Origin of the sequence: Paraburkholderia haematera (assembly GCF_905220975.1) — a bacterium.
Classification (GTDB): Bacteria; Pseudomonadota; Gammaproteobacteria; order Burkholderiales; family Burkholderiaceae; genus Paraburkholderia; species Paraburkholderia haematera.
The window spans coordinates 344,427-386,245 of the sequence record NZ_CAJNBK010000005.1 but is presented as its reverse complement, the minus strand read 5'-3'; the positions used below and the strand labels follow the sequence as shown (position 1 = coordinate 386,245).

The 41,819-nt window shown below is 60.5% G+C and carries 39 protein-coding genes and 1 pseudogene (1 of these 40 only partly in view); 22 read left to right on the top strand and 18 right to left on the bottom strand.

All coding sequences use genetic code 11. The annotated features are described in order from the left end of the window. Window positions 1-112: 112 nt before the first annotated feature. Together KHO23_RS13220 and KHO23_RS13215 are read right to left on the bottom strand one after the other, a co-directional pair. Window positions 113-778: pseudogene (locus tag KHO23_RS13220) on the bottom strand (substrate-binding domain-containing protein); the annotation flags it as partial. 121 nt (window positions 779-899) lie between these two features. Next, a complete protein-coding gene (locus KHO23_RS13215) occupies window positions 900-2,234 on the bottom strand; it encodes a leucine-rich repeat-containing protein kinase family protein (protein WP_211611661.1) in 1,335 nt (444 codons plus the stop codon). A gap of 213 nt (window positions 2,235-2,447) precedes the next feature. Between KHO23_RS13215 and KHO23_RS13210 the strand changes: the two genes are divergently transcribed. From KHO23_RS13210 to KHO23_RS13185, 6 genes are all read left to right on the top strand, one after another. Further along, complete coding sequence (locus KHO23_RS13210) at window positions 2,448-3,065, top strand: methylated-DNA--[protein]-cysteine S-methyltransferase (protein WP_236066825.1); 618 nt, start codon at window positions 2,448-2,450, stop codon at window positions 3,063-3,065. Window positions 3,066-3,187: 122 nt separating this feature from the next. Further along, the gene (locus KHO23_RS13205) at window positions 3,188-3,514 is read left to right on the top strand and encodes an ArsR/SmtB family transcription factor (protein ID WP_211611659.1); all 327 of its coding nucleotides are present in this window, start codon (window positions 3,188-3,190) and stop codon (window positions 3,512-3,514) included. Continuing rightward, entirely contained in the window at window positions 3,511-4,596 is a 1,086-nt protein-coding gene (arsB, locus tag KHO23_RS13200) for an ACR3 family arsenite efflux transporter (RefSeq protein WP_211611658.1), read from the top strand. Before KHO23_RS13205 ends, arsB begins: the two co-directional genes overlap by 4 nt. Beyond that, window positions 4,593-5,015 (top strand): arsenate reductase (glutaredoxin), encoded by a 423-nt coding sequence (arsC, locus tag KHO23_RS13195; protein ID WP_211611657.1) that lies wholly within the window; start codon window positions 4,593-4,595, stop codon window positions 5,013-5,015. The genes arsB and arsC overlap by 4 nt, the downstream gene beginning before the upstream one ends. Continuing rightward, window positions 5,015-5,767 carry an arsenical resistance protein ArsH gene (gene arsH / locus KHO23_RS13190; protein ID WP_211611656.1) on the top strand — a complete coding sequence of 251 codons (753 nt, stop codon included), beginning with the start codon at window positions 5,015-5,017 and terminating at the stop codon, window positions 5,765-5,767. The genes arsC and arsH overlap by 1 nt, the downstream gene beginning before the upstream one ends. A 49-nt stretch (window positions 5,768-5,816) precedes the next feature. Then, the gene (locus tag KHO23_RS13185; protein ID WP_211611655.1) at window positions 5,817-6,122 is read left to right on the top strand and encodes a panthothenate synthetase; all 306 of its coding nucleotides are present in this window, start codon (window positions 5,817-5,819) and stop codon (window positions 6,120-6,122) included. 105 nt (window positions 6,123-6,227) lie between these two features. Here the strand turns inward: KHO23_RS13185 and KHO23_RS13180 are convergent, their stop codons facing one another. Further along, window positions 6,228-7,091, bottom strand: coding sequence for a GNAT family N-acetyltransferase (locus tag KHO23_RS13180; RefSeq protein ID WP_236066824.1), 864 nt, complete (start codon window positions 7,089-7,091; stop codon window positions 6,228-6,230). Between the two features lie 285 nt (window positions 7,092-7,376). On the opposite strand from KHO23_RS13180, the gene KHO23_RS13175 reads away from it, so the two are divergent. Next, entirely contained in the window at window positions 7,377-7,979 is a 603-nt protein-coding gene (locus KHO23_RS13175; RefSeq protein ID WP_211611654.1) for a phosphatase PAP2 family protein, read from the top strand. 102 nt (window positions 7,980-8,081) lie between these two features. Here KHO23_RS13175 and KHO23_RS13170 read toward each other — a convergent pair whose 3' ends face one another. From KHO23_RS13170 to KHO23_RS13140, 7 genes are all read right to left on the bottom strand, one after another. Then, the gene (locus KHO23_RS13170; RefSeq protein WP_211611653.1) at window positions 8,082-9,668 is read right to left on the bottom strand and encodes an alpha/beta hydrolase family protein; all 1,587 of its coding nucleotides are present in this window, start codon (window positions 9,666-9,668) and stop codon (window positions 8,082-8,084) included. 228 nt (window positions 9,669-9,896) lie between these two features. Further along, the gene (locus KHO23_RS13165) at window positions 9,897-10,604 is read right to left on the bottom strand and encodes a dienelactone hydrolase family protein (RefSeq protein ID WP_211611652.1); all 708 of its coding nucleotides are present in this window, start codon (window positions 10,602-10,604) and stop codon (window positions 9,897-9,899) included. Window positions 10,605-11,472: 868 nt separating this feature from the next. Next, window positions 11,473-13,050, bottom strand: a complete 1,578-nt coding sequence (locus KHO23_RS13160) for an amidase (RefSeq protein WP_211611651.1) — start codon at window positions 13,048-13,050, stop codon at window positions 11,473-11,475. A gap of 151 nt (window positions 13,051-13,201) precedes the next feature. Beyond that, entirely contained in the window at window positions 13,202-13,501 is a 300-nt protein-coding gene (locus tag KHO23_RS35410) for a LysR substrate-binding domain-containing protein (protein ID WP_268963890.1), read from the bottom strand. Then, on the bottom strand, window positions 13,498-13,863 hold the full coding sequence (locus KHO23_RS35655) for a LysR substrate-binding domain-containing protein (RefSeq protein WP_211611649.1): 366 nt from the start codon (window positions 13,861-13,863) through the stop codon (window positions 13,498-13,500). Before KHO23_RS35655 ends, KHO23_RS35410 begins: the two co-directional genes overlap by 4 nt. Before the next feature lie 85 nt (window positions 13,864-13,948). Further along, the gene (locus KHO23_RS13145) at window positions 13,949-15,190 is read right to left on the bottom strand and encodes an NAD(P)/FAD-dependent oxidoreductase (protein ID WP_211611648.1); all 1,242 of its coding nucleotides are present in this window, start codon (window positions 15,188-15,190) and stop codon (window positions 13,949-13,951) included. Between the two features lie 139 nt (window positions 15,191-15,329). Next, a complete protein-coding gene (locus KHO23_RS13140; RefSeq protein WP_211611647.1) occupies window positions 15,330-16,118 on the bottom strand; it encodes an ABC transporter substrate-binding protein in 789 nt (262 codons plus the stop codon). 240 nt (window positions 16,119-16,358) lie between these two features. Between KHO23_RS13140 and KHO23_RS13135 the strand changes: the two genes are divergently transcribed. Together KHO23_RS13135 and KHO23_RS13130 are read left to right on the top strand one after the other, a co-directional pair. Then, on the top strand, window positions 16,359-17,330 hold the full coding sequence (locus tag KHO23_RS13135) for an ornithine cyclodeaminase family protein (RefSeq protein WP_211611646.1): 972 nt from the start codon (window positions 16,359-16,361) through the stop codon (window positions 17,328-17,330). A 69-nt stretch (window positions 17,331-17,399) separates the two neighbouring features. Next, on the top strand, window positions 17,400-18,044 hold the full coding sequence (locus KHO23_RS13130) for a helix-turn-helix transcriptional regulator (protein WP_211611645.1): 645 nt from the start codon (window positions 17,400-17,402) through the stop codon (window positions 18,042-18,044). A gap of 160 nt (window positions 18,045-18,204) precedes the next feature. On the opposite strand, the gene KHO23_RS13125 is transcribed toward KHO23_RS13130, so the two are convergent. Further along, window positions 18,205-19,926 carry a glycoside hydrolase family protein gene (locus KHO23_RS13125; protein ID WP_236066822.1) on the bottom strand — a complete coding sequence of 574 codons (1,722 nt, stop codon included), beginning with the start codon at window positions 19,924-19,926 and terminating at the stop codon, window positions 18,205-18,207. 65 nt (window positions 19,927-19,991) lie between these two features. On the opposite strand from KHO23_RS13125, the gene KHO23_RS35050 reads away from it, so the two are divergent. Beyond that, entirely contained in the window at window positions 19,992-20,198 is a 207-nt protein-coding gene (locus KHO23_RS35050; protein WP_236066821.1) for a hypothetical protein, read from the top strand. A 1,252-nt stretch (window positions 20,199-21,450) separates the two neighbouring features. Here the strand turns inward: KHO23_RS35050 and KHO23_RS13120 are convergent. Then, complete coding sequence (locus KHO23_RS13120) at window positions 21,451-23,376, bottom strand: NHL repeat-containing protein (RefSeq protein WP_211611643.1); 1,926 nt, start codon at window positions 23,374-23,376, stop codon at window positions 21,451-21,453. A 200-nt stretch (window positions 23,377-23,576) separates the two neighbouring features. Beyond that, window positions 23,577-24,458, bottom strand: coding sequence for a LysR family transcriptional regulator (locus KHO23_RS13115; protein WP_211611642.1), 882 nt, complete (start codon window positions 24,456-24,458; stop codon window positions 23,577-23,579). Window positions 24,459-24,573: 115 nt separating this feature from the next. Here KHO23_RS13115 and KHO23_RS13110 point away from each other — a divergent pair, with 115 nt between their 5' ends. Further along, window positions 24,574-25,455 carry an NmrA/HSCARG family protein gene (locus tag KHO23_RS13110; protein WP_211611641.1) on the top strand — a complete coding sequence of 294 codons (882 nt, stop codon included), beginning with the start codon at window positions 24,574-24,576 and terminating at the stop codon, window positions 25,453-25,455. Window positions 25,456-25,600: 145 nt separating this feature from the next. Here KHO23_RS13110 and KHO23_RS35555 read toward each other — a convergent pair whose 3' ends face one another. Continuing rightward, window positions 25,601-25,879: a hypothetical protein gene (locus KHO23_RS35555; RefSeq protein ID WP_328821967.1), complete on the bottom strand. Its 279-nt coding sequence runs from the start codon at window positions 25,877-25,879 to the stop codon at window positions 25,601-25,603. 446 nt (window positions 25,880-26,325) lie between these two features. Here KHO23_RS35555 and KHO23_RS13100 point away from each other — a divergent pair, with 446 nt between their 5' ends. The 6 genes from KHO23_RS13100 to KHO23_RS13075 all read left to right on the top strand — a co-directional run bounded on the left by KHO23_RS13100 (window position 26,326) and on the right by KHO23_RS13075 (window position 32,483). After that, window positions 26,326-27,231, top strand: a complete 906-nt coding sequence (locus KHO23_RS13100; RefSeq protein ID WP_211611639.1) for a LysR family transcriptional regulator — start codon at window positions 26,326-26,328, stop codon at window positions 27,229-27,231. Between the two features lie 133 nt (window positions 27,232-27,364). Then, window positions 27,365-28,555, top strand: coding sequence for a CaiB/BaiF CoA transferase family protein (locus tag KHO23_RS13095; RefSeq protein ID WP_211611638.1), 1,191 nt, complete (start codon window positions 27,365-27,367; stop codon window positions 28,553-28,555). Between the two features lie 13 nt (window positions 28,556-28,568). Then, window positions 28,569-29,534, top strand: coding sequence for a hydroxymethylglutaryl-CoA lyase (locus KHO23_RS13090; RefSeq protein ID WP_211611637.1), 966 nt, complete (start codon window positions 28,569-28,571; stop codon window positions 29,532-29,534). A 1-nt stretch (window position 29,535) separates the two neighbouring features. Next, a complete protein-coding gene (locus KHO23_RS13085) occupies window positions 29,536-29,922 on the top strand; it encodes a VOC family protein (protein ID WP_211611636.1) in 387 nt (128 codons plus the stop codon). A gap of 123 nt (window positions 29,923-30,045) precedes the next feature. Beyond that, window positions 30,046-30,993: a D-2-hydroxyacid dehydrogenase gene (locus KHO23_RS13080; RefSeq protein WP_211611635.1), complete on the top strand. Its 948-nt coding sequence runs from the start codon at window positions 30,046-30,048 to the stop codon at window positions 30,991-30,993. Between the two features lie 32 nt (window positions 30,994-31,025). Continuing rightward, entirely contained in the window at window positions 31,026-32,483 is a 1,458-nt protein-coding gene (locus KHO23_RS13075) for an MFS transporter (RefSeq protein ID WP_236066820.1), read from the top strand. Between the two features lie 155 nt (window positions 32,484-32,638). Here KHO23_RS13075 and KHO23_RS13070 read toward each other — a convergent pair whose 3' ends face one another. Together KHO23_RS13070 and KHO23_RS13065 are read right to left on the bottom strand one after the other, a co-directional pair. Then, the gene (locus tag KHO23_RS13070) at window positions 32,639-34,441 is read right to left on the bottom strand and encodes an NAD(P)/FAD-dependent oxidoreductase (RefSeq protein ID WP_211611634.1); all 1,803 of its coding nucleotides are present in this window, start codon (window positions 34,439-34,441) and stop codon (window positions 32,639-32,641) included. Between the two features lie 81 nt (window positions 34,442-34,522). Then, window positions 34,523-35,665, bottom strand: coding sequence for a sigma-54-dependent Fis family transcriptional regulator (locus KHO23_RS13065; protein ID WP_211611685.1), 1,143 nt, complete (start codon window positions 35,663-35,665; stop codon window positions 34,523-34,525). A gap of 227 nt (window positions 35,666-35,892) precedes the next feature. Here KHO23_RS13065 and KHO23_RS13060 point away from each other — a divergent pair, with 227 nt between their 5' ends. Then, window positions 35,893-36,207, top strand: a complete 315-nt coding sequence (locus KHO23_RS13060; protein ID WP_211611633.1) for a helicase — start codon at window positions 35,893-35,895, stop codon at window positions 36,205-36,207. A gap of 20 nt (window positions 36,208-36,227) precedes the next feature. Here KHO23_RS13060 and KHO23_RS13055 read toward each other — a convergent pair whose 3' ends face one another. Then, entirely contained in the window at window positions 36,228-36,842 is a 615-nt protein-coding gene (locus KHO23_RS13055) for a TetR/AcrR family transcriptional regulator (RefSeq protein ID WP_211611632.1), read from the bottom strand. 83 nt (window positions 36,843-36,925) lie between these two features. Between KHO23_RS13055 and KHO23_RS13050 the strand changes: the two genes are divergently transcribed. The 4 genes from KHO23_RS13050 to KHO23_RS13035 all read left to right on the top strand — a co-directional run bounded on the left by KHO23_RS13050 (window position 36,926) and on the right by KHO23_RS13035 (window position 39,476). Then, window positions 36,926-38,053, top strand: coding sequence for an MBL fold metallo-hydrolase (locus KHO23_RS13050; RefSeq protein ID WP_211611631.1), 1,128 nt, complete (start codon window positions 36,926-36,928; stop codon window positions 38,051-38,053). 221 nt (window positions 38,054-38,274) lie between these two features. Continuing rightward, window positions 38,275-38,850, top strand: a complete 576-nt coding sequence (locus KHO23_RS13045; RefSeq protein WP_211611630.1) for an RNA polymerase sigma factor — start codon at window positions 38,275-38,277, stop codon at window positions 38,848-38,850. A 12-nt stretch (window positions 38,851-38,862) separates the two neighbouring features. After that, window positions 38,863-39,177 (top strand): hypothetical protein, encoded by a 315-nt coding sequence (locus KHO23_RS13040; protein WP_211611629.1) that lies wholly within the window; start codon window positions 38,863-38,865, stop codon window positions 39,175-39,177. After that, window positions 39,174-39,476 (top strand): 4Fe-4S dicluster domain-containing protein, encoded by a 303-nt coding sequence (locus KHO23_RS13035; RefSeq protein WP_211611628.1) that lies wholly within the window; start codon window positions 39,174-39,176, stop codon window positions 39,474-39,476. The genes KHO23_RS13040 and KHO23_RS13035 overlap by 4 nt, the downstream gene beginning before the upstream one ends. Here KHO23_RS13035 and KHO23_RS13030 read toward each other — a convergent pair. Continuing rightward, window positions 39,471-41,819, bottom strand: the 3' portion of a protein-coding gene (locus KHO23_RS13030) for a bifunctional diguanylate cyclase/phosphodiesterase (RefSeq protein WP_211611627.1). It continues 459 nt past the right edge of the window; 2,349 of the gene's 2,808 nt are visible here — the last part of the coding sequence; its start codon lies off the right edge, out of view — the gene reads right to left on this strand; it ends in the stop codon at window positions 39,471-39,473. The two genes, KHO23_RS13035 and KHO23_RS13030, sit on opposite strands and share 6 nt — an antisense overlap.

Sequence of the window (41,819 nt, the reverse complement as noted above, 5' to 3'; positions counted from 1 at the left end):
GATACGCGTCAAATTCGTCGATATCTTCTCTCATCGCGATCATCCAAAGTCTGTATTATTCAATACTACCAGGTATCGCTTTGATGTGAATATTTTATTGACACAGTAAGACTAACATCCTCGACGCCACGTCGCGCCCTTTCCCATAGTCCCAGTCGCCCGCCTGTATGGCGACGATCTTCATACCGGCCGCGTTCATTGCGTCCTTGCAGCCGGCCGTGCGTTGCTGGGCGTTGCGGTCGGCGGAAATGCCTTCAATGACCCCGATCTGATCGCCCGCCTTGAGCCGCTCCGCAAGATAATCGCCTACCTGCTTCGCGCCGTTGCGGTTATTCGGGCCGACAAACGGCACGGAGATGTGGGCGGCGTCCTGCGATGCGTCGTCGAGCGGGTTATCGATGGTAACCATGATGATGCCGGCCTTGATCCCCCGCGCCACGACAGCGGTCAGCGCCTTCGAGTCAGTCGGCGCAATGACGATCGCGCTCATCCTGGCTTTGATCGCCTCGTCCACCATTCGGATCTGCGCGGCCGTGTCGCTCTCCGTTGCCGTTCCGCGAATGATCAGGCCGAACTGTGACGCGAAATGTTTCTGATAATTCTGCGCAGCGTTCGCCATCGCGACCGTGAACGGATCGGTCATCGATTTCAACACGAGGGCGATCTTCAGTTTGCCGCCCTGCATTGCATCGACACGAGCCGCACCTGCCAGGCCTTCCAGGCCTGCCGCAGCAAGCGTGCCGGCAATCAGCACGCGGCGGCGCATCCTCTGCGTCATTGATATGCTCTCCTTGGACCACACGGACGAATGCTTGCTCTGCGTTCGTACCAGACCCGGTTCAAACCGTCGCCAACGCGGCTGCGTCCCGATCGCCGGCGCCCGTTGGCTGCTTAGCTGATTAGCTGCTTAGCTGCCGCAAAACGGAAGCGATCTCGTCGAACAGCGGCCGGCTGCCGATATCTTCGCTCAGGCAATTCTCTTTCAACACCACCAGTTTCGCCGCGATGTCCGCCTCCGCATCCCGCCACTCGCATCGGTCGATCAACTCCTCGAGCAGACAACCATACGCCCTGACTTCGAGGCGCTGCAGCGCGGCGCTGACATCCCGATCATCAGCGGCATAGAAAGACGCCGCGCCGAAATCGCCCAGCAAGGCACGCCCGCACCCAGCGTGCAGAATATTGTGCGCGTACAGATCGCCATGCATCACACCTTGCCGATGCAGATGACACGCAGCCGACGCGATGCCGTATGCAATGCGTAATGCCGAGGCCAACTCGAAGCGCGTGCCGGCATCATAGACGTCGCGCGTGCATGACTCGAGGCTCGGCGGCCCGGCAAGATTCATGAATTGCGGATCGATCAGTTCCATCACGAGGCCATGTGTGTCCGCCGGATGGTCCTTCACCTTGCCCACCACGGGAATCAGATTCGGATGATCGCCGGTACGAATGCAGGCCGCCATCTCGCAGTCGGGCAACCCATCGCTCGTTACCGCGCCCTTGAACAACTTGACTGCGACCGGCCTGCTCGCATCGTCATGACGAGCAGCCAGCGCCGCACGATAAATGACACCGGAGGCGCCCTCGCCTAACTGCGCTTCGAGTTTCAACGCGTCCCAGCGAATATCGGCAATCGGCGTATCGGTCAGGGCCGCCGTCTCCAGCGCTTCGCTGAACGGATTGCCCGCGTACGCCAGCCAGGAAAGCCGTGGCAGGCGCAGCAACCAGGCAGGCAGTTCGCTGAGTTGATTCGCCGCGAGACGCAGCAGTTCGAGGCGCGAGCACTCGGCCAATTCCTCGGGCAGGGTCCGCAGCCGGTTGCCGGCAAGCATCAACTTTTGCAGTTGCGTGCAGGCACCGATTTCTGGCGGCAGCGCTTCGATCTCGTTGTCGGTGAGAGTCAGCCAGCGCAATAGCGGCGGCAACGATTTGCCCGAAACTTCGCGGATGCGGTTGGCCTTGAAGCCGATCATGCTCAGTTGCGAACACTGCCCGAGGACTTCCGGCAATTCGGTGAACGGATTGTCAGAAGCAAAGATGATGCGCAGCTTGCTCAGCCGTGGCAAATCATCGGGCAGCGTCGAGAGTGCATTGCCCGATAGATCGAGAATTTCCAGCGTGTCGGCCAGATCGAAAATTTCGCGTGGAAATTCGCTCAGGCCGCACGCGAGTTTGAGTCGGCGAGTACCCGCCAGTTGTCCAGCCCGCAGTTGTTCGAGGGGGGTTGTCACAGTCGTAGAAAAAGTATCGGGTTGCCGGTGAGCGGTAGGTCGAGGGTATCAATTCTACTGAGTCCCAGACCGCGCGCGGAATTGGATAGCAAGATCCGGCGTGACCTCGGCGAGGACGGGCGCTAAGCTGTCACGTATCGGAGCCGTTGCACAGCGAGTTCACCCCCTCGCATCAAGCGATCTCAGCCTCCAGCTAGCCAGGAACCCAGCAAAGTGACGTACGCATACAGGTTAATGAATTCGCCCGTCGGTCAACTAAAGCTCGTTGCAAACGGCAACCGGCTTGCCGCCATTCTGTGGGAGAACGACAAGCCGACCCGGGTGCGTCTGCCGGAACTCGTCGAAGCGGATGACAGCCCGATCCTGATCGAAACCGAGCGCCAATTGAACGAATATTTCGCCGGGTCGAGAGACCGGTTCGACCTTGAACTCGACTTCCGGGGAACGGACTTCCAGAAGAAGGTTTGGGCGGCGCTTCTCACGATCCCGTTCGGCGAGACGCGCAGCTACTCGGACATCGCTACGCAAATCGGGAACATCAACGCGGTGCGGGCCGTGGGTGCGGCGAACGGCAGAAATCCGATCTCGATTGTGGCGCCCTGTCATCGCGTGATCGGTGCCTCCGGCGATCTGACCGGCTTTGCCGGAGGCCTGGCAAACAAGATGTTTCTCCTCTCGCTCGAGGCCGGGCAGACTTCGCTGGAAGCGGCGGCGGATTCGGTGGCGGATTCAACCGCTGCAGCGCAAACGGCCGCCGGTCGGGAACCGCCGATGAAACCGGCACGTCCGGCGCCGAGTCGCGGGACGCAGGCCTCGTTGTTCGGCAACTGAGGCGGTTCGAGGCCACTGCGGTGGCCTCGGGCGGTGGTGCTGAATGCCTCCTGACAGATCACGTCAGCCGCATCATTTCAACAATACTTGAAATGTGAAAACGATCAGCGTATCGTTCGGGCATGGACTCGAACCTCGTTGTACGCGCCCTTGGCGCGCTCGCTCATGAATCGCGGCTGGCGGTCTTCCGTTTGCTGGTCGTCGCTGGGCCGGACGGCATGGCCGCCGGTGAAATCGCACAGCAGCTCGGGCTTTCGCCGTCAAGCCTCTCGTTCCACCTCAAGGACCTGTCACACGCCGAACTGGTGAAACCGCGGCAGGACGGCCGCTTCATCATCTATTCGGCGAATTTCGAAGCGATGACGGGCCTGATCGCCTTCCTGACCGAAAACTGCTGCGCGGGCGAAACATGCGCCGCGAGCGACCTCCCTAGCTGCTGCGACAAATGAGTACCGCCAACACCACGGCGCGCGGCGCACGGCCGGCGATTGGATTCTTCGAGCGTTATCTGACCGTCTGGGTGGCGCTGTGCATCGTATGCGGCATCCTGCTCGGGCAACTGCTCCCGCCACTCTTTCAGGCGATTGGCCGCATGGAAGTGGCGCAGGTCAATCTTCCGGTTGGCGTATTGATCTGGGTAATGATCATTCCAATGCTGGTCAAGATCGATTTTGCCGCGATGACGCAGGTGAAAAACCAGTGGCGCGGTATCGGCGTGACCTTGTTTGTGAACTGGTTCGTCAAACCGTTTTCAATGGCATTGCTCGGCTGGATCTTCATTCGGCATGTGTTCGCGCCATGGCTTCCCGCCAGCCAGCTCGACAGCTATATTGCCGGTCTCATTCTGCTTGCCGCCGCGCCGTGCACGGCGATGGTGTTCGTCTGGTCGCAACTCTGCAAGGGCGATCCGTATTTCACGCTATCGCAAGTAGCGCTCAACGACGCCATCATGATCGTGGCGTTCGCGCCGCTCGTTGCGCTGCTGCTGGGCTTGTCGGCGATTTCGGTGCCGTGGGACACACTGATCATCTCGGTCGGGTTGTACATCGTCGTCCCCGTCATCCTTGCGCAGGTTTTACGTCGCCATCTGCTTGTCAGGGGCGACGCACATTTCCAGCAGGCAATCGCCCGTCTCGCGCCCTGGTCGATCAGCGCGTTGCTGGCAACGCTCGTATTGCTGTTCGCTTTTCAGGGGCAGGCCATCGTCAAGGAACCGCTGGTCATCGCAATGCTTGCGGCGCCGATTCTGATTCAGGTGTTCTTCAATTCCGGCCTCGCCTATCTGCTCAATCGCCGGCTCGGCGTCGCGCATTGCGTCGCGGGTCCGTCGAGTCTGATTGGCGCAAGCAATTTCTTCGAGCTTGCGGTGGCCACGGCGATCAGCCTGTTTGGATTTCATTCAGGCGCAGCGCTTGCCACCGTGGTCGGCGTGCTGATCGAAGTCCCCGTGATGCTGCTGGTGGTCGGCGTCGTCAATCGTTCGCAGCACTGGTACGAGGCAAAACACAGCGTTAAAGGAGAGCGGGTATGAGCGTCACGATTTATCACAACCCGGATTGCGGCACCTCGCGCAATACGCTGGCCATGATCCGCAATGCCGGCATCGAGCCGGAGGTCATCGAGTATCTGAAGAACCCGCCCGATCGAGCCACGCTGAAGGACCTGATCGCGCGCGCGGGTCTCACCGTGCGCGCCGCGCTGCGCGAGAAGGGCACGCCGTACGCCGAACTCGGCCTCGCGGACGCGTCCTTGAGCGATGCGCAGTTGCTCGATGCGATGCTGGCGCATCCGATCCTCATCAATCGGCCAATTGTGGTCACCCCGCTCGGTGTGCGTCTATGCAGACCCTCCGAAGTCGTGCTCGATATCCTGCCCGCCGCTCAGCAAGGAGCATTTACAAAAGAGGACGGCGAGCAGGTGATCGATAGCGCGGGACGGAGGGTTCCTTAATGACCGGGAATCTGCCAAACGTTAGCGGTCCACATTTCCACACGCCGGATCCGCAAAAACTCGAACCGCACGCGGTCTCGCAACACGCCCCGCGAATTCTGCTGTTGTACGGCTCGCTGCGTCCCACTTCGTTCAGCAAACTGCTCACCCTCGAAGCCGAACGCATCCTGCGCCAATTCGGCGCTGAAACACGGGTCTTCGATCCGCACGGCCTGCCGATCACGGACAGCGTCGCGGCGGATCATCCGAAGGTCGTCGAATTGCGCACACTGTCGGAATGGTCGGAGGGGCAGGTATGGTGCAGCCCGGAGCGTCACGGCACGCTCACCGCCGTGTTCAAGAATCAGATCGACTGGCTGCCGCTCGAAAGCGGCGGGGTGCGCCCCACGCAAGGACGCACGCTCGCGGTGATGCAGGTATGCGGCGGCTCGCAATCGTTCAATGCCGTCAACGCGCTACGCGTGCTGGGCCGCTGGATGCGGATGGTGACGATCCCCAATCAGTCGTCGGTGGCGAAGGCATACCAGGAATTCGACGCCGGCGGCCGGATGAAACCCTCCGCCTATTACGATCGCCTCGTCGACGTGATGGAAGAACTGTACAAGTTCACGTTGCTGGTGCGCGACCGTTCGGACTACCTGACCGATCGCTACAGCGAACGCAAGGAAGCGCATCCGGAACTGGCGAGCGCGTTGGCGGCCGCCGCAATGGATCACGAGACAATCAACACAAACTCCGACACCAACGCATAAAACTCCTATCCTTAAGATGCCCTTTTGGGCATCAACCAGGGAGGATGACATGCGCATGCTACTCAACATACGATTTCCGCACGAACCGTTCAACACGCTGGTGCGCGATGGCACTGTCGGCGAAGTGATAGGCAGAATACTTGAAGAAATAAAACCGGAAGCCGCCTACTTCACCGAGCAGAACGGAACACGCGGCGCAGTACTCATCGTGAACCTCGACGAACCATCGGGAATTCCCGCACTCGCAGAACCATTTTTTCTGAAATTCAACGCCGACTGCGAATTTCGCGTCGTCATGTTGCCGCAAGACCTCATGAAAGCCGGGCTGGAGAATCTCGGCTCAAAATGGAAATAGCGCATACGTGTGTATCAAACGATGTGTTTGCCGTCTGCGGTTCATGAGACGCACCGCCGACGGCAACACAAACAAAAGTCGCAAAAAGCGCAAACCTGCGCTCAATCATCCGAGTTCGAATGACGTCACGCCAAACACGCGTTCAATGTGCATAGCGGGCGTTTCCAGCGTATACATCCGCGCCGTTTCAAACACGCTCGTCATGCCATGCCGCTCGGCCAGCGCGACAGCAGCGGGGTTGGTCTCCGGCACGTCGAGAACAATGATCTCGCCCGGCATGCGCGCCACCAACGCATCGAACAGATCGCTGGCGATCTCGTGACTATCGGCGAAGAGCGGGCCGATCTTGCATCCCGTTCTGCAACGACGCACTACGCCATAGCCTGCAACCTGGCCGTCGCGAACCGCGACCTGCGCGATGGCACCAGGTTGTCCGAGCCACGCGGCAAGGAAGCGCTCACGCGCGGCGGGAAAGCACTGGCGATCGTACTCAAACAGCGGCTCGAACGGCAGCGCCGACGTATTCAAAATAGTCGAGCGCGTCGCGCCCTGGGGGCGGGCTTGAACGACACCCTGAAAGCGAATGTTGCGATACGCAAGCCGAAAGCCGGATTTTCTGTAATTCGCCTGTTGGGCGACGACACCGTCCAATCCGACATTGCGGTGACGCAAATAGTCCATGCCGTGCTGCCAGATGCGCATGCCAAAACCTCTGCCGCGAAACTCCGGCTTCACGATATACAGCCCGATAAAACCGAAGTGCTCGCTGTACGCGACCGCGGATAGGCAGGCAGCCGGTTCGCCGTGCCACTCCCCGATAAAAAACCCGTTAGGGTCCGCGGCACGAAAGCACCCGGCATCGTGCAGACCGGGGTTCCATCCTTCCACCGCGGCCCATTCGACCGACAACGCTACGTCGTCGGCCGACATATTGCGCACGATAAAATCAGCACTTTTTTCCGGGTTCATCGCAATCGCCTCGCCCACTGCTCCTGAAGAATAACGGCCACCGCCTGGCAGCCAAGGACGCTATGCCCCTCAGCAACCGGTCCGGATCGATCTTCGCGACGTTCTGATCTCCGGGAATATTTGCCCATGCCGCCGCCATGTTTGCCGACATGCATAGACAGACTACACCGCCCGCGCCGGACGGTCCCGTCAATCGTTTCGGACTGGGCCTAAGCTTCACCTAAGCTGGGCCTGCTAAGATCCAGGACGCAATTCATCACACGTCTCTCACAAAATCCCCACTGCATGAATACACTCGAAGCGTTCAATCAGGCGCTCTTTCTGATGATCAACGCAACACCGTCGACGCCGGCCTGGCAAATCGACATGGCGCGAATGATTGCCGATTACGTCATTTATCTCGTACCGCTTTCGCTGATCGCAATATGGCTCTTCGGCAACGAGCATCAACGTGAAGTCGCAGTGCGCGCGTTTTGCGTGACCCTGCTCGCCCTCGGGCTCAATCAGATTCTCGGCATGGTTTGGCCACATCCCCGGCCGTTCGTGATGGGAATCGGCCATACGTTCCTGGAGCACGCGCCCGACTCGTCGTTCCCGAGCGACCATGGGACGATATTCGCCTGCATCGCACTGAGCTTGTTGCTGGGGGGCGTGAGACGGTACGGCATACCGATCCTGCTGTCCGGTCTCGCGGTGGCATGGGCACGCGTGTTTGTCGGCGTCCATTTTCCGCTCGACATGGTGGGCGCCGTCGCCATGGCATGCGTGGCATACCTGCCGATCACACCGTTGTGGCAGATAGGCGGCAGCGTGGTAACGCGCGGCCTGATCACGGTGTACCGCAAGCTGCTGGCGTGGCCGATCGGGCGTGGCTGGTTGTCCTCATAGGCAGTGGTGAACGCGCGGTTGAAATCCGGCGCGTTATTAAAGCCCACACCCTAAGCGATCCACACGGGCGTCCGTGAGCATCGCCACGCGCTGCGCCAGCGCTCAGAAGTTCGCGAAGAAGGCCCGGGCGGCGACCATGCAGAACGACGCCACCAGCTCACCGTGGTAGGCCTGAAGCACAGCCGAGGCGCCACCGTCGGTTGCACCGCCCGCAATGGCCTGATTCGCGAGCGTCGCTTTCGCATTGGCAAAACCCTGCTTGACCGGCGCGTACGGATCGTTGGGCCCGGCGATCGGCGAGTCCACATCCAGTACGGACGTGAGCCCTGCCGGCACTTTGGCGTTCTGCCAGTAAGCCTGTTCGATGCGTGCGTTGAAGAAAAACACGGTGGGATCCGAGCCGCCGCCGCACAGCAGAACCGGCGCTCGCGGCAGCCAGTTGCGCAAGTCATTGCGCTTGAACGCCTGGCGCAGCGGGTGCATCGGATTCGCTGCCGCCGTCATGCCAACCGTGGTGTTGGGAAACGCCCCATCGGGATTGGCCGCGGCGTCCTCCAGAAGACTTAGACGATAGGCGTTGCGCACGAGATTGGCGTCGCCGAATCCGGCGGCAAATAGAGGCGTCAGCGAGGGCGGTACGAGAGGCGGCGAAGTCGGCGGCGTCATCGAAGCATATTGCGGCGCGGGAGGGACACTGTTGAAGAGTTGTGTCGAAGGCAGTTTCCCCTTCGCAAATAGCTTATCGAGAGGTTGCAGGCTAGGCAGGAGATTCTCGATGCCCGGGGCATAGGCCGCTTCATAGAAGTCGCCGGGCTTGCGGTAGATGTTCTCGTAGGCATGCTGGTAGCCCGTCACGATCAAGGTCGTGAATAGCGTCGAACCCAGATTCACCTCGCCTTCGATGAGCGCGTCGGCCGTGGCGGCAAGTGCATACGGACCCGACCCCGGCGCGGATGCCGTGACCTTGACACCGGCCGCCTGCAAAGCACGATGCGTTGCCAGGGCCACGAAGCCACCTTGCGAATAGCCAGTGACGAACAGCTTGCCGTTCTCGCGCGCCCTTCTTTCCGGTTTCACGTCACTCAGTGCGACCCGCGCCGCCCGAAGCGAGTCGATGACATCGGCGGATTGTTGATCGGCGTTCAGGTAGGGGTGGTACGTGAGATCGGAGCCAGCATAGCCCGCGTAATTGGTCGCGACCACGATATAGCCCTGGGCCGCATACATGGCGGCAACGCTGATGCCCTCCCCGGCGCCGTCGCCGTTACCTGGATCGGTTTGCGTGATATCGGCGATGTTGTAGTTGCGGTATGCGGTCGTGCCGTGCGCATAGAGCATCAGCGGACGCGGCCCGCTACATGTCGCCGACCGCCCGCCTGGAATCATCAATGCGCCGCTGGCGGTAGCAGGCTCGCCCGCGCCGCCGATGGTCCGGTAGCGGAAGCTCACGATCTCCACGCTGCAAGCGGGCGCGCCGGCGATCTGCGTGAGCTGCTGACCGGATGCGTTCGAGGCAAGCAATTTCGAAAACGCCGCGGCACCAAGCCGTAACGTGACGCGATGATCGAGCAGCTGGCCGCGGGCCTTACACCCCTCATCGCAAACGGAGCCGGCTTGCACATAGGCACTGGCGCCCAACGTGAAACATGTCAGCAGCACGAGGGCCGCGTTTCGCATCGCTACAGGCATGTGAGGCTCCGTCTTGTTGGTATTCACTACGGCGATTGGCCTGCCTTCAGAGTGAGAGGAGTATAGGTAAACAGATTGGCGCGCCGCCAGCCCAATCTTTCACGCGGGTTCCCATGCGCCGGCGCCATGCCACCCGGCGACGCAGCGACGGCCGGCTGACCGGCTGACCGGCTGACAGGCTTCGTCGCCGCAAGCGTTCACCTTGCAGCGAGGGTTCACGCCGCCCCGTTACTTCCAGAGCGTGCGACCGAAGAACGTCAGCGTGCGATCCCAGGCCTGCTGCGACCACACCGGATCGAACTGGGTCCCCGCAATACGGCCCGGCCCGACTGCTGTTTCGTTCGCGAACGCATGGCGCGCAAGATAGCGATGAAACTCGACCTCGACATTGGCGGCGGTGAGCTTCGCCTCCAAAGCGTCCACCGTTTCTGCCGGGAAAAAATCGTCTTGCGTCGCCCAGTGACCGAGAACCGGAACTTTGATTTTCGATGCGTCAATGTACTCGAGCGGAGGGAAGCCGTACCACACCACGCCCGCCGACACTTCAGGAATATTGCATAGCGCGAGCAAGGTGAGCGCGCCCCCCATGCAATAGCCGGTCACTCCAACGTTCTCCGCATGCTGCTTCAGATACTGGACGGCGCCACGCACATCCTGAGTGGCCGCGTCGCCGAAATCGAGCCCGCTCATCAGATGGTGTGCCTCTTCTTCTTCCACGGTCGTTTTGCCACGGTAGAGATCGGGCACCAGCGCCAGATAGCCAGCTTGCGCGAGCCGGTCCGCCACGCCGCGGATCTGGTCATTCAAACCCCACCATTCCTGAATCACGACGATGGCAGGCGCGCCCTCTGGCTTGTGCGGCCTCGCCAGGTAACCCTGGACATCCTTGCCGTCAGGGCGGCTAAACGAGATCATCGATCCTGTAGTCCGTTTCATCAGTTGCTCCTCGAGGTAGGCGAAGCCGCTAGCATAGCGCCAGTGCGGCAGACTCTGCCGAACTCAAGTTTTGCCTCAGACCGGTCGATATCCCGAATGCTCGTTTCAAGAATCCATCAGAAAACCGGATCAACTATAATTCTGAATTAATTCACTATACGAACATCGCATTACATTAGGACTTAAAAAATTCAACTAAGGAAATCCCTACATCACAGTCAGGATTTCCTTACTGTGAATTCGGTGACACCCGACCGACAAATTTTTTTGACGTCTTTATGCTTAGCAGATGCTTTTAGTTTATGATCTCACCCCAGCGAAGTAGGCGAGCTAAAAATAACCCAGTTCTGTGAAACGCTGCAGCCACAGAGTTAATTTTTAGTGTACGGCAAAAATGCCCGCCTCCCGCAACATACACGCGTAAAATTGACTGATTACCGTCTCTCAGGTTCTGGCATGCAATCCTCGGACGCCAGAGTCTTTTCAGCCGACACAATGTGTCGGCTTTTTTTTGCCGATTGCTTGCAGAAACAGAACTTTCACCCGATTGATTTTCAAAGACATTAATTCAATAGAAAAATTAGATCTTCCGCAAACCTTTGGGAGATTAAATTGGTTTCCGACAAGCACCGCTATATGAGCTGGATGGCAGGCACCACCACAACCCACAAACCGTCGTGTCGAAATCGAGAGAAAGGGATCGGTTAATCTTTCTGAATAAGATATCGGCCATCTATTTGTATGAACAATAGGCTGATGGCGGTTAAGGCGAAGCTTGATGCGTCTCCCAGTGCTTGCGGCTGTAGATCAGTAGCAGACATATTCAAAGCACTAGCCGTACGTTGACCGACCTATCGCTGCGGTCTGCTCAATCGCGGACCGCTGGTGGCACATCGGTACGCGTCAGAAATTGCGGCTCCCTGCGCCACTGGGTCGCCTGCTCGAACGCATACCCCAATGCCAGTAAGCGCGCCTCGCTCCAGGCGGGCCCGACAAACGACAACCCGACCGGCAAACCACGCACTTGCCCGGCCGGCACCGTCAGGTGTGGATAGCCGGCCACTGCGGCAGGTGTTGAAAAGCCGCCATTATTGCTGTCGCCGTTGATGAAATCGGTCAGCCACGCGGTCCCGCCAGTCGGCGCGACGATTGCATCCAGACCATGCTGACGGAGCACGCGGTCCAATCCTTCGTCGCGAGATTGCGTGCGGCAGGTTGCCAGCGCACGCTTATACGCATCGCTCTCGAGATCGCCCAGGGCTTCGGCCTGAACGAAGAGTTCCTGGCCGAAGTATGGTTGCTCGAGATCGCGATGCGCGTGATTGAAAGCCACCACATCGGCGAGATTGCGAACTGAAGCATGCGGCGCGAACGTGTCGAGCCACAAGGGCAGATCGTGTTTGAATTCATACAGCAATACGGAGAGCTCCTCCTTGTCGTAACTGACTCGCGGCAAGTCGACCGGATCAATCACCTCTGCCCCGAGTAGCCGTAGTTGCGCGATCGCCAGTTCGATCTGCTGATCGACTTCATCGTGGCCCGTGAAAAACTCGCGCGCGACGCCGATCCGGGCACCCTTCAACGCGTCCTTGTCCAACGCTTGCACATAGTCGCCCGGCGCGGGTGCTGCCGACGTTTGCGGGTCACGCGGGTCCATTCCGGCAAGCGCCGAAAGCAGCAGCGCCGCGTCGCGGACCGATCGGGTAATCGGGCCGGGGGTGTCCTGCGTGTGTGAAATCGGAATGATGCCGTCACGACTGATCCGCCCGACGGTTGGCTTGAGACCGACCACGCCGCAGATGGAAGCAGGAGACACAATCGACCCGTCTGTTTCCGTACCGATCGCCATGGCAGCCAACCCCGCGGCGACGGCAGCCGCGGAGCCGGAGCTCGATCCGCTCGTATTCCGGTCCAGCGCATAGGGATTGCGCGTCAGACCGCCACGTGCGCTCCAGCCGCTAGTGGAGCGCGTGGAGCGGATGTTCGCCCATTCGCTCAAATTCGTCTTGCCGATGATGACCGCGCCCGCCTCACGCAAGCGGCGCACGAGGTCGGCATCACGGGTTGCACGAACACCGTCGAGGGCAAGCGAACCTGCCGTTGTTGCCATCCTGTCGCCGGTCGCAATGTTGTCCTTGATGACGACGGGCACGCCATGCAAGGGGCCGCGACGATTGCCGCTACTGCGCTCGCCGTCCATCGCTGCTGCGATCCGCATGGCATCGGGATTCAGCTCGATCATGCTGCACAACCGCGGGCCACGCCGGTCGATCGCTTCGATACGGCCTAGATAGTGACGCGTTGCCTGGGTAGCGCTCATCGCGCCGTCCGGCGCGAACGGACGATGTTCGACAGGTGCCGCTGCCGGCGAAGTGGCGCCGGCACCTTTTGACAAAACTCCGGCGGCTAACAAGCCGAATGATTCGAAGAATCTGCGTCGTTGCATGGAGAGGTTTGAATTGACGTTTGTCGTAGCGCAGCGCGAATCGTGAGGCGTTGGCCGGGCGGCTCAAAACTGAGCGAGATTATCTCGCCAAAATTCCTTGAAACGTTCCCGCGCCGACCTTTCAAACCACCCGCGGCGATCATCAGATCGCCTACTCGATTCGCGCCGGGAAATCGCGCATGAAATCGACAAAGCGTCGAACTTTCGCGGGAACGTGTGCCGCATCCGGAAACACCGCGTAGACCCCTTGTTGCGGCAGCGAATAGTCCGGCACGAGCTGTATCAAGCGCCGCTCACGCAGGTCGTCTGCGACAAGCCAGTCGGGAAGGATTGCAGCACCGCATCCTGCGAGTACCAGGGTCTGCACGGCGACCGCGGTATCCGCCTCGAGCGCCCCTTTGAAATGGGGTGTTTGCGTCGTCTTGCCGGTTCGCGACTCGGTCCATGTCAGCGGTGCGGTGACCCGGCATGTCCCACCCAGTCGAGTCCCGCCAGGTCGCGTGGCGTGACGACGGTCTCTCGTGTTGCAAGGTACGCTGGGGTCGCCACGGGCACTGCACAGAAGCGTTGAATCGGCACCGCGCGCAAAGTCGAATCACGCAGAACACCAAGACGAACGGCAAGATCGAATCGCTCAGCGATAAGGTCGGCGTGATGTTGCGATGTCGAATATTCGATCCTCAACGCCGGGGGCGCCCTGCTGAATTCGGCAATCGCGGAAACGACATAACGTAGGCCACATTCCGCCGTCGACGTCACGCGCAAAGTTCCAGTCAGCGCATCCTGTCCGGCTCGAGCTTGCTGAACCGCCACATCTGCCTCGCCGATTAGCCGAACGCAGTCGCGATGAAAGCGCTCCCCGACCTCGGTCAGGCCTACACAGCGGTTATGCGGTTTCTTACCGGAACCGCTCAGCACGGAACGGATGAGGGTCGGTGAAAGGCGCGGCGCCCGTCATCATTTCCGCCAGCAGCCGGCCCGTCACGGGACCGAGCGTCAATCCGTGATGATTGTGGCCGAACGCGAACCAGAGTCCTCGATGGCGAGGCGCGCGCCCAATGACGGGCCGCATGTCCGGCGTACAAGGACGCAACCCGAGCCATGGCGCGTTGTCCAACCGGCGGCCCAACCCGAATACTGGCCGGGCGATGCGTTCCGCGCGCGCGAGTTGAATGCCCGTTGGCGGAGCATCGCGCCGGGCGATTTCAACGCCTGTCGTCAAGCGCAAGCGGCCTTCCATCGGCGCCACGACGTACCCTCGCTCCGAGTCGACAAACGGTACCGAGAGCATCGCCTGCGTGGCCTCGTAGTGCATGTGATAGCCGCGCTTCGCGCGCAGCGGTATGCGATATCCGAGTGGCGCAAAAACCTTGTCGGACCACGGGCCGAGCGCTACGACCACCTCTTTGGCACTGATCCCGCCTTGCGACGTCTGCACGGTCCATGCGTCGCCTTCGAGACGTACGGTGGTCGCCTCGCCGGTCAGAACCGTGCCGCCGCCGTCCTCGAACAGTCGCGCATAGCCCTTCGTCAGCGCCCCCGGATTGGAAATACTTTTCGGGTCCAGCCAATGCAAGGCGCCACAAAAGCCCGCTCCCAAGCCAGGTTCGCGCGCCTGAAGTCGCACGGCGTCGAGCGGCGCCACGCGCAAGCCATATTGACTCGCTGCGACTTCGGCGGCTGCCACCTGCCGTTCGAATTCCGTTCGCGTGCGAAAGGCCTCGATCCAGCCACCGTCGTGTGCGAGCCTTTCGAGACCCGCACGCGCGATCAGCACGTCGTGCTCGGCGACGCTTTCACGGATCAACGGCAGCATGTCGCGCGCGGCCGCCTCGAGCCGTTCCGGAGACGACGCCCACCAGAACCGCGCGAGCCATGTGGCGAAAGACGGCAACGCCTTGTAGTCCCAGTACAGGTCGGTCGACCGATTGCGCATGTAGCGCAGCAGCGTACCGAGATCGCGTGGAAAGCCGTAAGGGACCACCGACGAGCGCTCGATCAGGCCTGCATTGCCGAAACTGGTTTCCTCACCGGGGCCGCGCCGATCGACGAGGGCCACACGGCGTCCGCGATCCTGCAGATGCAGCGCCGACGACACGCCGACGATCCCGGCGCCCAGCACGATCACATCGAAATCCATAAGCTCGCTCGAATGCCCTTATCCGGCCCATGATGGACTCACGAGCCTGCATTCGACAACGCGCGCCCGAGTCCGGAAAAACTCGCTACATGGTCTGAACGCCCGGTGCAATTCCGCTTGCACCGGGTGCATGACCGCCTTACTTCGAGATGATGTCGCGCTTGAAATACTTCTGCGAAAGATTGCTGAGCGTCCCGTCCTTCTTCAAAGCGTCGAGCGCGGCATCGATCTTTCCGGCCAGTGCCTTATCGCCCTTGCGCATGCCAAAGCCGGTCCCTTCGCCAAGCGTTGCCGGATCACTGAGCGGCTGGCCGACGATCGCATAGTCGTGGCCGGACGGTTTGTTCAGGAATCCATCCTCAACAGTCTGCGCTTCCTGGACGGCCGCATCCAGGCGTCCAGCGACGAGGTCGGCATACACCTGATCCTGGTCCTGATACGAGACGACCGAAACACCGGCGTTCGCCCAGTGCAGCTTGAGGAAATCTTCCTGCGACGACCCTTGCAGAACGCCGACGCGTTTGCCCTGCAGCTTCTTCACATCCGGCAGCAATGGGGAGCCACGCTTTGCCACCATCACGATCGGCACCACGTAGATCGGCGGCGTGAAATCGATGGACTGTTTGCGCTTGTCCGTGATGTTCATCGCGGAATTGATCACATCGAATTTGCGCGCCTGCAACGCGGGAATCAATCCGTCGAACGAGTTCTCCACCCACTCGCACTTCACGCCCATCTTTGCGCAAACCGCGTTGCCGACGTCAACGTCGAATCCCTGCAATTGCCCTGTCGGCGACTTGCTCTCGAACGGCGGATACGCTGCCTCGATACCGAAACGCACGGTGTTTTGAGTCTCTGCGCTGACGGTGCCGACCGACCCGATCAACGCAGCAGCGACGAAAAGTGAGAGTGAAAGCTTCAGAGGCATGATGGTTCCCAGGGTAGTTAAAGGGGCGCGAATTCAGGGCACGGACGGTCGCTAACGGCGCAACCTCGAGAAGCCGCATGAGATGCAGGAGACCGGCCTCTCACACTCGCTCTGGAACCACAGTCTATTCTGGACACTCGCAAATGCAAGCAATTTTCAAAAATAAAAGTCCAGACTGGACTTTTTGACTTTAGAATTGGGCTGACGCCGCAAGCCGGCAACGATCTGGAGAGCAGACCCATGAGCAGCACAGACACAGTATCCCCGTTGATCGTCCAGCAGGACGCGGTGCGTCAAGCACTGCCCCATCTCGATGTGCGCGGTGCGCTGACACGCATGTTTCGCGCGCTGGCGAACGACGCCGCGGTGCAACCGCCTCAAACGCTCACCCCGTTTCCGCAAGGGGCCGGCGATTTCATTACGTATCTCGGGGTCATGGCAAACGCCAAGGTATTCGGGGCCAAGTTGTCGCCTTACATCGTGACTGAATCGAGCCCGGTCATTACGGCGTGGACCGCACTGATGTCGATGGAAACGGGGCAGCCTTTGATGTGGTGCGACGCGGGTCTGCTCACCATCGAGCGCACCGCCGGCGCGACCGCATTGGCGGTGGATCATCTTGCGGCACCCGACGCGCGTCGGCTCGCCATCGTCGGCGCGGGCGCGGTGGGACAGGCTCATTTGCGCCACCTCGCAGCGCTGCGGCCATGGGACTCGATCAACGTGTTCTCACGCGAGCTTGCGGGGAACGCGGCGCTCCACGCCGCGATCAGCGCCCTCGACGATCGCGTGCGGGTTTGCCACAAGCTCGAAGACTGCGTGCGCGATGCCGGTGTGGTGGCGTTGTGCACGTCCTCAGGCACGCCGGTACTGTCGGAAGACATGCTGACAAAGCCGGCGCTCATTACGTCGATCAGCACGAACGTCGCGAATGCTCACGAAATTCCGCCCTCCTGGCTTCGCGACATGGATGTCTATTGCGACTACCGGAAAACCACGCCCGCCAGCGCGGGGGAGATGAAATTGGCAGCACAGTTGCACGACTGGTCGCCGCAAAGCGTGCTCGGCGATCTGCCTGAACTGGTGTCCGGCATTGCCAGAAAACCCTCCGGGCAACAGCACGCTTTCTTTCGCTCCATTGGACTCGGACTTGAAGACGTGGCGATCGCCAACGAACTATTCAGGCACATAGCCGGGCGGTGCAACGATTAAGATACGGTTTCGCAGCACCGTGGCGCAACACGTTGCTGCCTTTCCGACAACCGGCATTTCACCTTCCCTATGCGAAAGACTAAGACGACGGCCGCACGCAGGCTTCTTCTGGATCGATACGGCCGTGTCGCCGACGGTATCGCACTGCTCTTTTTTCCCTACGTTGAAATCGTCATTCATGACCTGCAAAGCCAGACCGTTGCTTACATAGCAAACAATCTGTCCAAGCGCGAACTGGGCGACGAATCGGCACTCGAAGAAATCGACCATTCGGTGGAGTCAGGCACGATCGGACCGTACGAAAAAATCAACTGGGACGGCCGGCGGATGCGCTGTGTCAGCACGGTACTCTTTGACGACGCGAGCGTGGCCGTTGGTGTGATGTGCGTGAACTACAACATTGCGGTCTTCGAAGACATGAAACATGTCATCGACCGCGTGATCTCCGGCGCCGGCGTGGTCAAGCAGCCTGAGGAACTGTTCAAGGACGACTGGCAAGAACGGATCAACACGTTTCTCCATTCATGGCTTCAGGAGCGTCAGCTGGCGCTCAACTCACTGACCCGCGACCATCGTCGCGAACTGGTCGAAGCCCTTTGGGCCGAAGGCGCGTTCAAGGGGAAGAGTGCCGCAAACTATGTGGCAAACGTGCTGGGAATGGGGCGCGCGACCGTGTATCAGCACATTAGAGATCTGCGGGACACGGCGGCCTGAGAAGGCGCGGATGGAGGCTGCAGGGTTTTGATTGTGGCGTCGACGCCGTCGCGCCGCCCGGTCGTTGCATGTGCAACGAGCCGTGTGACCAGCTCCTGGCCGGAACGGGTTGATCGACGCGCCACCATCCTCACCAGCGGCGCGTCGATACGGCTCAGCCTTATTGGCCCGTATACCCGACCGGAACAGTCGCATTGGTTTTGGCAACCGTCGCGTTGTTCGAGACGATGTATTGCGGCACCTCAGTGAGGGTCAGCGTGACTTTGCCGTTGGTATAGGCAAGCGTGCTGGTATTGCCGTAACCATCGATCTTCGTCACATTGCCCGACGTACCGGCGCTGTCGACCTGAAGCGAATAGCTCGTCGAGTAGGTCTGGCTATAAAGACCGCTGCTTGCAGGCCATTGCGCATTATTGTGCGCCCATGCAGCAGTCACCACCTTGCCATTGCCGAGTTGCTGGAACGCATACGCAAAGGTTCCGGACGGCGTACCCGTGACCCGGCCCAATGTATTCGTGCCGTCCAGCGCACGCGTCATGGTGGCGAAGGCCATTGCTTCGGGCTTCGGCGAGAGGTTCGACGCACCGAACGCACCTTGTGCGTCGTTCAGATCGAAGAACGAGCCGTATCCCACTTCGCCCGGATAGTCAGGACCATAGAACAGCGTCGTCAACTGAGCGCCACCGCCAAGCACAATGATGTGCGAGCGCACGCCAACCGCGGCATGAGCAAACAACTGGTTCTGCGACGGCACCGTGGGGCCGTAGTTGAGACCCGGATCGTAGCTCGTGCCGGCTTCGGTGAAGAACAGCTTCATGTTCGGCTTGCCTGCCTGCATCACTGAACGCAACTGCGTCATCTGATTGTCGAGCGCGTTTGCCTGATTCGCCGGATCCGGATCCGAGTCCTGCAATTCGGGCGGATGAGCTGGGAACGTGCCGGCATTCCAGTAGCCATGCGTTGAGACAGCGTCAATATAATTCCACAGGCCCAACGCACCGAACTTCTGCAAGTAACCGGTTGTGCAGGTGTCGCAATTCGCAGGGAACGGGTTGCCGGTACCCATCACGACAGCATTCGGATCGGTCGAGTGAATGCCCTGATAAGCGGCCTTATACATGGCGACGAAGTTCGCGTCGCTATCCGCCCAGCCGAGACTCGGCTCCCACGTCACCTGATAGTAGTTCTTTTGCTGGTTCGGGTAGTTCGCCGCGCGGATCAGGCTCGTATCGGTACCGACCTTGGCCATGAAGCTCTGGAACTCAGGCATGTTCGACGGTGCATAGTAGCTGTCGTTGAATTGGCCTGTTTTCGAATCCCATGCAGGCAGTCCGTCAAGACGCACGATGCGCATCTGGTCAGGATTGGCTTTATAGAACGGATCGAGATCGTTCACGTTCGGCGTGTACGTGTTGGGGCCATTGGGTTCCATGGCCGACACCTCGCGGTCGTCGATGGTCCACGAGATGCCCAGATCATGCAGCGCGGCGATGTTGCCGTTGAAACCCTGCATGCCGAAACGGTGCTGATCCTGACGCGCGTACGTGACGGTGCCCAGCACCGGCGTCAGGTTCGGCAACACGCCGAACGTCGCGATCCCCACCGGACGCGTTCCGGTGTTCGGCAACGTGCCGCCGTTCGAGCGCAGCGTCGCGGTAAGTGCGCCATAGCCCGACCACGTCGACGTGCAAGGAATCGAGTTGGTTTGCACGCCGGCGCTCACCGCAAAACTGCCCTGCGTCTTGATCGCGCCATTCGAGTCTGCTACGGACCAGACAACCGTATCCGCGCTCGGTGCGTTCGTCGTAATCACCAGCTTGAACGGTGCGTTGTTCTGGAAAATGCGCAAGCCGTCGGCGGTGGGGGTGTCGGCGCTGATCACTCCGTTTGCGGTTCCGCCAGCCGTGTGCGTGGGCGTGGCGCACGAGAGAGTCGAGCTGCCCGGCGATGGAGTTGGCGTCGGCGTTGGCGTCGGAGTTGGCGTCGGAGTCGGTGTCGGCGTCGGCGTCGGCGTTGGCGTTGGCGTTGGCGTTGGCGTTGGCGTTGGCGTTGGCGTTGGCGTTGGCGTTGGCGTCGGCGTCGGCGTCGGCGTCGGCGTCGGCGTCGGCGTCGGCGTCGGCGTCGGTTTCGGCGTCGGCGTCGGCGTCGGGCTAGCGGCGACCGCTCTCACCCAGCATGATTTGCCATAGCCGAACGCGGGATCTTCCTGCGAAACCGCGCCGACATAGCATCCGACGCCGTTGCTAAAGGTAGCGGGGGCCGTCAGCATAACCGACGGCGAATTGGGCGGGACCGCACCAAACACCACCGAGCCTGTTCCGAGGAAACTGCAGTTGCCGTTCTCTTGTCCGCACAACTTGTATTGCAGCCCTGCGACGGTGATGGTGCTCGTTGCAGCCTGCGCGTTTTCTGCGCCAAACCACGCAAAGACAGTTGCTGCCGCAACGCCTAGAAGTTTGAAATTTCTCGTCATTGTCAGTATGTATCGCTAAAGAGCAGGTTATCCCCGAGGATTCAGCAAGATCGATCTAAGCCGTCCCGCTTTGGCGTTCTTTGAGTACAGAGAGAGTTGACGCGGCGAACGCGACGATTGCGTTCATTGCTGATGAAGCTGGCGCTTCCGATGTGCCGATATCCGTTGGCAGACACCGCGAGGCATTTGAACCCACACTGAGCGCTACCAGGCGACAGCGCGCCCAACATTTCGATCTGTCGTCGATCAACAGATCGCTATTACGTAATCCTTACTACTAACAAAAAATTGCGTGATGAAGTTCTATCAATGATCTATCGCGAACCCGGCTGCCTCGGTTTTTGCCGAGGAAAATCCAGAATATGGCGGGCGCATTCTGAACTCGAAACTAATTAGGTTTCGAGCCCAATTACCGCAATGCGATGCCTGTTAAATCGGTGACAGGTAGCGTTAAAGTCGCTCGACTCATTCGCGACCCGTACATGAGAGAGACGCTGATCCAGCGCCACGGAAACATCGGCCCACGCAAGCTTTACTTGCTCGACGCGGTTTCCGGTGCGTGCCCGGCATTACTTACAGCCAGTTTTTTGGCAGACGAATTATAAACGTTTCATCTGTGCAAAGTGACCGCGACCCTGGATGATAAGTAGTAGTTCAAAGAATCTTCCTGGAAACACTCCCGACGATTTTCCAAAGGAGGGGAAACGGAAAATCTCTGCCTCACGAGGGCGCGGAAAACGCAAATCTTTGGCTTCCGCTGAAGGAAAATAAATCAGTCTACGCAAAGAATGGTGCAGCTCTTTTTATATTATTAATATCAATGCCTGCGCACCGCAGATGCGTAAGCATCGAGAACCAGGCGACGCGAATTCAACGAAGCTGGAACTCGCACCGCACGTGCTTTCATCTGATCATAGCCACAAAGAAAACCGGTCAGGGCGTCCAGCGATAAACAATCATGCTGGAACCGTTGTAGTTATCTTTCGTAATCACGTACTCGCCGGCCGATCTAAGGTATGCCCTGAGGCCATACATCGAATCCACGTCGTTGCCCACGTCCACCGTACCCGCACTCGAGTTGATCAGCGTCGTATCGAGATTACCCGTAGTGAGATTGAAGGCGTCGATGTTGGGCACCGTATGCACGTAGCCGACAAAAAGATAATTCCCGGCGGCCGTGATCGACTTGGGATTGACGCTGGTGAGGTTGATCACCGGATTGGGCTTTGTGGTGTTGCCCGCGCTCCAGCCGTGATACACCTCGATCCTCGATTGCATCGCCGTCCAGTCCCAGCTCCCGGCGATGCCTTGCGCGAGAATCATGGTGTCGCTCTCCGGCAGATAGATGATGCGTGTCAATGGCCGGATGCTCTGCGGAATGGAGATGGCGATGCCCGGCCCCCACGTCGGCTTGCCTTCGCCATCGAAACTCGTCAGCGGGTAGTGGTAGATGTGATTCGTCCTATCCAGGCCGGCCCACACGTCTCCCCTGCTGTCGATGCAAAATCCGCCGGTGACCTGCCGGGTCGTATTGAATGCGGGGCCTGGAATCGACGCGTCCGGGATGGCGATGTAGCCGCTCGCCGCGTTGAAATGAAAGAAATAAAAGATGCCGGGATTCTGGCCCGACGCAACAAGAATCCGGTTTCCGCCGACGCTGACGAGTTGACCGAAATGCTCGTCGCGCTGAGTATCGTTCATGTTGAGGCGTGGATCGGACGGATAGCTGAACGGGTCGATGGTGTTCGCGACGAAGGTGCCGCCAGCCGTGCCGGTGTATATGTGGGCGCCGCCATAGAAGTAGGCTCCGTCCGTCACCGGGTCAGGCGCCGCGACCGCCTCGAAGTTGAGGGACTGGAGCTTCCATTGCAGGTTGCCGCCACTGTCGTAGGCGTGAATGTCGGTGCCGCCGTTGCGACCGAGGTCCCAGCCCCCGCCCCATGGGTTGTTGAGCACATACAGGTTGCCTGCTGCGTCTTTGCCGATACCGGCAACACGCGTGAAGCGCTTGTCGCCAACCTGGCCTTTGATACCGGTGGTGGTGTCGAGATAGCCGCCCTGAATGCCGAACGTACCGACCAGAGTCGGCGCACCCGAGACGTTGTAGAGCTTGACATTCATGTCGGGACCTTGATCGCCCACCATGAGCTGTCCTGACGATGTATCAAAGTACAGCGCCGATGGCCGCGAGGCCGCGGACATCTGGATAGTGTTCAGCGGTGCCCCGGCCGGACTGAATTCCACGACCGCGGCCGCGCCTTGCTGTGCTACCCACAGATTTCCCGCGCCATCCAAAGCAAGTGCACCGGGACCCGATACGTTGATGTCCTGCTGCCACACGCCGTCTGTCGTGAAGACGCGAACGCGATTGCCCGGAAAATCGCTCGCATAGAGGAGTGAACCGGTTGTTGCGAGTCCGGTGACGACGTCGGCCCGCTTGACGGCGGTCGAGGCGCTCACGGGAATGAGGAGATCGCGTTTCTGGGTCGTGCGGTTGTACCGTCCCACTGACCCGCTGCCGTACGCGGAGCTGTACTGCAACGCGGCGAAAATCGACGTGGCATTCCCCGTAATGGCGCTACCCTGAAATTCGCTGTTGATGCCAATTGAACCGAGGCTTTTGCCGTTCTGGTAGATCGCGACGCCCCCCTCGTTTTCATCCCACAGCGAAGACGTATAGATCACGCCTTCGGGCGCGACCCATATTGAGCGCGCGGTGTTGCCCACGTGCGTGGCAAGCGTTCCGAACGTGTTCGCCAGCCAGTCAGTGGTGTATTGCGCCTGACACGCTGGCGCAATCACCATGATCGCGGTGATCACCGCGCCAAGCAGCGCGGCACGGATTCGTTTTTTAACCATGAACAATGCTCTCCTGACAGTTGTCCCTCGATAACTTAAATCGCCGAAAATTATCGAGTGAAACGTGGGAAATTCAGCAGGCATATTTATGCCGGCCATTCGCGAGTTCGCGAGTATCGCTCAAGTTATCGCCATTGCGTGTCGTGCGTGTTTCCGGGCAGCAGGTTTCCGCGCACTTGCCCTGTTCAAGGAGCCGCCCCTCAGAACTTGAGCGTGTCCGGTTTCAGCATATCCATGAACGCGCGGACCTTGGCACTCAGCAAACGGCGCGAACTATAAAGCGCCCAGATTTCCACGGGCGAACCCGCTTCCGCTCCCCAGCAAACAAGCCGTCCTGCCTGCACATCCTGCTCGACCAGCAAGCGAGGCAGGAGAGCCACGCCCACGCCTTGCAACACCGCCTCGCGCACCATCAACAGCGATGACATCCGCAGCACCGGCGTCGGCACGATGACGCTCACACCGCCGTCTTCCGTTCGCACGTTCCAGTGGATACCAGGGGGCGCCCCGACCGACATGACCGCCGGTACCTGAAACGCATCGACTTCGCTTGCGGGTATCGACGGTATTGACAGGGTTGGCGACGCAACCACGAGACGTTCATCACCCAGAATGCGCCGCCCGACGAGTTGCTCGTCATGCGGTGGATCGACACGGATCACCAGGTCGTAGCCGTCCTCCACCGGGTCCGCAACACGGTCTTCCGCAATGATTTCGAGCTCAACCTGCGGATAGGCCTGCGCAAAGCGCGCAGCGATCCGGCACAGCAGGACATGCGCGAAAACGACCGGCGCGCTGATGCGCAAGCGCCCACGCGGCACCGGCGCGCGCGACGCGACCGCCTCGCCCGCCTCCTGAATCTCCGTCATGAGCCCCCGCGTGCGTTCGTGGAGTGCAAGACCTTCCTCGGTCAGACGCAGTCTGCGTGCGCCCCGCTCGATCAGCCGCACGCCGAGGTCTTCTTCCAGTTCGGCCACACGACGCGACAGTGTGGCCTTGGGACGGTCGAGCGCGCGACTGGCCGGCCCGAAGCCGCCGTGCAAGGCGACGGCATTGAAATCTGCCAGTGATGTCAAATCCATGATCGTTCCATATTCGAGACGAGGTGTCTGAATTTTGGCACTTTCGGCCATCCAATGGAACGACTATTGTTCGTCTCACGGACTCACCGAGTCCATTCAACCCCAGGAGATCGTCATGGCAATCCTCGTAACTGGCAGCACAGGTGTGATCGGCAAGCAGGTTCTCAACCATCTGAACGGCAGCGGCGCCGAAGTGCGGGCATTGACCCGCTCACCGGAAAAGGCCCAATTCCCGGATGGCGTCACCGCAGTCAAGGGCGACCTGGCTGACATCGATGCCGTGCGGCGCGCAATGAACGGCGTCAGCACGTTGTTCCTGCTGGCCCCCAACGCAGCGGACGAACTGACGCAGGCTTTGCAGACGCTCAGCGTCGCGCGGGAAGCCGGCGTGAAGGGCATGGTCTATCTGTCGGTTTTCAAGGGCGCGGAATACGTCGACGTGCCGCACTTCACCGGCAAGCACACGGTCGAACGCATGATCGAGCACGACGACCTGCCGGCGACGGTGCTGCGCCCTGCCTATTTCATCCAGAACGATGTCAGGCAGAAAGACCCGCTCCTGACCCACGGCGTCTACGGCATGCCGATTGGCGGCAAGGGTATTTCCATGGTCGATGTCCGCGATATCGGCGACGCCGCGGCACGCGAACTCCTGCGCCGCGAGCGCGCCGCCAACCCGTTGCCGCGCGAAACGTACGAACTCGTCGGTCCCGATGCGCTGACATCGGACACTATCGCCGCGATCTGGGCCGAGGCACTGGGACGTCCGATTCGCTACGGGGGCGACGATCTCGACATCCTCGAACAGCGTCTTAAGGCGGTCGCGCCGGGATGGCTCGCCTACGACATGCGCCTGATGATGCGCCGGTATCAACAGGACGGCGCCGTCGCTTCGAAAGCCGAAGTCGATCGGCTGGCAGCGCTGCTCGGGCGGCAGCCAAGATCCTACCGGGACTTCGCGGCTGCCACGGCTGCGGCGTGGGCGAATGCTAGTTGATCAGGATGACTGACAGGCGCTATTGATGAACTCGCGTGCGAAGCACTGGCGGGGCTGACAAGTCCCGCCCGCGTGCTCACACGCGTTCAGTCGTGCCCCGAGTGATCGCCGGGAATCCGGCAACGGCGGCGGCGCCGCGCGGGCCTCAATGCCCGCCGCAAAAAACGGCGGTGAGAAAAAAAGGAACGACTTCGCGAATGGCCGCATCGCTGCCTGCCCGCCGAACGCTCGCCTCGACCGAAGCGGCGGAGGCGGTCACCACCACGCCGTACGTCGAGGAACTAGCCGGTTGACCGCTGCCTTGTTTGAAGATGGGATCGTTTTGCTGATATCCGAAGACCGCATAGACATGAAAGCCGAATGCCGTCAGGCTGCTGCCGCGCGCGGGACGAAATGCGTTGACCGAGTTCGCTTCAATGCGCATTGGTTTTGAATCGATCGACTGTTCGTCCAGAAGCGGAGCAATGAAATCATGCGGGTTCGACTGGCAGTTCAGTTGTGTGTCGAGCGCATAGGCATTACACACGGCTGACGACAATCCCACACCCAGCGAAGCGAGGGTGGACAGCACGCGGAGAACGGACGGTTTCATCGTAGTAGCGCGATCGCTCTGCTGGTTTGCCCGAGAGGCTCGAGGACCTGGTGCAACAGAGCGTTGAGACTTCAGAATCGTATGGTTGGTTCAGCGAGTCTGTGCGGTGACGCTCAGATCGGTCGAAGCCGGCGAACGGCGCGCGGTAGCCCGTACAGCGTCGATCTCGCGGCCGGTGGCGCCCCTCTCCCTGCTATGCTTCTTACGAAGTCAGTCCGCCATGTCAGGATCCAACGCTCAGGGCGATCGCCTTCCCGCGCGCTAAACGAAACACACCCATGACCCGCTCCTCACATTACGACCTGCAATCACTGCGCGTTTTCATTGTCGTGGCAGAACTCGGCAGCCTGACAAAAGCGGCCGAGCGCACCTGCCTGACATTGTCGGCGGTCAGCAAGCGCATGGCGGACCTGGAACGCAGCATCGATTGCACGCTGATGCTGCGGCAGCCGCGCGGCATCGAGTTGACGGCCGCCGGCAAGGGGCTGCTCGCGCACGCAAGGCAAGTCGTCGATCGCGTGAACCGCATGGCCAACGAGATGAGCGACTACGCCGCCGGCGTGCGTGGACACGTACGGGTCTGGGCCAACACGTCAGCGATCATCCAGTTCTTGCCGCACGATGTGCAGGCCTTTCTCGCCGACAATCCGAGCGTGAAGATATCGCTGGAAGAGCGCTTCAGCGACGCTATCGTCGCGGCGATCCGCAGCGGCGACGCCGACATCGGCATCTTTGCGGACAACGTGCTGGCGCCGGATATCGACAAGGCCGCGTACCGTCAGGACAAGCTCGTACTGCTGGTACCGAAGGGCCATCCGCTCGCGTCCCTCAAGGAAGTCGCTTTCGCCGATACGCTCGACTTCGAGTACGTCGGCCTGACCGAAGGCAGTTCACTGCTCGCGCGGCTGCTCGATGCTGCCTTCAATGCGGACCGGGCGCTCAAACTGCGCATCCAGGTGAGCAGCTTCGATGGCATCTGCCGGATGATCGAGCACGGGCTCGGCATCGGCATATTGCCCGAGGGCGCCGTACGCTCCGACATTCTCGCGGCTGGCCTGCGCGCCATTGAACTCACCGACGCCTGGGCGCATCGCACCTTGCGGATCGGCACACTGTCGCGCGATACGCTGTCGCCCGACGCGCTGCGCCTGTTCGATTTCATGTCCGGCCGCACAGACGGTTAAGCCCGGTTAAGCCCGGTTAAGTTCGCCAACCCTTTCCAGAATGGAAAGGGTCATTGAGAATCGATTGATTTTCAGCAGGCGTGGGTTGTCGCAAAGTGAGCGTCAAGAGAACGACGTTTGCAAGGAGACAACCATGACGAAGCCGCTGGAAGGCGTTCGCGTGCTCGAAATGGGCCAGCTCATCGCGGGTCCCTTCGCTGGAAAAATGCTCGCCGAGTTCGGCGCCCATGTCATCAAGATCGAACCGCCCGGCACCGGCGACCCGCTGCGCAAATGGCGCCTGCTGCATGAGGGCACGTCTGTCTGGTGGGCGGCGCAATCGCGCAACAAGGAATCCGTCACGCTCGATCTTCGCTCGCCCGAAGGCCAGGACGTGGCTCGCCAACTGGTCGCGCAAAGCGACGTGCTGATCGAAAACTTTCGCCCCGGCACACTCGAAAAATGGGGCCTCGGCTGGGATGAACTGCATGCCTTGAATCCTGGCCTCGTGATGCTGCGCGTGTCCGGCTATGGGCAAAGCGGCCCCTACCGCGACCGTCCCGGCTTCGGCGTCATCGGCGAAGCGATGGGCGGCTTGCGGCATCTGAGCGGCGAGTCCGGCCGCACGCCCGTGCGCGTGGGCATATCCATCGGCGACTCCCTCTCCGCCCTGCACGGCGTCATCGGCATCCTGCTCGCGTTGCGCCATCGCGACCAGAACGGCGGGGCCGGCCAGATGATCGACGTCGCGCTCTACGAATCGGTCTTCAACATGATGGAAAGCCTGCTGCCCGAGTACTCGGCGTTCGGCACCGTGCGCGAACCGGCGGGTAGCAGCCTGCCTGGGATCGCGCCGTCCAACGCGTACCGCTGCAGCGACGGCAAATACGCGCTGATCGCCGGCAATGGCGACAGCATCTTCCGGCGTCTGATGGAACTGATCGGCCGTCAGGATCTGGCCGACGATCCCGCACTCGCTCAAAACGATGGCCGCGTAAAGAACGTCGAGCGGCTGGATGCCGCAATCGCCGACTGGACCAACCGCCGCACGCTCGACGACGTGCTCGCCGCCCTCAATGAAGCACGCATTCCCGCCGGAAAAATCTACGACGTCGCCGACATTGCAAGCGACCCGCATTACCACGCACGCGACATGATCCTCGACGCCCAGTTGCCCGATGGCACGCCGGTGCAAGTGCCGGGCATCGTGCCGAAGCTGAGCGCGACGCCGGGCGAGGTGAACACGCGTGCGCCCACGCTCGGCCAGCACACCGACAAGGTGCTGGACAACCTCGGCATCGGCACGGCGACGCGCGACGCGTGGCGCGAACGCGGCATCATCTGAACAGGAGCACGGCATGAGCAACAAGCGTCTATATATCCAGGAAGTCGCCACCCGCGACGGCTTTCAGAACGAGGCCCGGTTCGTCGACACCGAAGCCAAGATCGAACTGATCGATCGTCTGAGCGCGTGCGGTTACGCCAAGATCGAAGTGACCTCATTCACCTCGCCGAAGGCGATTCCCGCATTGCGCGACGCCGAAGCCGTGATGCATCGGATCGCGCGACGTGAAGGTGTTGTCTACACCGTGCTCGTTCCGAATCTGCGCGGCGCCGAACGCGCGCTATCGTGCGGTGTCGATGAAGTCAATCTCGTGATGTCGGTCAGCGAGAGTCACAACCGCGCGAACTTACGCATGAGTCGCGAGCAGTCGTTCGCCCAGTTGCGCGACGTGATCGGCGTGGTCAAACAAACGAAGGTGGCGATTAACGTGTCGCTGTCCACGGCGATGGGCTGCCCGATGGAGGGCGACATCGAGCAGGCCGAAGTGCTGGACTGGATGCAGCGCTTCGCCGACCTCGGCGTGCATGGCGTGACGTTGTGCGATACCACTGGCATGGCCTACCCATCGCAGGTTGGCGCGCTGTGCGCTGCCGCGCGCGAGCGTTTCGCCGCGCTCGAACTCACACTGCATTTTCATAACACGCGCGGCATGGCGCTCGCCAACACGCTCGCCGCGCTGCAAGCCGGCATCGACCGTTTCGACGCGTCGCTCGGCGGTCTCGGCGGGTGTCCCTACGCGCCAGGCGCCACGGGTAACGTCTGCACCGAGGAACTGGTGCACATGCTCGAACTCGACGGCTACGACACCGGCGTGGATCTCGCTGCCGTGCTGTCCGCCTCCGCCCTGCTTCCTCAACTGATCGGCCACGACGTGCCGAGCCAACTGCTCAAGGCCGGACGGCGCCTCGACCTGCATTCGATGCCTTGCGCCACGGCTGACGGCCTGCCGGAACAACGTGCATTTTCGCAAGGAGCATGACATGGCGCTCATCGACCACCTCGATCATCTCGTACTCACCTGCGTCGACTTCGCTGCAACGAAGCGGTTCTATACCGAGGTCATGCAAATGCAACTCGAGACGTTTGGCGAAGGACGTATCGCATTTCGCTTCGGCAATCAGAAGATCAACGTCCACGTGCGTGGCGCCGAATTCGAGCCGAAGGCCCACGTTCCCGTACCGGGCGCGCTCGATCTGTGCTTCATCGTCACTGTGCCGCTCGACGACGTGATTGCCCATCTCGCCCGCTGCCAATGGCCGATCGTCGAAGGCCCGGTTGCGCGCACCGGCGCCACGCAGAAGATTCGTTCCGTGTACGTGCGAGATCCCGATCTGAATCTGATCGAGATATCCGAACTGATGGAGTGACGCAATGACACTCCGCTCTCCACAATCACAATCACAATCACACTCCGCCGATTTTCACGTGCCGTTCTTCGGCAACCGGAACAGCGTGCCTTTGCGGCCCACGCGGCGCCAGGCGGAGGTTCGATGAACATCGTCCTGCTCGACAGCGGCACGCTGCCCACACCGCTCACCGCGCCGGGCTGGGCGAGCGACTGGTCCGCGCGCCCAACTACGCGCGCCGCCGACGTGGTCCATGCGCTCGAAGATGCCGCCATTGCGATCACGAACAAAGTGCCGATCCGCGCGGCCGATCTGGACCGTCTGCCGAAACTTCGCTTTGTCTGTGTCGCCGCGACGGGCTTCGACTGCATCGATATCGACGCATGTCGCGAGTCCGGCGTGATCGTGTCCAATGTGCCGGGCTATTCAGACCAAAGCGTGGCCGAATGGGCGCTCGCATCGATCTTTGCTTTGCGGCGCAATCTGTTCGCTTATCGTGACGCCGCTCGCATCGCCTGGCCGGCGTCGCCGTATTTCTGCGTGCACGATGCGCCGATTCTCGACATCGCCGGCTCGACACTCGGCATTGTCGGGCGCGGCGCGATTGGCAATTCGCTCGCGCGGCTGGCCCGCGCGGTCGGCATGAACGTGATATTCGCGGAGCACCGCGGACGGCCGGCGGTTCGCGAAGGCTTCACGCCATTCGACGACGTGACGCGGTCCGCCGATGTTCTCTCGCTCCATTGCCCACTGACGGAAGCGACTCGCAACCTGATCGACGCACCCACGCTTCGCGCCATGAAACGCGGCGCGCTACTCGTGAACAGCGCCCGCGGCGGTCTTGTCGATTCGGCGGCGCTGGTCGAAGCGCTCGCGACCGGCCATCTTGGCGGCGCCGCGCTCGACGTACTCCCTCAGGAACCACCGGATCCGCATGAGCCCTTGCTCACGTGCGCGCATCCCAATCTGATCGTCACGCCGCACATCAGTTGGGCGGCGACGAATGCCGCGAACCGGCTCAATGCCGGCATCGAAGCCAACCTCGCCGCGTTCCATGCGGGCGCGCCGATCAACGTGGTGAACGGCGCATAAGCCGCCCCAAATACAAAGCAACGGAGACAAGCATGACCATCAGTAATCTCGGTGCGAGCGAATCTGCGACCGCCCATCCGCGCATTGTTTCATCCGAACCAGGCGCAACCGACGATACACGCGCCCTTCATGCTGACGCCACCACGTTGGGCGGCTGGATGGACAACATGCCGGCCGGTTCGCTACATCGATTTGTGGTGTGGGTTATCGGCATTGGATTGTTCTTCGACATGTTCGAAATTTTCCTTGTCAGCTCAATCGGTACGGCACTTCAGGGAGAATACGGTATCGATCGACACAGCACGGACTTCAAGTTGCTGTTGGCCTCGGCGTTTATCGGCATGTTCTTCGGTGCATTTTTTCTGGGCAGCATGGCTGACCGAATCGGCCGGCGCAAGGCTTTCTTATTCAATCTGATCTGGTACAGCGGCTTTTCGCTCATCGGCGCGTTCTCGGTCAACGCCGAGATGCTGGTGATCTGCCGCTTTCTCACGGGCATTGGCGTAGGTGCAATCTATCCCGTTGCCGATAGCTTCCTGTCCGAGATTCTGCCCAAGGAACGTCGCGGACGAATGGCCGCATGGGCCTACACCACGTCGTATGTGGCGGTGCCGCTGGTGGGGTTCCTCGCGCTGTGGCTCAATCCTTGGCACTTTGGCGCCGTGGCTGGCTGGCGCGTTATTCTGGTCATCGGCAGCCTGGGCGCAGTACTGGTTCTGCTTGTGCAACATAAGTTGCCCGAAAGCCCGCGCTGGCTATTGGCGCAGGGTCGCGTCGAGGAGGCTCACGCCATGCTTCGGCGCTTTGCGCAAAGCGCGGGTGTGACGGTGTCGGTCATTTCACCTGAAGCGGGCGCCAAGCGAAATCCGATGACGTTGGGTGAGCGAATTGCGTTGCTGCGTCGGCCGCCCTATAACAAGCGTTATCTGATGTTGACCGTCTTCCATCTGCTTCAGGGATTTGGCTACTACGGGTTTGGCACACTGGCCAGCACGGTGGTGAAAAGCCGTGGCTATGACGTCACTGACGGAACGCTTTTTATGGCTCTGTCATTTCTCGGCTATCCGGTCGGATCCTTGCTTTCGATTCCGCTACTCAACTGGATAGAACGCCGCACGCTGGTTATCGGCGCAATACTGTCAATCGCGGTTTTTGGCTTGGGTTTCGCCTATTCCAACAACTCGACGCTGATCGTTCTCTTTGGCGTGTTGACAACATGTGCATCGAACGTCTTCAGCAACGCGTACCACGTCTACCAGTCCGAGATCTTTCCATCTAGTGTGCGCTCAACGGCTATCGGCAGTACTTACTCGCTGTCCCGCATCGTTAGCGGCATGTTGCCGTTCATATTGCTCCCCGTATTGAACCAGCAAGGAGCGGGCGCCATGTTCGGTATCATCGCGGCGGCGCTTCTAGTCGTGGCTATCACGCTACGGATCCTCGGTCCCCGCACTACACGACGAAGCCAGGATGAAATCAATCCGGGCTAAACCGCTCGTCGTGTTTTGCCTGCGTTCGGCATGGACCGCTTCATTGCGCAAGGCGGCGCGCTGATTTGTCGATGCGCGCCGCCACCCGCACCCGTATCCGTATCCGTATCCGTCAGAACGGGATCGCGAAGACGCGCATCGATCACACGCCGGCGTCAGGAAAGATGATGCACTTTCTGGAGGCCATAAACCGGCGTCGCAATGCCCTCCATGCGCGCCTTCAATTGCAGCGATAAGTATTGGGAGTAGTGACGCGACTGATGCAGATTACCGCCATGGAACCACAACGCAGGCTGCTGTGTGGGTTTCCACATGTTGCGTTGCTCGCCTTCCCACGGTCCCGGGTCCTTCGTGGTATTCGAACCCAGCCCCCACACTTTGCCCACTTTATCCGCCACTTCACGCGAGATGAGATCGGCGGCCCAGCCGTTCATCGACCCATAGCCGGTTGCATAGACGACGAGATCTGCCTCCAGCTCGGTGCCATCGCTTAGCAGGACAGCGTGTTCCTTGAGTTCGGCCACATCCACGCCACTCTTTAGTTTGATCTTGCCGTCCGCAACAAGGTCGGCGGCGCCAACATCAATGTAATAACCCGACCCGCGCCGGAGATATTTCATGAAGAGCCCCGAGTCGTCGTCCCCGAAATCAAGCATGAAACCCCGCTTTTCCAGACGATCGTAAAACGCTGCGTCGCGCTCCCTGATCGCGTCGAATACGGGCTTTTGAAACGTGTGCAGGATCCTGTACGGAATCGACGCAAACGTCAGGTCGGCTTTCGACGTCGTCATGCCTGACGCCACCGCGCGCTCGGAATAAAGATCGCCGAGAGCAAGCTCCATCAGCGAATCTGACTTGACGATATGGGTGGACGAACGCTGAACCATCGTAACGTCGACACCCGCCTCCCACAACGCCGCGCAGATATCGTGCGCCGAATTGTTCGCGCCGATCACCACCACTTTCTTGCCCTTGTACGCGTCGGGCCCCGGATGTTTCGATGAGTGATGCTGCTCACCCTTGAACACATCCATGCCTTTGAACGAGGGGATATTCGGCTTACCCGACATGCCCGTGGCAAGCACAAGCTGCTTTGGCCGCAGCGTCAGCGCCTCACCGTCGTGCTCGACCTCGACCACCCATTCGCCCGCCGCTTCGTCATATCGCGCGGACTTGCACGTGGTCGCCCCCCAGTAGTTCAATTCCATGACCTTGGTGTACATCTCAAGCCAGTCGCCGATCTTGTCCTTGGGCGTGAAAACCGGCCAGTTATCCGGGAATGGCAAATAAGGCATATGGTCGTACCAGACCGGATCATGCAGACACAATGACTTGTAGCGGTTGCGCCAGGCGTCGCCAGGACGTGGATTCTTATCCACGATAATCGTCGGCACACCCAACTGCCGCAGACGCGCGCCCAGGCCGATCCCACCCTGGCCGCCACCCACGATCAAACAGTAGGGCTGTTCCGCGCGGCCCAGCGCCTGCGCCTCGGCTTCACGACGCTCCTTCCAGCTCGTTCGATCCATGCGTGCGCCATGTTCCGCACCCATTGGACGGCGATTGCCTTTGGGTTCTTCATGGCCTTTCAGTTCACCCATGGTGGTCAGCAAGGTCCAGATCAGGCCATCCTTCACGCGGATAAAGCCGCTGCCGCGCGCGGCTTCCGTTTCGAATGTGATCCACGCCTGTGCGACGCCGTCGGCTTCGCTCGGTGTTTCATGTTCAGCAACCCGCAGCCGTGTTGGCTTAATGGCGTCGAGTTGTGCGTCGAGCATGGCGCCGATCTGGTCCCGGCCCTCCATGGTTTTGATATTCCAGGTAAACGCGACCAGATCGCGCCAGTAGCACTCCGGTTGAAACAACGCGACGGCTGCCGCGGTATCGCCGCGTTTAAGCGCCGATTCCATGGACTCCAGAATATGTGTAATGGTCCGGCTTGCATTATTTTCAGGCATGGCTGCTCCTCCATTCGATACGGATTAGTGAAACGTCGAAGTGATGCGCGGGTTCTTCGCCCGCTAGATAATCGTGGACCGCTATTGCCGGTGAGGCGGGACAATCCCGAACTTCGCGATCCGTCTGTAAAGCGTCGCGCGCGAGATGCCAAGGATTTGGGCGGTCTCGTCCGGTCGCCATTTCGCATTCGTCAAGGCGTTGACGATGCGCTCGCGCTCAAGGGCGTCGATATCGGTGAGTGTGGGTTGCGCCTCGCGGGCGGGATCCCGGGGCTTCGGCGCAGGTTGCCGTTGCGCGCGAATGACGGGCGGACGAACCCGCGCATAGAGAGGCGAGCCATTGCCCGCAAATTTCATCGAGACCATGTCGCGACCAGGCCTGACATCCAGAAGACGTTCGGCGCGGACATCGAATAACTCGGAGACAGGCCGTGGCAACCCGTCAAGGCCTGGCACACACTCTTTGGCCCGGCGATTGGCCGCGACCGCATTTCCACGCGCATCGAAGGCGATCAGAATCTCCGGCTGGGCTTCCACGTAGTGGCGATTCCGGTGCGCCAGCAAGACCCAGCAATCCGTGGTCGCGTTGAGAAAGAAACTGTCCTCGATCAACACCGCGCTATGGCGCACGATGTGATTGATCAGCCGCTGGCTTTCGCGCTCGTCAGGCGAGCGAATCGCGGACGCATCCAGCACGCCGATCAGTTCGCCTTCGAGCCCAAAGATCGGTGAGGCGCTGCACGTCAACGCGGTAAAAGCGGCGCGAAAATGATCGGTCTTATGAACCGTGATCGGTTGGGAATCGAGCAGCACGGCCGCAACGCCACAGGTTCCCTCTTCCCGCTCGGACCAGCAGGAGCCCCAATAAAGTCCTGCTCGTTTGAAGTCGTTGCGCCGATCCCGGTCAACGCGATAATCGATCGTCACGCCCTGCGCGTCGGTGAGCATCACGCAGTAGTCCGCTTCGCGTACCGTCTCATGCAGACGCGAAAGACACTCTCCTGAGGCCCGTAAAACCGATTCTTCCCGATGTTGCACGTCGCGTAATTCCGGCGCGGTCAGAATGCGCGGACCCTTTGTCAGGCCAGGATCGAGATGATATTGCTCAAGCGAGCGCCAATACGACGAAGCCAGCCGCGTAGCATCGGCGCCGCGACCGGACGTCCGGCCTTCGATCAACCTGCGGATCCGGTCGATGTGTCTCACTTGCGGAACATAGGGCATGAATGTCTCCGGTCGGCTCGGCGCGCATCGCTGGGCGGCACGCTCAGGATGACTTTTAGCATGCGGGTTCCGGAAGATCACACCGCAGTGCAGCATCTGACTGGGTGAGACTTTTGTCTCAGCTTTTTTGTGATGGTGACTGAGTGCGGCCCGGTTTCTGGAGCAAGGAAAACGCGGAGGCGTGATGCCCACTGCTAAAATGTCTCCCCCTTTCTCTGGAGACGCACATGTCCTGGTTCATCTATGAAGTGCCCGAATACAACGAAGACGGGGCGCGCATCGAACCCTTCAGCGACCTGCGTAGCCGCGTCCAGAAAGTCAGTGGCCAGGCCATGGCTGACGAACTGGAAAGCGTCCGCGAGAATGCCGCGACGACAGCCGATACCCCGGCGCACCCGTTACGCACCGCGGAAAATCCTCAGGTATTCCCAATCCCCTATGCCGACTCCATGATCCTGGTCGGGTTCATCTTCGAACTGAAACGGGAGTCCCGGCGCCTCGTGGTGTCACCCGTAGAAATGTCCTGGCTGAAAGACGCGTAAAACATCTCGTCGCCCACACGTCACGCATAGCGCGCAAGAAACATATCGGCTGCAGATTCCGCGACCTGCCGTTGCTCATCCACACCGAGCGGCGGCTGGCCCATCGTCACCTGCGGCCAGAAAGCGAACGCTTTGACCAGGCCCTGCAACTGCTGCGAGGCGAACATCGGGTCCGCCGTCTTGAGGCGGCCGTCGGCAGCGGCCGCGCGAATCCACACGGTCAAATCTTCCTCCCGCTCACCCATGCGGGTCACCATATCGCGCGCGCGCTCCGGCGAATGAATGCCTGCGGCGATCGCCACACGCGCGAGGGACAGAAACGCCTCGTCGTTCAACAGGCTTAGTTTCTTCAACAGAAGCTGAAGCAACTGCGCACGCAAGGGATGCGTGCCCGAATAAACCGGCGCCGCTCCCGTGTCGCTCGACTCCCACAACTGCCGCAGGATCGCGGCGAACAGCGCTTCCTTGCTCGGAAAATGGTTGTAGACCGTTCGCTTGGAGACACTCGCGCGCGCCGCGATACGGTCCATGCTGGTCGCGTCGAAGCCGGCCGCGAGAAATTCTTCGATGGCCGCCTCAATGACGGCAGCGCGCTTGCGGTCGGTCAGACGAAGGGGGATATCACTGGTGTTCATCCCTAAATTTTACACCGGGCAGTTTACTTTTCTCAAAAACAAACTACACTCAACAGTCTACTTTCTGCATCGAGGCGGTTTGCATGACATCGTTCACCGGTTCTATTCGCCGCACCCTGGGCCTGACGGCGGCGCGACGCGGGCGCGAATCGTTCGACACGTCGGCTCAGCACGACGGCGAGCGCTTCCGGAACGTCAAGCCGCGTCCTGTTGAAGGAATCGCTAAGACGTTGAGCATCGTGTGGAATATCCTGCTCAACAAACCGGACGGCACGGTCCCGGCGGGCGCCCTGCCCGTGGATGCCCTGTCGCGTGAACAACTCGACGCCGCACCGGATCGGAGCCTGTATCGCCTCGGACATTCGACCATGCTGCTCAAGCTGCGTGGTCAGTTCTGGCTGACTGACCCTGTTTTCGCCGAACGTGCATCGCCGTTCCGGCGCTTCGGTCCGAAGCGCTTCCATGCACCGCCCATTGCGCTCGAAGACTTGCCGCCGCTGCGCGGCGTGATCCTGTCGCACGACCATTACGACCATCTGGACCGCGAAACGGTGCTGGCGCTCGCCGCGAAAACGGCGGTGTTTCTGACGCCGCTCGGCGTCGGCGACCGCCTGATCGAATGGGGTATCGACGCGTCGCAGGTACGCCAGTTCGACTGGTGGCAGAGCGTCGAGATCGACGGCCTGGCGTTCACGGCAACACCGGCGCAGCATTTCTCCGGCCGCAGTCTCTTTGACGGCAACAGCACCTTGTGGGCCTCGTGGGTGATCGTCGACGAGGCGCTGCGCGTGTTCTTCAGCGGCGACACGGGCTACTTCGACGGCTTCAAGACGATTGGCGAACGGTTGGGTCCATTCGACGTGACGCTGCTCGAAACAGGCGCCTACGATGCCCAATGGCCGTACGTCCACATGCAGCCCGACGAGACCGTGCAGGCACACGTCGATCTGCGCGGGCGCTGGCTGGTGCCGGTTCACAACGGCACGTTCGACCTGGCGATGCATCGCTGGCAGGAACCCTACGAACGCGTGGTCGGGCTCACCGCCGTGCGCGGTATTCCGCTTGCGACACCTCGCATGGGCGAACGGCTGGATCTGGGCGAGCCACACCGCGGCGAGAAGTGGTGGCGCGCGGTTGAGGAGCGTGCGCAGGAGCCCGCAACGTCGCGGCGCTGGTTCGCCTGTCGCCAAAGCCGGCAAACGAGTTCGTGAGGCTGGCTATTGGCGCTCGCGGATAGCGCGAGCGATGGCGCGTTCAGGGATAATCAGGCGCGTCAACGCACCCAGACTCACGAGCCAGGCCGCCTCGATCACGATCCGCACCCCATCAATACGGTGGATCCTTGCACTCGAGATGAAACCGGAGTGCCGATCCGCCACGTCAAATTTCCCCTCGCAGACAATATTTCCAGTCGCCAAACGTCTACAGACGTATGGAACCGCCGCGCACCCCGAACCCGATGATCGAACGAGATAAGGACATCACTGCAACTGTGTTGCGTGAGCGGTCGAAACTCGGCAATTTCATCCGGCGCCGCGTGCACGACCAGGGCGAGGCTGAAGACATCTTGCAAGATGTATTTCACGAGTTCGTGCAAGCCTACCGGCTCCCCGCGCCGATTGAACAGGTGAGCGCGTGGCTGTTTCGCGTCGCACGGAACCGCATCATCGACCGCTTTCGCAAGCGCCGCGAGGAACCGCTGGCCGACATGGCCGACGACCCCGACGACGCCGACTATCGGTTGGATCTCGCCCTGCCGTCGACCGACGCCGGCCCGGAAGCCGTCTATGCAAGGTCAATCCTGCTGGAAGCCCTGGAAGACGCGCTCAACGAATTGCCGGCGAATCAGCGCGACGTCTTTGTCGCCCATGAACTCGAAGGGCGCAGCTTCAAGGAGCTGGCATCCGAAAGCGGTGTCGGCGTGAACACGCTATTGGCACGCAAGCGCTACGCAGTACTGCATCTGCGCGCTCGCCTGCAAGCCGTGTATGACGAACTGGATATTTAAAGGAGCAAGTCGATGAGATTCAAACTCAGATGCTTCGGCAAAGTACTGCTGGTGCTGGTGGGCATTGCGGTACTGGGATGGATGGTGATGGCGCTGTGGAATTGGGTAGTCCCTGCGCTATTCATTGGCGGCCGTTCAATCGATTATTTGCACGCGATGGGCCTGTTGATCCTGAGCCGGATTCTCTTCGGCGGTTTTCGGGGGCGCGGCGGTTGCCATGGACACCGGCATTGGCGTCGGTGGGAACGGATGACGCCGGAAGAACGCGAAAACTTTCAGAAGAATATCTCATCCGAAGAGGGCAAGCGCAACGAGGATCAGGCATGAGCAAGGCATCGGCTTCGGCATGCAAACAGGACGCAGGCGTGATCGCTCCGATCGTTAACCTGAAACGGTGCGAAGGCAAGGGCGATTGCGCGGCAGTCTGTCCCGAGGACGTTTTCGAAATCCGCCGGATCGACACGGCTGACTACCAGCAGTTAGGCGCGCTGCACAAATTCAAGCTGCGCATACACGGAATGAAAATCGCGTATACGCCAAACGCCGATGCGTGCCGCGCATGCGGCTTGTGCGTAACGGCATGCCCCGAACATGCCATTACGTTAGCCAGGATCGTGACGTCATAAAGATCCGGTTACCGTACCTGAACCCACGTTTCTCTCATCACGCCCGGCCGGCTGGTCTTCCATCCGGTCGCGGGAATTGAACAGGTTCACAAACTGCTCAAAACCCTGAATCGGAAGCGGCTTGCAAAAGAGGAAACCTTGGTAGGCATGACATCCTGCTACTGCCAGAAAATCTCTTTGCGCTTCCGTTTCAACGCCTTCGGCAATAACGCCCAGGTTAAAACTTCGGGCAAGCGCCACGATTGTTCGCGCGATGTCAGCGTCGTTGGGGTCGACCAGAATGTCGCGTACGAACGACCGGTCAATCTTTAACTGGTCCAACGGCAATCTTTTCAGGTAAGACAGCGAAGAGTAGCCAGTCCCGAAGTCATCCAGGGAAAACGTCACGCCCCGAGCGCGAAGAGCACTCATCTTTTCGATAATGTCCTGTACGTTCTCAACGAGCACACTCTCGGTCAGTTCGAGCTTCAGCTTGTCCGCCCTCGCCCCAGTCCGGTTGATGACCGCGAGGACACCATCCACGAAGTCAGGTTCACGAAATTGCCGCGCGCTTACGTTCACGGATATCGACATATGCGCCATTGACGGCCGCGTCGCCCACAGGGCGAGCTGGGCGCACGCGGACACCAGTACCGTTCGCCCCATCTCGAGAATCAATCCGGATTCCTCCGCGATCGGGATAAACTCACCCGGAGGTATCAGGCCGCGCTCAGGATGCGCCCAGCGCACGAGCGCTTCCGCACCGGTTATATGGTTGCCGTCAATCACCTGCGCCTGATAGTGAATGACAAACCGGTTCTCCTCAACGGCGTTGCGCAGACCCACCTCAAGCTCGGCACGCCTTAGCACTGCCGTTTGCATCGCAGGGTCGAAGAAGCACATGGCATTGCGCCCGCGTTCCTTCGATTTATACATGGCGAGATCGGCCTGCTTGAAAAGCTCGTCGGTGGAAGTCTGCTCTCCGCTGAATACGGTGACGCCAATGCTTGCGGTACTCCGGAACTGGATGCCATTGAGCTGGTAGGCGCACCCCAGCACGGAGAGAATTCTTTCTCCCACCGCCTCCGTTTCCGCGGTCGCCCTGGCCTGATCCAGACTCAGATTGCCCAGCACCACAACGAACTCGTCCCCGCCGACCCGGGCGACCGTGTCGCCCTCATTAACACTGCTCGACAGTCGATACGCGACCTGCCGCAGAAGCAGATCGCCTTTGTCATGTCCCAGCGTATCGTTTAGCGTTTTGAAGTGGTCGAGGTCGATGAACATCAGGGCACCGCAGACCTTGTTCTGCCGGCAGGCCACCATGGCCTGCCTCAGGCGGTCCAGCAGAAGCGCGCGATTGGGCAGGCGGGTAAGCGTGTCGTAAAAGGCAAGTTCCCGGATCTTCTCCTCCGACTTTTTACGCTCGGTAATATCGCGGCCGCTTGTACGAAATCCGATGAAGTCGCCCCGCTGATTGCTGATCGGAACCCAGGAGAGCGACAGCCAGAGGGGCGATCCATCCTTGCGCACGCAACGAAACTCCAGATCGTCGCCGCGAGAACCCTGAAGCCCCTTCTTGAATTCCGGCGCAACGCGTGAAATGTCCTCCGGATGGATTAGCGTGCGGGCGAAGTCGGGCATCGCCATGCACTCGTCGACCGAGTAGCCCGTGTAGTACTCAACCGACGGATTGATCCAGCGAGGTTTGCCGTCCGGTCCCCACCAGATCTCCAGGTTCACCGTGCAGTCGGCAATGGCGCGAAACTTCTCCTCGTTCTCACGCAACTCCCGCGTCATCGCCGAGGCTAGCCGCATGGCACGCTCCCGCCCTGTCATCATCAGCCAGGTCAGAAGCGCCAGCAGGAGACTCAATCCCCCGCCGGCGCCCGCAATTAACGCTTCAGCATTGCGTCCCAACCGGGATCGAAACGCGTTGGAGGCGCTCATCGAGAGCATCCAGTCGTGCCCGTCCACAACCAGATATTCGTGGGCGGAAATGAGCGCGGGCGCACCCCGGTTGTCTGTCTCCGACGTGCGATGCAGCAGCGCAGCCTCCAACGGCTCGACGCCATCGTAAATGGCCAGCGAGACACCGGGGGGCTGTTCGCCGTAGAGACTGGCCATCACATCGTGCATACGGAACGATGCATAGACCCAACCGATAATGTTCGCCCGTCGCTGCACAAGGTTGTCCTGCGCCTTGCCGGAAGCGTAGATCGGAAGGTACATGATGAAACCTGGCCGAGTGTCCGCTTCCTCGTCGATCGTGAGACGCACCTTTCCGGAGATGGATGCCATGCCGGAGTCCCGGGCCTGCTCCATTGCAGAGCGCCGCACCGTTTCGCTCCAGGAGTCAAAGCC

What these genes read in the sequence shown, in the direction of transcription:
- KHO23_RS13095 (WP_211611638.1), top strand. Translation starts at nt 27,365, where the DNA reads ATGACGAAGCCGCTGGAAGGCGTTCGCGTGCTCGAAATGGGCCAGCTC.
- KHO23_RS13045 (WP_211611630.1), top strand. Translation starts at nt 38,275, where the DNA reads ATGGAACCGCCGCGCACCCCGAACCCGATGATCGAACGAGATAAGGAC.
- KHO23_RS13130 (WP_211611645.1), top strand. Translation starts at nt 17,400, where the DNA reads ATGCGAAAGACTAAGACGACGGCCGCACGCAGGCTTCTTCTGGATCGA.
- KHO23_RS13180 (WP_236066824.1), bottom strand. Translation starts at nt 7,091, where the DNA reads ATGAACCCGGAAAAAAGTGCTGATTTTATCGTGCGCAATATGTCGGCC.
- KHO23_RS13100 (WP_211611639.1), top strand. Translation starts at nt 26,326, where the DNA reads ATGACCCGCTCCTCACATTACGACCTGCAATCACTGCGCGTTTTCATT.
- KHO23_RS13070 (WP_211611634.1), bottom strand. Translation starts at nt 34,441, where the DNA reads ATGCCTGAAAATAATGCAAGCCGGACCATTACACATATTCTGGAGTCC.
- KHO23_RS13165 (WP_211611652.1), bottom strand. Translation starts at nt 10,604, where the DNA reads ATGAAACGGACTACAGGATCGATGATCTCGTTTAGCCGCCCTGACGGC.
- KHO23_RS13110 (WP_211611641.1), top strand. Translation starts at nt 24,574, where the DNA reads ATGGCAATCCTCGTAACTGGCAGCACAGGTGTGATCGGCAAGCAGGTT.
- KHO23_RS13145 (WP_211611648.1), bottom strand. Translation starts at nt 15,190, where the DNA reads ATGGATTTCGATGTGATCGTGCTGGGCGCCGGGATCGTCGGCGTGTCG.
- KHO23_RS13090 (WP_211611637.1), top strand. Translation starts at nt 28,569, where the DNA reads ATGAGCAACAAGCGTCTATATATCCAGGAAGTCGCCACCCGCGACGGC.
- KHO23_RS13120 (WP_211611643.1), bottom strand. Translation starts at nt 23,376, where the DNA reads ATGGTTAAAAAACGAATCCGTGCCGCGCTGCTTGGCGCGGTGATCACC.
- KHO23_RS13185 (WP_211611655.1), top strand. Translation starts at nt 5,817, where the DNA reads ATGCGCATGCTACTCAACATACGATTTCCGCACGAACCGTTCAACACG.
- KHO23_RS35050 (WP_236066821.1), top strand. Translation starts at nt 19,992, where the DNA reads ATGGAGTTGGCGTCGGCGTTGGCGTCGGAGTTGGCGTCGGAGTCGGTG.
- arsH (WP_211611656.1), top strand. Translation starts at nt 5,015, where the DNA reads ATGACCGGGAATCTGCCAAACGTTAGCGGTCCACATTTCCACACGCCG.
- KHO23_RS13175 (WP_211611654.1), top strand. Translation starts at nt 7,377, where the DNA reads ATGAATACACTCGAAGCGTTCAATCAGGCGCTCTTTCTGATGATCAAC.
- KHO23_RS13075 (WP_236066820.1), top strand. Translation starts at nt 31,026, where the DNA reads ATGACCATCAGTAATCTCGGTGCGAGCGAATCTGCGACCGCCCATCCG.
- KHO23_RS13065 (WP_211611685.1), bottom strand. Translation starts at nt 35,665, where the DNA reads ATGCCCTATGTTCCGCAAGTGAGACACATCGACCGGATCCGCAGGTTG.
- KHO23_RS13080 (WP_211611635.1), top strand. Translation starts at nt 30,046, where the DNA reads ATGAACATCGTCCTGCTCGACAGCGGCACGCTGCCCACACCGCTCACC.
- KHO23_RS13050 (WP_211611631.1), top strand. Translation starts at nt 36,926, where the DNA reads ATGACATCGTTCACCGGTTCTATTCGCCGCACCCTGGGCCTGACGGCG.
- KHO23_RS13085 (WP_211611636.1), top strand. Translation starts at nt 29,536, where the DNA reads ATGGCGCTCATCGACCACCTCGATCATCTCGTACTCACCTGCGTCGAC.
- KHO23_RS13060 (WP_211611633.1), top strand. Translation starts at nt 35,893, where the DNA reads ATGTCCTGGTTCATCTATGAAGTGCCCGAATACAACGAAGACGGGGCG.
- KHO23_RS13115 (WP_211611642.1), bottom strand. Translation starts at nt 24,458, where the DNA reads ATGGATTTGACATCACTGGCAGATTTCAATGCCGTCGCCTTGCACGGC.
- KHO23_RS13205 (WP_211611659.1), top strand. Translation starts at nt 3,188, where the DNA reads ATGGACTCGAACCTCGTTGTACGCGCCCTTGGCGCGCTCGCTCATGAA.
- KHO23_RS13135 (WP_211611646.1), top strand. Translation starts at nt 16,359, where the DNA reads ATGAGCAGCACAGACACAGTATCCCCGTTGATCGTCCAGCAGGACGCG.
- KHO23_RS13035 (WP_211611628.1), top strand. Translation starts at nt 39,174, where the DNA reads ATGAGCAAGGCATCGGCTTCGGCATGCAAACAGGACGCAGGCGTGATC.
- arsB (WP_211611658.1), top strand. Translation starts at nt 3,511, where the DNA reads ATGAGTACCGCCAACACCACGGCGCGCGGCGCACGGCCGGCGATTGGA.
- KHO23_RS35555 (WP_328821967.1), bottom strand. Translation starts at nt 25,879, where the DNA reads ATGCGCATTGAAGCGAACTCGGTCAACGCATTTCGTCCCGCGCGCGGC.
- KHO23_RS13160 (WP_211611651.1), bottom strand. Translation starts at nt 13,050, where the DNA reads ATGCAACGACGCAGATTCTTCGAATCATTCGGCTTGTTAGCCGCCGGA.
- KHO23_RS13170 (WP_211611653.1), bottom strand. Translation starts at nt 9,668, where the DNA reads ATGCCTGTAGCGATGCGAAACGCGGCCCTCGTGCTGCTGACATGTTTC.
- arsC (WP_211611657.1), top strand. Translation starts at nt 4,593, where the DNA reads ATGAGCGTCACGATTTATCACAACCCGGATTGCGGCACCTCGCGCAAT.
- KHO23_RS13140 (WP_211611647.1), bottom strand. Translation starts at nt 16,118, where the DNA reads ATGCCTCTGAAGCTTTCACTCTCACTTTTCGTCGCTGCTGCGTTGATC.
- KHO23_RS13040 (WP_211611629.1), top strand. Translation starts at nt 38,863, where the DNA reads ATGAGATTCAAACTCAGATGCTTCGGCAAAGTACTGCTGGTGCTGGTG.
- KHO23_RS13055 (WP_211611632.1), bottom strand. Translation starts at nt 36,842, where the DNA reads ATGAACACCAGTGATATCCCCCTTCGTCTGACCGACCGCAAGCGCGCT.